The organism is Brevibacillus sp. SYP-B805, from assembly GCF_011059135.1.
GTDB lineage: Bacteria > Bacillota > Bacilli > Brevibacillales > Brevibacillaceae > Brevibacillus_F.
In genome coordinates this window covers 1-56,152 of the sequence record NZ_JAALGD010000012.1, presented here as the reverse complement: position 1 = coordinate 56,152, position 56,152 = coordinate 1, and the positions used below count along the sequence as shown (strand labels likewise).

Annotated in this window: 63 protein-coding genes and 1 rRNA gene (1 of these 64 cut by a window edge); 59 read left to right on the top strand and 5 right to left on the bottom strand. The window is 54.7% G+C overall.

Annotation, left to right across the window (positions count from 1 at the left end):
* From hpt to G3578_RS14925, 5 genes are all read left to right on the top strand, one after another.
* Nucleotides 1-394, top strand: the 3' portion of a protein-coding gene (gene hpt, locus G3578_RS14945) for a hypoxanthine phosphoribosyltransferase (protein WP_165213761.1). 146 nt of this gene lie to the left of the window's left edge; only the last 394 of its 540 coding nucleotides appear in the window; its start codon lies off the left edge, out of view; the stop codon is at nucleotides 392-394.
* Nucleotides 395-492: 98 nt separating this feature from the next.
* Complete coding sequence (gene ftsH / locus G3578_RS14940) at nucleotides 493-2,421, top strand: ATP-dependent zinc metalloprotease FtsH (protein WP_165213760.1); 1,929 nt, start codon at nucleotides 493-495, stop codon at nucleotides 2,419-2,421.
* A gap of 54 nt (nucleotides 2,422-2,475) precedes the next feature.
* Nucleotides 2,476-3,312, top strand: coding sequence for an HAD family hydrolase (locus G3578_RS14935; protein ID WP_165213759.1), 837 nt, complete (start codon nucleotides 2,476-2,478; stop codon nucleotides 3,310-3,312).
* 155 nt (nucleotides 3,313-3,467) lie between these two features.
* Nucleotides 3,468-4,412: a quinolinate synthase NadA gene (gene nadA, locus G3578_RS14930; protein ID WP_165213758.1), complete on the top strand. Its 945-nt coding sequence runs from the start codon at nucleotides 3,468-3,470 to the stop codon at nucleotides 4,410-4,412.
* 268 nt (nucleotides 4,413-4,680) lie between these two features.
* Nucleotides 4,681-5,244: a thioredoxin family protein gene (locus tag G3578_RS14925; RefSeq protein WP_165213757.1), complete on the top strand. Its 564-nt coding sequence runs from the start codon at nucleotides 4,681-4,683 to the stop codon at nucleotides 5,242-5,244.
* Between the two features lie 22 nt (nucleotides 5,245-5,266).
* Here the strand turns inward: G3578_RS14925 and G3578_RS20950 are convergent, their stop codons facing one another.
* Together G3578_RS20950 and G3578_RS14915 are read right to left on the bottom strand one after the other, a co-directional pair.
* Entirely contained in the window at nucleotides 5,267-5,707 is a 441-nt protein-coding gene (locus G3578_RS20950; RefSeq protein ID WP_165213756.1) for a MarR family transcriptional regulator, read from the bottom strand.
* 106 nt (nucleotides 5,708-5,813) lie between these two features.
* Nucleotides 5,814-6,329 carry a PCYCGC motif-containing (lipo)protein gene (locus G3578_RS14915; RefSeq protein WP_165213755.1) on the bottom strand — a complete coding sequence of 172 codons (516 nt, stop codon included), beginning with the start codon at nucleotides 6,327-6,329 and terminating at the stop codon, nucleotides 5,814-5,816.
* A gap of 251 nt (nucleotides 6,330-6,580) precedes the next feature.
* Here G3578_RS14915 and G3578_RS14910 point away from each other — a divergent pair, with 251 nt between their 5' ends.
* Genes G3578_RS14910 through G3578_RS14900 form a run of 3 tightly spaced genes read left to right on the top strand, consistent with a single transcriptional unit; the run spans nucleotide 6,581 to nucleotide 8,648 of the window.
* Nucleotides 6,581-7,336 (top strand): metal ABC transporter ATP-binding protein, encoded by a 756-nt coding sequence (locus tag G3578_RS14910; protein ID WP_165213754.1) that lies wholly within the window; start codon nucleotides 6,581-6,583, stop codon nucleotides 7,334-7,336.
* Between the two features lie 32 nt (nucleotides 7,337-7,368).
* Nucleotides 7,369-8,229, top strand: coding sequence for a metal ABC transporter permease (locus tag G3578_RS14905; protein ID WP_165213753.1), 861 nt, complete (start codon nucleotides 7,369-7,371; stop codon nucleotides 8,227-8,229).
* Nucleotides 8,229-8,648: a Fur family transcriptional regulator gene (locus G3578_RS14900; protein WP_165213859.1), complete on the top strand. Its 420-nt coding sequence runs from the start codon at nucleotides 8,229-8,231 to the stop codon at nucleotides 8,646-8,648. Before G3578_RS14905 ends, G3578_RS14900 begins: the two co-directional genes overlap by 1 nt.
* A gap of 281 nt (nucleotides 8,649-8,929) precedes the next feature.
* On the opposite strand, the gene G3578_RS20945 is transcribed toward G3578_RS14900, so the two are convergent.
* Together G3578_RS20945 and G3578_RS14895 are read right to left on the bottom strand one after the other, a co-directional pair.
* Nucleotides 8,930-9,034: a putative holin-like toxin gene (locus tag G3578_RS20945; protein WP_241254641.1), complete on the bottom strand. Its 105-nt coding sequence runs from the start codon at nucleotides 9,032-9,034 to the stop codon at nucleotides 8,930-8,932.
* Between the two features lie 96 nt (nucleotides 9,035-9,130).
* Nucleotides 9,131-9,601: an NUDIX hydrolase gene (locus G3578_RS14895; protein WP_165213752.1), complete on the bottom strand. Its 471-nt coding sequence runs from the start codon at nucleotides 9,599-9,601 to the stop codon at nucleotides 9,131-9,133.
* Between the two features lie 159 nt (nucleotides 9,602-9,760).
* Between G3578_RS14895 and nadB the strand changes: the two genes are divergently transcribed.
* From nadB to G3578_RS14735, 32 genes are all read left to right on the top strand, one after another.
* Nucleotides 9,761-11,383, top strand: a complete 1,623-nt coding sequence (gene nadB, locus G3578_RS14890; RefSeq protein WP_165213751.1) for an L-aspartate oxidase — start codon at nucleotides 9,761-9,763, stop codon at nucleotides 11,381-11,383.
* Entirely contained in the window at nucleotides 11,373-12,218 is an 846-nt protein-coding gene (gene nadC / locus G3578_RS14885; RefSeq protein WP_165213750.1) for a carboxylating nicotinate-nucleotide diphosphorylase, read from the top strand. The genes nadB and nadC overlap by 11 nt, the downstream gene beginning before the upstream one ends.
* A gap of 13 nt (nucleotides 12,219-12,231) precedes the next feature.
* Nucleotides 12,232-12,996, top strand: coding sequence for a type III pantothenate kinase (locus G3578_RS14880; protein ID WP_165213749.1), 765 nt, complete (start codon nucleotides 12,232-12,234; stop codon nucleotides 12,994-12,996).
* Between the two features lie 202 nt (nucleotides 12,997-13,198).
* On the top strand, nucleotides 13,199-14,317 hold the full coding sequence (locus G3578_RS14875; protein ID WP_165213748.1) for an S-layer homology domain-containing protein: 1,119 nt from the start codon (nucleotides 13,199-13,201) through the stop codon (nucleotides 14,315-14,317).
* Between the two features lie 117 nt (nucleotides 14,318-14,434).
* Nucleotides 14,435-14,803 (top strand): hypothetical protein, encoded by a 369-nt coding sequence (locus G3578_RS14870; RefSeq protein ID WP_165213747.1) that lies wholly within the window; start codon nucleotides 14,435-14,437, stop codon nucleotides 14,801-14,803.
* 99 nt (nucleotides 14,804-14,902) lie between these two features.
* Entirely contained in the window at nucleotides 14,903-15,646 is a 744-nt protein-coding gene (locus tag G3578_RS14865) for an RcpC/CpaB family pilus assembly protein (RefSeq protein WP_165213746.1), read from the top strand.
* Nucleotides 15,643-17,019: a CpaE/TadZ family protein gene (locus G3578_RS14860; protein ID WP_165213745.1), complete on the top strand. Its 1,377-nt coding sequence runs from the start codon at nucleotides 15,643-15,645 to the stop codon at nucleotides 17,017-17,019. Before G3578_RS14865 ends, G3578_RS14860 begins: the two co-directional genes overlap by 4 nt.
* 111 nt (nucleotides 17,020-17,130) lie before the next feature.
* The gene (locus G3578_RS14855) at nucleotides 17,131-18,516 is read left to right on the top strand and encodes an ATPase, T2SS/T4P/T4SS family (protein WP_165213858.1); all 1,386 of its coding nucleotides are present in this window, start codon (nucleotides 17,131-17,133) and stop codon (nucleotides 18,514-18,516) included.
* A gap of 16 nt (nucleotides 18,517-18,532) precedes the next feature.
* A complete protein-coding gene (locus G3578_RS14850) occupies nucleotides 18,533-19,432 on the top strand; it encodes a type II secretion system F family protein (protein ID WP_165213744.1) in 900 nt (299 codons plus the stop codon).
* 18 nt (nucleotides 19,433-19,450) lie between these two features.
* A complete protein-coding gene (locus G3578_RS14845; RefSeq protein WP_206529711.1) occupies nucleotides 19,451-20,359 on the top strand; it encodes a type II secretion system F family protein in 909 nt (302 codons plus the stop codon).
* 70 nt (nucleotides 20,360-20,429) lie between these two features.
* Nucleotides 20,430-20,612 carry a pilus assembly protein gene (locus G3578_RS14840; RefSeq protein WP_165213742.1) on the top strand — a complete coding sequence of 61 codons (183 nt, stop codon included), beginning with the start codon at nucleotides 20,430-20,432 and terminating at the stop codon, nucleotides 20,610-20,612.
* On the top strand, nucleotides 20,609-21,088 hold the full coding sequence (locus G3578_RS14835) for a prepilin peptidase (protein ID WP_165213741.1): 480 nt from the start codon (nucleotides 20,609-20,611) through the stop codon (nucleotides 21,086-21,088). Before G3578_RS14840 ends, G3578_RS14835 begins: the two co-directional genes overlap by 4 nt.
* A gap of 6 nt (nucleotides 21,089-21,094) precedes the next feature.
* Nucleotides 21,095-21,511 carry a TadE/TadG family type IV pilus assembly protein gene (locus G3578_RS14830; protein WP_165213740.1) on the top strand — a complete coding sequence of 139 codons (417 nt, stop codon included), beginning with the start codon at nucleotides 21,095-21,097 and terminating at the stop codon, nucleotides 21,509-21,511.
* Nucleotides 21,508-22,011 (top strand): hypothetical protein, encoded by a 504-nt coding sequence (locus G3578_RS14825; RefSeq protein ID WP_165213739.1) that lies wholly within the window; start codon nucleotides 21,508-21,510, stop codon nucleotides 22,009-22,011. Before G3578_RS14830 ends, G3578_RS14825 begins: the two co-directional genes overlap by 4 nt.
* A 108-nt stretch (nucleotides 22,012-22,119) precedes the next feature.
* Complete coding sequence (locus G3578_RS14820) at nucleotides 22,120-22,734, top strand: DUF4046 domain-containing protein (protein WP_165213738.1); 615 nt, start codon at nucleotides 22,120-22,122, stop codon at nucleotides 22,732-22,734.
* 113 nt (nucleotides 22,735-22,847) lie between these two features.
* Nucleotides 22,848-23,126: a hypothetical protein gene (locus G3578_RS14815; RefSeq protein WP_165213737.1), complete on the top strand. Its 279-nt coding sequence runs from the start codon at nucleotides 22,848-22,850 to the stop codon at nucleotides 23,124-23,126.
* 160 nt (nucleotides 23,127-23,286) lie between these two features.
* Entirely contained in the window at nucleotides 23,287-24,057 is a 771-nt protein-coding gene (locus tag G3578_RS14810; protein WP_241254640.1) for a hypothetical protein, read from the top strand.
* A gap of 17 nt (nucleotides 24,058-24,074) precedes the next feature.
* Nucleotides 24,075-24,947, top strand: a complete 873-nt coding sequence (locus G3578_RS14805) for a P-loop NTPase family protein (RefSeq protein ID WP_165213736.1) — start codon at nucleotides 24,075-24,077, stop codon at nucleotides 24,945-24,947.
* 30 nt (nucleotides 24,948-24,977) lie between these two features.
* Nucleotides 24,978-25,772: a CpaB family protein gene (locus G3578_RS14800; protein ID WP_165213735.1), complete on the top strand. Its 795-nt coding sequence runs from the start codon at nucleotides 24,978-24,980 to the stop codon at nucleotides 25,770-25,772.
* Nucleotides 25,769-26,893, top strand: coding sequence for a CpaE/TadZ family protein (locus tag G3578_RS14795; RefSeq protein WP_165213734.1), 1,125 nt, complete (start codon nucleotides 25,769-25,771; stop codon nucleotides 26,891-26,893). The genes G3578_RS14800 and G3578_RS14795 overlap by 4 nt, the downstream gene beginning before the upstream one ends.
* Nucleotides 26,894-28,243: an ATPase, T2SS/T4P/T4SS family gene (locus G3578_RS14790; protein ID WP_165213733.1), complete on the top strand. Its 1,350-nt coding sequence runs from the start codon at nucleotides 26,894-26,896 to the stop codon at nucleotides 28,241-28,243.
* Entirely contained in the window at nucleotides 28,240-29,145 is a 906-nt protein-coding gene (locus G3578_RS14785; RefSeq protein ID WP_165213732.1) for a type II secretion system F family protein, read from the top strand. Before G3578_RS14790 ends, G3578_RS14785 begins: the two co-directional genes overlap by 4 nt.
* Complete coding sequence (locus G3578_RS14780) at nucleotides 29,142-29,984, top strand: hypothetical protein (RefSeq protein WP_346774016.1); 843 nt, start codon at nucleotides 29,142-29,144, stop codon at nucleotides 29,982-29,984. The genes G3578_RS14785 and G3578_RS14780 overlap by 4 nt, the downstream gene beginning before the upstream one ends.
* Before the next feature lie 16 nt (nucleotides 29,985-30,000).
* Nucleotides 30,001-30,156 carry a hypothetical protein gene (locus tag G3578_RS14775; protein WP_165213731.1) on the top strand — a complete coding sequence of 52 codons (156 nt, stop codon included), beginning with the start codon at nucleotides 30,001-30,003 and terminating at the stop codon, nucleotides 30,154-30,156.
* A 32-nt stretch (nucleotides 30,157-30,188) separates the two neighbouring features.
* The gene (locus tag G3578_RS14770; protein WP_165213730.1) at nucleotides 30,189-30,392 is read left to right on the top strand and encodes a hypothetical protein; all 204 of its coding nucleotides are present in this window, start codon (nucleotides 30,189-30,191) and stop codon (nucleotides 30,390-30,392) included.
* A gap of 177 nt (nucleotides 30,393-30,569) precedes the next feature.
* Entirely contained in the window at nucleotides 30,570-30,980 is a 411-nt protein-coding gene (locus tag G3578_RS14765) for a hypothetical protein (RefSeq protein ID WP_165213729.1), read from the top strand.
* A gap of 3 nt (nucleotides 30,981-30,983) precedes the next feature.
* Nucleotides 30,984-31,136 carry a hypothetical protein gene (locus G3578_RS14760; protein WP_165213728.1) on the top strand — a complete coding sequence of 51 codons (153 nt, stop codon included), beginning with the start codon at nucleotides 30,984-30,986 and terminating at the stop codon, nucleotides 31,134-31,136.
* Complete coding sequence (locus tag G3578_RS14755; RefSeq protein ID WP_165213727.1) at nucleotides 31,136-31,552, top strand: hypothetical protein; 417 nt, start codon at nucleotides 31,136-31,138, stop codon at nucleotides 31,550-31,552. Before G3578_RS14760 ends, G3578_RS14755 begins: the two co-directional genes overlap by 1 nt.
* Before the next feature lie 16 nt (nucleotides 31,553-31,568).
* Nucleotides 31,569-32,165 (top strand): hypothetical protein, encoded by a 597-nt coding sequence (locus G3578_RS14750; RefSeq protein WP_241254639.1) that lies wholly within the window; start codon nucleotides 31,569-31,571, stop codon nucleotides 32,163-32,165.
* Nucleotides 32,166-32,459: 294 nt separating this feature from the next.
* Nucleotides 32,460-32,969: a Gmad2 immunoglobulin-like domain-containing protein gene (locus tag G3578_RS14745; RefSeq protein ID WP_165213726.1), complete on the top strand. Its 510-nt coding sequence runs from the start codon at nucleotides 32,460-32,462 to the stop codon at nucleotides 32,967-32,969.
* Between the two features lie 390 nt (nucleotides 32,970-33,359).
* Complete coding sequence (locus tag G3578_RS14740; protein ID WP_165213725.1) at nucleotides 33,360-34,304, top strand: sigma-70 family RNA polymerase sigma factor; 945 nt, start codon at nucleotides 33,360-33,362, stop codon at nucleotides 34,302-34,304.
* 946 nt (nucleotides 34,305-35,250) lie between these two features.
* The gene (locus G3578_RS14735; protein WP_165213724.1) at nucleotides 35,251-35,814 is read left to right on the top strand and encodes a hypothetical protein; all 564 of its coding nucleotides are present in this window, start codon (nucleotides 35,251-35,253) and stop codon (nucleotides 35,812-35,814) included.
* Nucleotides 35,815-36,415: 601 nt separating this feature from the next.
* Here the strand turns inward: G3578_RS14735 and G3578_RS14730 are convergent.
* A complete protein-coding gene (locus G3578_RS14730) occupies nucleotides 36,416-36,928 on the bottom strand; it encodes a hypothetical protein (RefSeq protein WP_165213723.1) in 513 nt (170 codons plus the stop codon).
* A gap of 240 nt (nucleotides 36,929-37,168) precedes the next feature.
* Here G3578_RS14730 and G3578_RS14725 point away from each other — a divergent pair, with 240 nt between their 5' ends.
* The 19 genes from G3578_RS14725 to G3578_RS14635 all read left to right on the top strand — a co-directional run.
* Nucleotides 37,169-37,387 (top strand): hypothetical protein, encoded by a 219-nt coding sequence (locus G3578_RS14725; protein WP_165213722.1) that lies wholly within the window; start codon nucleotides 37,169-37,171, stop codon nucleotides 37,385-37,387.
* A 271-nt stretch (nucleotides 37,388-37,658) separates the two neighbouring features.
* Entirely contained in the window at nucleotides 37,659-38,543 is an 885-nt protein-coding gene (gene hslO / locus G3578_RS14720) for an Hsp33 family molecular chaperone HslO (protein WP_165213721.1), read from the top strand.
* Between the two features lie 13 nt (nucleotides 38,544-38,556).
* On the top strand, nucleotides 38,557-39,447 hold the full coding sequence (locus tag G3578_RS14715) for a peptidyl-prolyl cis-trans isomerase (RefSeq protein WP_165213720.1): 891 nt from the start codon (nucleotides 38,557-38,559) through the stop codon (nucleotides 39,445-39,447).
* Nucleotides 39,448-39,525: 78 nt separating this feature from the next.
* Nucleotides 39,526-40,458 (top strand): cysteine synthase A, encoded by a 933-nt coding sequence (gene cysK / locus G3578_RS14710; protein WP_165213719.1) that lies wholly within the window; start codon nucleotides 39,526-39,528, stop codon nucleotides 40,456-40,458.
* A 306-nt stretch (nucleotides 40,459-40,764) separates the two neighbouring features.
* Nucleotides 40,765-42,276: an anthranilate synthase component I family protein gene (locus G3578_RS14705; RefSeq protein ID WP_481752748.1), complete on the top strand. Its 1,512-nt coding sequence runs from the start codon at nucleotides 40,765-40,767 to the stop codon at nucleotides 42,274-42,276.
* Complete coding sequence (gene pabA / locus G3578_RS14700; protein ID WP_165213717.1) at nucleotides 42,273-42,857, top strand: aminodeoxychorismate/anthranilate synthase component II; 585 nt, start codon at nucleotides 42,273-42,275, stop codon at nucleotides 42,855-42,857. The genes G3578_RS14705 and pabA overlap by 4 nt, the downstream gene beginning before the upstream one ends.
* A 125-nt stretch (nucleotides 42,858-42,982) precedes the next feature.
* Nucleotides 42,983-46,156 (top strand): EAL domain-containing protein, encoded by a 3,174-nt coding sequence (locus G3578_RS14695; RefSeq protein ID WP_165213716.1) that lies wholly within the window; start codon nucleotides 42,983-42,985, stop codon nucleotides 46,154-46,156.
* 289 nt (nucleotides 46,157-46,445) lie between these two features.
* Nucleotides 46,446-48,098: a PhoX family protein gene (locus G3578_RS14690; RefSeq protein WP_165213715.1), complete on the top strand. Its 1,653-nt coding sequence runs from the start codon at nucleotides 46,446-46,448 to the stop codon at nucleotides 48,096-48,098.
* Nucleotides 48,099-48,115: 17 nt separating this feature from the next.
* The gene (tatA, locus tag G3578_RS14685) at nucleotides 48,116-48,301 is read left to right on the top strand and encodes a twin-arginine translocase TatA/TatE family subunit (protein ID WP_165213714.1); all 186 of its coding nucleotides are present in this window, start codon (nucleotides 48,116-48,118) and stop codon (nucleotides 48,299-48,301) included.
* Between the two features lie 63 nt (nucleotides 48,302-48,364).
* Nucleotides 48,365-49,099 carry a twin-arginine translocase subunit TatC gene (gene tatC, locus G3578_RS14680; RefSeq protein ID WP_165213713.1) on the top strand — a complete coding sequence of 245 codons (735 nt, stop codon included), beginning with the start codon at nucleotides 48,365-48,367 and terminating at the stop codon, nucleotides 49,097-49,099.
* 49 nt (nucleotides 49,100-49,148) lie between these two features.
* Nucleotides 49,149-49,988 carry an aminodeoxychorismate lyase gene (gene pabC / locus G3578_RS14675; RefSeq protein ID WP_165213712.1) on the top strand — a complete coding sequence of 280 codons (840 nt, stop codon included), beginning with the start codon at nucleotides 49,149-49,151 and terminating at the stop codon, nucleotides 49,986-49,988.
* Between the two features lie 56 nt (nucleotides 49,989-50,044).
* Complete coding sequence (gene folP, locus G3578_RS14670) at nucleotides 50,045-51,229, top strand: dihydropteroate synthase (protein ID WP_165213711.1); 1,185 nt, start codon at nucleotides 50,045-50,047, stop codon at nucleotides 51,227-51,229.
* A 3-nt stretch (nucleotides 51,230-51,232) separates the two neighbouring features.
* Nucleotides 51,233-51,601 (top strand): dihydroneopterin aldolase, encoded by a 369-nt coding sequence (gene folB / locus G3578_RS14665; RefSeq protein WP_165213710.1) that lies wholly within the window; start codon nucleotides 51,233-51,235, stop codon nucleotides 51,599-51,601.
* Nucleotide 51,602: 1 nt separating this feature from the next.
* Nucleotides 51,603-52,130: a 2-amino-4-hydroxy-6-hydroxymethyldihydropteridine diphosphokinase gene (gene folK / locus G3578_RS14660; protein WP_165213854.1), complete on the top strand. Its 528-nt coding sequence runs from the start codon at nucleotides 51,603-51,605 to the stop codon at nucleotides 52,128-52,130.
* Entirely contained in the window at nucleotides 52,082-52,294 is a 213-nt protein-coding gene (locus G3578_RS14655; protein WP_165213709.1) for a helix-turn-helix domain-containing protein, read from the top strand. Before folK ends, G3578_RS14655 begins: the two co-directional genes overlap by 49 nt.
* Nucleotides 52,295-52,353: 59 nt before the next feature.
* Entirely contained in the window at nucleotides 52,354-53,382 is a 1,029-nt protein-coding gene (dusB, locus tag G3578_RS14650; protein ID WP_165213853.1) for a tRNA dihydrouridine synthase DusB, read from the top strand.
* 208 nt (nucleotides 53,383-53,590) lie between these two features.
* Nucleotides 53,591-54,067, top strand: coding sequence for a transcription elongation factor GreA (gene greA, locus G3578_RS14645; protein WP_165213708.1), 477 nt, complete (start codon nucleotides 53,591-53,593; stop codon nucleotides 54,065-54,067).
* A gap of 90 nt (nucleotides 54,068-54,157) precedes the next feature.
* Nucleotides 54,158-55,678, top strand: a complete 1,521-nt coding sequence (lysS, locus tag G3578_RS14640; RefSeq protein ID WP_165213707.1) for a lysine--tRNA ligase — start codon at nucleotides 54,158-54,160, stop codon at nucleotides 55,676-55,678.
* Nucleotides 55,679-56,028: 350 nt separating this feature from the next.
* Nucleotides 56,029-56,152 (top strand): 16S ribosomal RNA (locus G3578_RS14635); the annotation flags it as partial.

Genomic DNA, 56,152 nt, shown 5'->3' with positions numbered 1-56,152 from the left:
AGATCTGATCCGGAACCTGACGATCCCCTGCGAGATGGATTTCATGGCCGTTTCCAGCTACGGCTCGGGTACCGAGTCGTCCGGCATGGTGAAAATCCTGAAGGATCTGGACACCTCCGTGCAGAATCGGCATGTGCTGGTCGTGGAGGATATCATGGACAGCGGGCTGACGCTGAGCCGCCTGGTGGAACTGCTGCGCCATCGGGAAGCGGCTTCGGTGAAAGTGGTAACGCTGTTGAACAAGCCGGAGCGGCGCAAGGTGAACATCACGCCGGATTTCAGCGGTTTTACCATCCCTGATGAATTTGTGGTCGGCTATGGATTGGATTATGATGAGAAGTATCGCAACCTTCCGTATATCGGCGTGTTGAAGCCGGAGGTGTACACGAAGTAAGGCTTCTTGTCGAGATCGCTCGAACGGGTTCGGTTGAGGAGACAATAGGCGAAATGATACAATGTGAAAAGTGTCTTTTTCGCGAGAGGAGGTAAGAAATGAATCGCTTTTTCCGCAATACCGGGTTCTATCTGCTTATCTTTCTCGTCACGGTAGGGATTGTTAACTTCGTCCTCTCCGGGACTGATAAAGTAACGCAGCTCTCTTATCAAGAGTTTCGTGAACAGTTGTTGAGCGACAATATAGCGGAAATCATGCTTCGTCCCGACGGGGGTACATACCATGTGGAAGGGAAGTTGGCCAGGGTAGCGCCGGGTCAGCAGGACTCGTTTACCACCAACGTCCCGCTGTACAGTCCTGACATCATCGCGATGCTTGACCAAAAGATTGATCAGAAAAAGGTGCGGGTGGTCACCTACAAGCCGCAGGAAGGCAACAACATCTGGCTGACCTTCATCACCTCGATCATTCCTTTTGTCATCATCTTTATCCTCTTCTTCTTCCTGCTGAATCAGGCGCAGGGCGGCGGCAGCCGGGTCATGAACTTCGGCAAGAGCCGTGCAAAGCTGTACAACGATGAGAAAAAACGCGTCACCTTTGACGATGTGGCGGGTGCGGATGAAGAGAAGGCCGAACTGGTCGAAGTGGTGGAGTTTCTCAAGGATCCGCGCAAGTTTGCGGCTGTCGGCGCGCGTATTCCGAAAGGGGTGCTGCTTGTCGGTCCCCCGGGTACCGGTAAAACGCTCCTGGCCCGTGCGGTGGCGGGAGAAGCGGGCGTGCCGTTCTTCAGCATTTCCGGTTCCGATTTCGTGGAAATGTTCGTCGGCGTGGGGGCTTCCCGCGTGCGCGACCTGTTTGAAAACGCCAAGAAAAATGCGCCCTGCATCATCTTTATCGACGAGATTGACGCCGTCGGCCGCCAGCGCGGCGCCGGTTTGGGCGGCGGCCATGACGAGCGCGAGCAGACGCTGAACCAGCTGCTCGTGGAGATGGACGGCTTCGGTGCCAATGAGGGCATTATCATTATCGCGGCCACCAACCGTCCGGACATTCTGGACCCGGCGCTGTTGCGTCCAGGCCGTTTTGACCGCCAGATCACCGTGGATCGCCCGGATGTGAAGGGACGGGAAGCGGTGCTGAAAGTGCATGCGCGCAACAAGCCGCTCGGCGACGATGTGAAGCTTGATGTGATTGCCCGCGGCACCTCCGGCTTTACGGGGGCCGATCTGGAGAACCTGCTGAACGAAGCGGCGCTCCTGACAGCCCGCCGCAACAAGAAGCAGATCAGCATGGCGGAGGTAGACGAAGCGATCGACCGCGTCATCGCCGGCCCCGCCAAGAAATCCCGCGTCATCAGCGAGGATGAAAAACGTCTTGTGGCGTACCATGAAGCCGGTCATACCATCGTCGGCTACCATTTGAAAAATGCGGACATGGTGCATAAGGTCACGATCATTCCGCGCGGTCAGGCAGGCGGTTACACCGTGATGCTGCCGAAAGAGGATCGTTACTTCGCCACCAAGACCGATTTGTTGGACAAAATCACCGGGCTATTGGGCGGCCGTGTCGCCGAAGAGCTGGTGTTGGGCGACATCAGCGTAGGCGCATACGACGATTTCCGCCGGGCGACAGCCATCGCCCGCAGCATGATTACCGAATACGGGATGAGCCGTCTCGGCCCGATGCAGTTCGGCCGTTCCCAGGGGCAGGTTTTCCTGGGGCGCGACATCGGTCACGAGCGCAACTACTCCGAACAGATCGCCTATGAGATCGACCAGGAGATGCAGCGCATCATCAACGAGTGCTATGAACGATGCAAGGAACTGCTGACCAAGCACCGCGACCAGCTCGATTTGGTCGCGCAGTACCTGCTGAAGATGGAAACGCTCGATGCCGAACAGATCAAGCAGCTGATCGAAACAGGCAGGCTGGACAACGGTCCGGATGCGGGCAATGATGTGGTGGTTCACATCCAGCCGAAAGCGGACAAGGAAGAAAACGAAGCAGATGTCGATAAACAGGAATAGGAGCGCCGCGGGTGCTCCTATTTTCTTACCCATATATGACAGGAGGCAAGAATAATGGGATGGTCGGACGTACGGTTGGTGGCTTTTGATATGGATGGCACCCTGCTCAACGAAGCGTCGCAGATGACGGAAGAGACACAGGAAGCGTGCCGATTGCTGCAGGCAACGGGGCGGAAACTGATCCTTTCCACGGGACGGACGTACGTTTCCGCACGCCTGCCGGTGCACGAGTTTCCGTTTGACGGTTATGTATGCAGCAATGGAGCGGCCATCTATGAAAAGGACGGCACGCTGGTTCACAGCACGATCCTCCCCGCCGGGATGGTGACGGAGGCGATCCGGAAAATCCGGGAGCTGCCCATCTATTATGAGATACACGACACCGACAGCAACCGCTGGATGGCAGACGAAGACCGGCAGCGCATTGATGTGGAGAATCTGTCGGAATTGCGGCGGTTCACGTTTTACAAGCTGTCCCGGGTTGCTCCGCTGGAGGAACTGATCGCGAGGCTGTCGTCCGGTGAGATCAACGCGGTGAAAATCTTTATCTGGAGCCGCCAGGCCGAGCAACTGCAATGGGTACGCGAACAGCTGGCTCCCTACAGCAATGCGGCGGCGCTCACGTCGTCCGGCGATACCAATGTGGAAGTGATGCCGAAAGATGTATCCAAATGGACGGGATTGCAATATTTTTTGGCACAGTGGAAGCTGACGCCCGAACAGGTTCTGGCGTTTGGCGACGCGGACAACGATCTGGACATTTTGTCAAACGTGGGTCATCCGGTGGCGATGGAAAACGCTACTCCGGCCCTCAAGCGCATTGCCCGCCATGTGGCTGGGCATCATGACAAGGACGGCGTGGCTTCCTTTATCCGGGCGCATCTGTTGTAGGGCGGATGGACCGTGGATAATTCATGCAGTTCGGCCAATGAGTGTTGATTGACAACGTATGACAATGAGATTACAATAACCGTACTAAAATGGATGGTGCATGAGAATTTTTTCACATACTCTCTTGAGAACGCCATCATGTAGGGGGATCGAGAATGGAAGCCTTGGCACTCGAGAAAAAGGCTCAGCGCAATGCGGAACTGCGTGAACGGTTGATGCAGTTGAAAAAAGAAAAAAACGCGATACTGCTCGCTCACTATTATCAACGTCCCGAGATTCAGGAGGTGGCCGACTTTATCGGCGATTCGTTCGGGTTGGCGCAAAAAGCCAAAACGACGGATGCGGATGTGATCCTGTTTTGCGGCGTCCATTTTATGGGAGAAAGTGCAAAAATTCTCAATCCTGATAAAAAAGTGATCATCCCGGATGAACGGGCCGGCTGTCCGATGGCCGACATGGTGAACGTCAGCGGGCTGCGCAAGTTGAAGGCGCAGCACCCCAATGCCAAGGTGGTGGCATATATCAACACCTCGGCGGAAGTGAAGGCGGAGACCTACATCTGCTGTACTTCCTCCAACGCAAGGCGGGTGATCGAGTCCATCGACAGCGATGAGATCATCTGGGTGCCGGATAAGAATCTGGGCCACTATGTGTCGCAGTTTACCGACAAGAAAATGATCATTTGGGAGGGCTACTGTAATACGCACGATCAATTGTCCGTGGAAGACATCATGACGATGAAGCGGGAGCATCCCAACGCCCAGGTGGTCGTCCATCCGGAATGCCGTCCGGAAGTGGTGGCGCTCGCCGATTATGTCGGCTCCACGACCGGGATTCTGAAATACTGCCGCGAATCGTCCCACAAGGAATTCATCATCGGGACGGAAGACGGCACGCGCTACATGTTGGAGAAGGAAAGCCCGGACAAAGCGTTCTACTTCGCGTCCAAATACCTGGTGTGCCCCAACATGAAGGTGAACAATCTGAAGAAATGCGTGGAGGCCCTGGAAAACATGAAGCCGGAGATCTACGTGCCGGAGCATGTGGCCGAGGCTGCGCGCGCGTCGCTGGAGCGCATGCTGGAAGTAGCGCCTGCTTGATCGAGATAAAGCATAAAACGAAGTAAGAAAGGTTGGGGACCCCGTCGACACCAGCAAGGGACCCACTCGGCGCAGCGTTAGCTATCGCCGAGTGGGTGAAGCATACGCTCAAGTCGGCGGGGTTTTCTTAATTGACTGCGCGCCGGATCATTTGAGTGCCGCTGGGAGCGAGCGCGGCTCTTTTGCGCTCATGTTGATAAATGGAGAAATATGGTATTTACTAAATATATGCATGTGCATGCAATTATTGAGACAGGGGTGAAGGATCATGGCTCTTGTGGAGTCCTACATGCTGCCATTGGGCACGCCAGCTCCGGGCTTTACGCTTCCGGATACGGTATCCGGGAAGCAGGTTTCGTTGGAGGATGTGAAATCCGATGTGGCGACCGTCATCATGTTTATCAGCAACCACTGCCCGTTTGTCAAGCATGTCCGTTCCCAACTGGTGCAGCTGGCCAACGATTATCTGCCAAAAGGGGTTTCGTTTGCTGCGATCTGCTCGAACGATGCCGAGCAGTATCCGGATGACGCTCCCGAGATGATGAAGAAGGAAGCGGAAGCACATGGGTTTCCGTTCCCCTACCTGTATGACGAGACGCAGGACGTGGCAAGAGCGTATCAAGCGGCATGCACGCCCGATTTTTATGTATTCGACGGACAGCTGAAACTGGCTTATCGCGGACAGCTGGATGATTCACGGCCGAGCAATGGTCTCCCCGTAACCGGCAAGGATCTCCGTGAGGCCCTGGATGCATTGCTTGCCGGTCAACCGGTCAACCCTGCGCAAAAACCAAGCATCGGCTGCAACATTAAATGGAAACCAACCGCCTGAGAATGGAGAAGAGCGTCCCGCTTCATTGGGGCGCTCTTACCGCTTTGCTTACGATACGCAGCTCTTTTTGGATATCTGGATGCGCAAACAAGGCAGCGATGGTCTCCCGATAAGTAGGCAGGGCTTCTTTCAGCCGGCGGAGCCCCTGTTCCGTCAGCTGGGTAAAGACACAGCGGCGATCCGTTTCGCGGATGGATCGCTCAATACAGCCGCCGTGCTCCCCTTCCAGGCGGGAAACCAGCCTCGACATGACGCTTTGGCTCAATCCGACTGTATCCGCCAACTGCTGGATGCCCATGCCGTTGTCGGGGGTTTCCGACAAGACGAGCAGGACGGTGAATTCGTTGACGGACAGATGATGGTTTGCCTGAAGGGCGTTCTCCAGCTCGCTCATGATACGCAGGTGGGCACGGGACAACGCCTGCCAACTGCTGGTAAGCTCCAGATCATTTTCATTCTTCACGCCATTTTCACCCGTTCTATCCTACGTAAACCTCTGCCTTCCCTGATGATCCCGGAAGGTTTTCTCTCCCCATTCTAAAGGCTGCCCGGCTTGTCACGCCAGTCCCTTACTGCGGCATGGGGGTTGGCGTCGGAGGGGCGTACCCTTCTTTGAACGCTTCGTCGATAAAGGCGCGAATCTCCTTGATCGACTTGCCTTCCTGCTTCATTTGGGCCGACACAACGGCGATCTGCATGCAGGTGCCGCAGCGGGTGCCGTGATCGTCCCATACGACGGAGCCGTCAGCGTGTTCTTCCTTGATGAAGCAGTTGTAGTTGCTTTTGTGGTCGGCGCTGTCGGCACAACCGCAATAGCACGGAATCCATTTCAGCACTTCGCGGTTTTCGGCGGCTATTTTGTACGCTTCCTTGATTTGCGGGTCAAGGTTGTCAAGGAACGTGGGCATCTGCGAGATGGAAGCGGTCAGTTCCTGGATGTCTGCGCCATTGGGTGCCAGCGTTTGATGGCTGGTATGATCATGTTGGGCATGTTGGCCGGTTGGCGGTTCGGCCTGATTCGAAGAGCAGCCGGCCAACAAGGAAGCCATCAGCAGGCCTGCAATCACTGCCTTGCCACGTTTCATGGCAAATCCCCCCTTCACGCACGTCTAAGCCATTATATCATAATCGCGCGCGGCTGTATGTGACAATCGGTATGAAAATCGTAATTAATCCTATTTACATGCAGACGATGACCCGTTACAATGATGAAGGATCGCAATGATCAGGGCACGATGCTGCCAACAGCGCGCTTATCTTGTGTTCGGCCCGGAATCGTAGTAGGATGGATGTAGACAAAATCAGAATCGATCCGATTTGAAGGAAGTTGGTAACGATGGAAGAGGTCGTGCGTATTGAATCGCTCTCTTTTCAATATGAAGACGGCAAAAAAGTGCTGGACCATCTCGACTTTTCCCTCCTGAAAGGGGATTTCGTCGGGATCGTCGGCCCCAACGGTTCGGGGAAATCCACGCTGATGAAGCTGATCCTGGGGCTGCTCCCTCCCGTGGAAGGGAGTATTTCGCTGTTCGGGGTCCCGATCCAGAAGTTCCGCGACTGGACGAAGATCGGTTATGTGGCCCAGCAGGCGGCACACGGCACGGGCGGCTTTCCGGCTACGGTCAAGGAGGTGATCGCCTCCGGTCTGGTCAGCAAGGTGGGGCTGTTCCGCCGGTTGAAGGCCGCGCACTATGCCAAGGTGGAAGAGGTGGCCGAACGGGTCGGGCTGGCGGAGAAGCTGCATGACCGCATCGGGAATCTGTCGGGCGGACAGCTGCAGCGTGTCTTTATCGCCAGGGCCCTGGTGGCGGAACCGGAGCTGTTGATCCTGGATGAGCCGACCGTTGGGGTGGACCAGGAGTCGATCGGGCAGTTTTACGGGCTGCTGCGCTCGCTAAAAGAGGAAAGCCAGATGACCATGATGATTGTCTCCCACGATGTGGGCGTGATGACGCAGTGGGTGACGAAGGTGGCCTGCCTGCAGCGCGGCCTGCATTTTCACGGGACGGCGGACGAATTCGCCCACAACCAGGAAAACATCCTGCGGTCCATGTACGGCGATGCCATACGCGTGCTGGCCCATCACCATTAACCATCACGTTCGGGAGAAAGAAGGAGTTCGAGATGCTTGCGGATTGGTGGCAGTATGATTTTCTCCGCTATACCTTGTTTTCCGGGATATTGATCGGCTTGATCTGTCCCGTGCTCGGGACGTTTTTGATCGTGCGGAGATTGTCGATGATGGCAGACGGGCTGTCCCACGTCACCCTCTCGGGGGTAGCGGCGGGGATGCTGCTGTCCAAAAAAATTGCCTTTTTTCAAGCGGTGAATCCGCTGTTTTTCGGCATGCTGTTTTCGGTGGTCGGCTCCCTTTTTATCGAGCGGCTGCGGAAGGTGTACAAGGCGTATCAGGATCTGGCGATACCGATCATCCTTTCCGCCGGCTTGGGCTTGTTCACCGTCATGGTCAGTATGGCCAACGGGTTCAATACGGACCTGTACTCGTACCTGTTTGGAAAAATTGTGACCGTGACCAGGGAGGATCTCTATGCTCTGCTCGGCGTGGGAGCGGTCGTGATCGGGACGGTGCTTTTGCTGTACAAGGAGCTGTTTGCCATCTCGTTTGACGAGGAGTACGCGCGGGTGTCGGGCGTGGCCCGCCGGTCGATCAACCTGTGGTTCATGGTGCTGGTGGCCCTGACCATTGCCGCGTCGATGCGGATCGTCGGAGTGCTCCTGATCTCTGCGCTGATCACGATCCCGGTGGCGGCCAGCCTGCAGGTGGCGGGCAGCTTCCGGCAGGCGATGTGGCTGGCCATCCTGTTTGCGGAAGCGTCCGTGCTGAGCGGGTTGTACCTGGCGTATCTGCTGGACTGGGCATCCGGCGGCACCATTGTGCTGATGGCCGTGCTGCTGCTGGTGATTGTGCTGGGGGGCAAGCGGTTGAGAGCGCGATTCCTGCAGGGAAGGGGGGAGAGCCGATGATGACGGTGGAAGAAGCGCTGCAGATCCTGAAGGAGAAAGGCTACAAATATACGGGCAAACGGGAGGAGATTATCCGCATCTGCGCGGAAGAGAAGCGGTATTTGACGGCCAAGGAAATCATGGAGCGGATCAAGGAGCTTTACCCCGGCCTCAGCTTTGACACGGTGTACCGGAATATCTCCACCTTCGTGGAATTGGGGATTCTGGAGCAGACCGAGCTGGACGGGGAGGGGCGTTTCCGTCTGGCCTGCTCAACCGACGGGCATCATCACCACCATCTGATCTGCACCGAATGCGGCCGGACCTCATCCCTGTCCGCCTGTCCGATGAGCCTGCTGTCCGCCCTGCCCGAAGACTTTCAGGTGACCGGGCACAAGTTCGAAGTATACGGGACGTGCAAGGAATGCATGTCGAGCTGATGATGGGAAGACTCGGATGGTTGGGTTCACACTTTCCCGTAGCTGTAAGCCGCGTTTTTTCCCAAAGTTGTTTACGTGTGTTTAGGTAAGTGCTATCATGAGGATAGAAAAATTATCGTAAAACCGTTAATTTCAAGCAATTACGGGCAAAATAAAAAAGAACCCGTCAGAGTGAGCCAACACTCTAACGGGGCAGTACAATAGTGTTCCCTCAAGCAGGGACGACTCAAGCGCAAAAGTCGATCGAAGTGACCGCCTGGCCTGCCAAGCTCAAGGGCGGTCTACTTCTTTTTCTGGGCTGACAGCGCGGTGAACACTACGATCAGGATTGTTGCAACGAGCATGCAGAATCCAATCATGAGGTTAAGTGCTTCGTAAACTGTCATGGCTCTCACCTCCTCGTGTTGTGACGTGGGGGCTTGAGCCGGAGACCATTCTGTTTACCGCTTTACCTCCCCAATCCATACTCTCTCTGCAACCTGCTACTTAATCACTGATGTTGGTACGCCTTCTGCCCAATCCAAGATAAAGGCAGCCTGATTGGAATTAAGCGGGGAGGGCAGTTCATCTTTATTGAAAAATCGGTGTTTCAAACTTTCCGCACCCTCTTGTTTTAATTCGCCCGTATACTGCTTCACGCGGAAAATGACTTGAACGCTAAAAACTTTGTCTCCGTTTGGATATTCCTTGAAACAGCTCGGACCGGAATATATGCCGAACAATTCTGGATGATGGATAACCAAATTTGTTTCTTCCTCTACCTCTCGGCTCACCGTATCCAGAAAGGTCTCGCCGATTTCCATCACGCCTCCGGGAATACACCAGTTGTTCTGATCTTTTCTCCTCTGCAAAAGGATTCTACCCTGCTCATCCTCAATGATTGCTCCGCAACCTACCGTCACAAGCGTTTCTTTTCCCACCAGTTTTCTCATTGTCCGGATATAATCGTTCACAACAATCCCTCCGTTCCAGAGATCAATTTCCACAAATTGTAAAAACATCCCTTCCGTTCGCCAAAGCGTCCGCCGACACCCGGTGGGTTTTCGCATGGGCGGCGGATTTGCTATAATGGGCTCGAACTTACACCTACGGAAAAGAGAGAAGGGATAGCGATGATCCCGCGTTATACGATTGATTTCGATCTGGAAAACCTGCCGCGGCGGAAGACGGATGTGGTCGTGGTGGGAGCCGGGATCGCCGGGCTGTATACGGCGCTGCGGGTCAGCGAATATGCCGAGGTGATCCTGATCAGCAAAAAAAGCCTGGATGACAGCAACACGCGGTGGGCGCAGGGCGGGATCGCCGCCGTTACCCTGAAATCGGATTCGCCTGCGCTGCACCGGCAGGACACGCTGATCGCCGGCGCGGGACTATGCTCGGCCGAAGCGGTGAATGTGCTGGTCCATGAAGGGCCGGAACGGCTGAAGGAACTGATCGCCTATGGCACGCAGTTTGACAAGGATGCGAAGGGGCGCTACGAGCTGACCAAGGAAGGCGCCCACAGCCAGCGGCGCATTCTCCATGCCCAGGGCGACGCGACCGGGGCGGAGATTGTGCGGGCCTTGTCGGAAAGAGTGCGTGAGGCCGCCAACATCACGGTGCTGGAGAATCATTTCGCGATCGATGTGGTGACGCATGAGGGCGAATGCGTGGGCGTCCTGGTACTGAAGCCGGAGGGCGAGGTATTTTTTCTGGAGGCCCGTGCCACCGTGCTGGCAACCGGGGGCGCCGGTCAGCTGTACCGCTATACCACCAATCCGGAGATCGCCACGGCCGACGGGATTGCCATGGCATATCGGGCCGGGGCGGAGATCAAAGATGTGGAGTTTATCCAGTTTCATCCCACCGCGCTCTATTACCCGGGAGCTCCCCGTTTCCTGATCTCCGAAGCCGTGCGCGGCGAGGGGGCGATCCTGCGCAACATCAACGGCGAGCGTTTTATGGAGAAGTACCATCCGTTGAAGGAGCTGGCGCCGCGCGACATCGTGGCCCGGGCCATCGTTTCCGAAATGGAGCGGACCAACTCCTCCTACGTTTATCTGGATATTACCCATGAATCGGAAGAGCTGATCAAGCATCGTTTTCCCAATATTTATCGGGTCTGCCTGCAGTACGGCCTGGACATGGTGACCGACTGGATTCCGGTGTCGCCTGCCTGCCACTACATCATGGGGGGAGTGCGGACGGACCTTTTCGGGGAAACGTCGACCAGGCGTCTGTTTGCCTGCGGCGAGGTCTCCTGCACGGGTGTGCACGGGGCGAACCGGCTGGCGAGCAACTCGCTGTCGGAGGCCGTGGTGTTTGGTCATCGCATCGCGGGCCGGATCAAGGAACTGCCGCCGCTTGACCCGCTGCCGGCGCTCTCTTTCCATGAGCCGAAACGGGCCTCTCGGACGGCCAATACCATCCAGCAGCGGGTAAAGCTGCAAAAGCTGATGCTGCGCCATGTCGGCCTGAAACGGCATGAGCGGGGGCTGTTGAAAGCCAGGGAAGAGATGGAGAAGATGACACGGTATTATTACTATCAGGTTCATGATCGGGAATCGTTCGAATTCTTGAATCTGCTGACCGCCGCGATGCTGACCACGCAAGCCGCCCTGCTGCGGGAAGAAAGCCGGGGCGGTCATTATCGCACCGATTTCCCCAACAAGGACGATTTGATCTGGCGCAAGCACATTATCCAGTCGATTGACTACGGCGTACGGGAGGAGAGTGGCAGCAGCGATGTGGAATAACCGGGAACTCCAGCGCAAGATTGAAGAATGGCTGCAAGAAGATATCGGATTTGGCGACATCACTACCATGAGCACGATTCCGGCAGACGAAGGAGGAGTGGGTATCCTGTACGCCAAGGAGGCCGGGATGATCGCCGGGCTGCCGGTTGCGGGACAGGTGTTTGCCACCGTCGACCCGTCGCTGCGCTTTCAGCCGGCGGTGGAGGAAGGAGCGCTCGTGGAGAAAGGGCAGCGGATCGCCGAAGTATCCGGCTCCGTCCGTTCCATCCTGAGCGGGGAGCGGCTGGCGCTCAATCTGCTGCAGCGCCTCAGCGGCATCGCGACGCGGACCCACGCCTACGTGCAGGCCGTTGCCGGTACCAAGGCGCGGGTGGTCGACACGCGCAAAACCACACCGGGGCTGCGCTTCCTGGAAAAGTACGCGGTTCGGGTCGGCGGCGGGCACAACCATCGTTTTGCCCTCTATGACGCGGTAATGATCAAGGATAACCACATCAAGGGGGCGGGCGGCATCACACAGGCGGTGGCAGCGGCCAGGCGGGCCATTCCCCACACGATGACCATCGAAGTGGAGACCGAGTCGCTCGCGCAGGTGGAGGAAGCGCTGCAGGCCGGCGCCGATATCATCATGCTGGACAACATGCCGTTGGCGATGATGAAGCAGGCGGTCGAGCTGATCGGCGGAAGAGCGGTTGTCGAAGCGTCCGGCGGCGTGACGTTGGAAACGATCCGAGCCATCGCCGAGACGGGGGTGGACGTCATCTCGGTGGGAGCATTGACCCATTCCGTCCGCGCGCTGGATATCAGTCTGGATTTAAATCAACGAAAGAGATAAAGGGGAAACAGCCATGTTATTGGTGATCGACATCGGGAATACCAATATTGTCCTGGGGATGTACGATGGGGAAGAGCTGAAGCACCACTGGCGCGTGGCGACCGACCGCAACAAGACGGAAGACGAGTACGGCATGCTGCTGCAAAGCCTGTTCATGAGCGTCGGGCTGACCTTCGCCCACGTGGAGGGCGTCATCATCTCTTCCGTGGTGCCGCCGCTCAACTTCCCCCTGGAGCGCATGTGTGCCAAATATTTTCACAAAAAGCCGCTGGTGGTGGGGCCGGGAATCAAGACGGGACTGAACATTAAAGCGGATTTTCCCCGCGAGGTAGGGGCCGACCGGATCGTCAATGCGGTGGCGGCGATCCATTATTACGGCACGCCGCTGATCGTGGTCGATTTCGGCACCGCGACGACCTTCTGTTACATTGATGAGTTGGGCCAGTATTGGGGAGGGGCAATTGCGCCGGGGATCGGGATCTCCACCGAAGCCCTGGTCAGCCGCGCCGCCAAGCTGCCGCGCATCGAGATCGCCAAACCGCCCAGCGTGGTGGGAAAAAACACGATCACCGCGATGCAGTCCGGCATCTACTACGGGTTTGTCGGTCAGGTCGAAGGGATTGTCAGCCGGATGATGGCCGAGCAGAAAACGAAGCCGAAAGTGGTGGCGACCGGGGGACTCGCCACGCTCATCGCCAACGAGACAGCCTGCATTGATGTCGTCGACCCCAACCTGACCTTGAAGGGGCTGCGGCTCATCTACGAGAGAAACAAATAGGAACGGGCAGAAAAAAGCCGCAGCGGTTGATGAAGCTGCGGCTTATTGTATCAACAAAGACCGTCGATGGTTCCCGCTTGCTCTCTTGAAGACCAGCGAAGAGGTTGGCCGTGTCCGCTGCGGCAGCATTCCGGGGTATAAACCGGCCCACCCTGCTCATAGATTGATCAATGGATCATAAAAATCCTTTGGGAGGGGTAACATGCTTCGAAAACTGGCCCTGGCCGTTCTCATGCTCTTGACCGCGGCATCGACGGTCCAGGTGAACCATGCGGAAGCCGCTACTTACCGCGATCTGGAAGGGCATTGGTCAAAAGAGACGGTGGCGTTTCTGTCCAAACTGGGGATATATTGGCACGTTAAAGGCAGCTTTCAACCCGACGCGCCGATATCGCGCGGGGAAGCGCTCGCCCTGTTAAACCGGATTGTGGAAGCTGCCTATGGCCGCTTGGGGGACCCGTATGCCAAGACGCAGGCCGATTATCGCTACCCGATGGCAGGAGAGATCCGGGGGCTTGTCGGCAACATCAACACGCTGTACTACATTTATCAGCACCGCTACAGCGATGTGACACCCGGCCACGACATGCTGTATTACCTGCATCTGTCGGCAACGGGCAAAAAGATGAGGGACATCAAACCGTATCGGGCCAACTGGTGGCTGTCCAGCAATCATCTGAACCAGCCGTTGACCCGTGAAGAGGCGAGCATGCTGTTCTTCCACGTTTTGTCGCCTCAAATCGCCAAGAAATCGGGGTTCACGGAGGCGGATGCCAAGGACCGCTTTACCCAGATTTACCAATGGAAAGTAAACAGTGTCTATATCGATACCCCGACTCCCTTTGCCACCCTGATCAAGGGGTATCATATTCTGGAAGGATCAGGAAGAATCTTTTGGCCGTACGCCAAGGTGACCCGGGCGCAGTTTGCCCTGATGCTGAAACGGCTGTACGATACATACGCGCTCGAGAAGAACCAGCTTTTCAACGGATCGATGGAGAGCCAGATCGAGGCTGCCAACACCTATCTGACTGCGGTCAGCTACGCCTGGGAGAAACGGAACCTGAAAGAGATGGCGCGTTACTTCAGCCCGGATGTGCTGAAAAAGATCGGCACCCTGCCGAAGATCCCGCTGCATGATTACGCCGGGGTGCTGAAGATCAGCGATGAAGATTCCAACCATTTGTCCATCCAGGTGAGCGGCACCTATCATTCCTATCTGTACGGCGATTATGAAGTTGACTACCAGCTCAAGAAAAATCCCCAGGCAAACAATCCGTATGAATGGCAGGTAACGGCGGTATCCGTGAGACAGCCATAAGCGGGCACGCGGCCAATTGAAGGTTGAACTGGAAATCATTGTCGTGCTATAGTGGCGATAGCGCGAAGGCCCGGGGAAGCCCGGGCGGCTTTTCTGGGAGAAGGAAGGGAACAACCGATGGAGAAAAAATTGGTGAAATGTGCGGTCTACAGCTTCATCGTCGGGCTTGTGCTGATGATCATCTTCGTGCCTCGCACCACCGCATACGAAAACGGCATGGGCATGTATACTACCGTCACCATGCCTTATGCCGATTATTTCTTCATGATCGTCCGTTATGCCTTGATCTTCGCCTCGATCTGTGTGCTTGTTCTCTTCACGGTGGAAGTGAACAAGCGGCGGGAACAGCCCGATCCATTCCTCCGCTTCCTGGTCCAGTGGGTGATTGAACCGATCCAGTCCTTCTTTGTTGGATTTTTCGGGGTTATCGTCGTTGGATGTTTTTGCGTGATCGTTATCGCCATCTTGGATTGGCTTATCTTCTGAGAAACCCTCAATGCCTCCGCTGCAGCGGAGGCATTTTTTTTGTCCCTTCCTCCTCCGCTAAGCTGGTGGGAAAACAGCAGACGCGAGGAGGTGTTTGCCATGCCGCTCAAAATTCCGGCCATCCACCCGCTCCGTTTGGTGGCCGGTGTGCTGCTGGCAGCGGTGGTGGCGTATAGCACGTATCCCATTTTCAAGCCGGCCGTTTACCCGTACGTGAAGCTGCGGGAGGGGGTGGTGATCGAAGGCGGTGCCCTGCTGAAGGAGGAGCATATCGAGAAAGCGGTCATTACGCTCGGCAGCGTCTTCGCCAGAGAAGAGGCGCCCATCCCCGGCCTGATCTCCTGGGCGGACGCCCCGGCGTACCTGGGCCACCCGCTGTCTCATCGGGTGAGCGGTGGCCTCCCCCTTTTCATCAGCGATATCGATCGCCAGGGAGAGGCAGGGTTGGATCAGGGCCTGGCCGGTGCGCAAACAGGGATGAGCATACCGGTGGATGATATTGTGGGGGTCACCCCGTACTTGACGGTCGGGGATCGCGTCCATGTCTTTGCTTCCTTCGAGGATGACGAGGGGGCGCACACCGGTCTGCTGCTGCGCGAGATGCCGGTGATTTACCTGCAGCGCGAAATGGAAGGAGAGACGCCCCATTTGACCGCGGTGACCATCGCCCTGACGGAGAAGGAAGCGGTGCTGCTTACCCATGCGCTGCATTACGGCAAGATCCGCTTGGGAAAAGCGGCGGGCGCCGACGGCAAAGGTCAGGGGATAGGAGACGCGGCGTTTGCGGCCGCTTTGATGAAGACGCAAAAACGCTGGAGCGAGGGAAGAGAGGAAGAGCGATGAAGGAGATGAAAAAACTGTTCATCCTGGAAGAGGACCAGCTGGCTGCAGCGGAACTGAAACAGCGGCTGGCATCCAGCCAGTGGATCAAGGTGTGCGGGGAGGCTTCCGGCATGGAAGGGGTGTGGAGCACCATTCAGGCCGCCCAGCCGGACATCGTGCTGATCGGGAGTGTCAAAAGTGCGGAGATCGGTGTGCTCTGCCAGCAGATTCGCCTCTGCTTTCCGCACATCGCGTTTATCGCCGCGTGCTCCGCGCGGGAACTGCATTGGGAACCGTTTTTTCGCAATTTGGGCATTTGGGTGCTGACGAAACCGGTGGATGTGGCCCAATTGGAGATGGTGGCCGGACAGGCGGGGATGACGCCATTCGGCCCGCCGTTTCACCAGCCGCCGTTTTCGCCTGCGTTCGCCGTTGCGGAGGCGAGGCAGGAGAAGCCGTATCCCGTTCGCTCCCCTGAGGAGAAGCGGCTGATCACGATATACGGCCCCAAGGGCGGGGTGGGCAAGACATTCCTGTCCCGTGAGCTGGCGGTTTATTTTGCCGGACAGAAAAAAGAGGGCCGCCCGTTAAACGTTCTCGCGGTCGACTTCAACCTGGATCTGGGGACGATCGCCACGTCGCTCAACCTGCCGCGTTCGCCCAATCTGTACACATGGGTGCAGGCGATTGACGAACAGCTGAATGAACTGGCGGTGAGGGAAGGGCGTGATCCGGCGACCGTCACCCACGAAGAGTGGCAGGAATACAGCATGGCGGTCAGGCTCTCCCCGCAGGATGTGTCCAAATACGTGGTGGTCCATCAGGAGACCAGTCTGCACGTCCTGACGTCGCCGCGCGATATCCGGCAGAGCTTCGAGATCAAGGATTATCACCTGTACATCATGCTGGAGACGTTGAAGCAGAGCCATTACGATATCGTGCTGATCGATACGGCTCCCGACACGACCGATGCGACGATCCAGGCGCTCTTTTTTGCCCAGCGCGTCGTGATGGTGGGGAATCCCGTGGTCGATGCGATCGAAAACATCCAGCGCATGCTGAAGCTGCTACGGGAAGCCGAATACCCGGAAGAGCGGATTCACATCTGCCTCAACCGGCTGCAGCGCCGGGAGATGTTTACGGTGGAAGAGATACGCGGGTACTTTCAGCTTCATCCGAGCAGGACGTTATATACCATCCCGGATGATCCGGAAGTGAAGCGCTCCATCAATACGGGGGTGCCGCTCATGCTCTATCCCGGGCGTTCGGCAGCGAAAGAGGCGATCGAAACGCTGGGGAAGGTGCTGGGGCCAAGCTTTGTCGGCGAATCCGCAGCGGCGGTCCAGACGGCAAGCAAGAAGCGGTCTTCCTGGTTACGCTGGCTGCGCAAATGAGAAAGGTGGGGAGAAAACGTGACGTTTGATCGAAAAAGTTTACTTGGGTTGAACTCATCAGCCAAAACCAAGCATGCCGATCTCCGCGCTGCTCCCCTAAGAAGCGGGTCCATGCAGCAGGCGCAGCCTGATCCCGCGCCGGTCCAACAAGCGAGGCTGATTACGGCCGAGGCGGAAGCAAACGTAAAGATGCTGATCGTGGAAAAGCACGGGAAACGATTGTGGGAAGAAAAAGAGAATCCTGCCTATTTGGCCGAACTGGCTCACGATATTCGCCTCCTGCTGGAAAGGAACGCCCCCTTGTCCAGCAGCCAGCTGGATCTGGAGGTGGACAGGCTGCTGCATGCGTTGATCGGCTGGGGGCCGCTCGATGCGCTGCTTGATGATCCCGATATCACCGAGATCCTGTTTCACCGGTACGATTACCTGGTGATCGAGCGCAAGAGCACCGGCCGCTTGGAACCGGCGGCCGTACAGGTCTTTTCCGAAGAGGATGAACTGCTGCGGGTGATTGAACATATCGCCGCTTCCATGGGGAGGGAATTCAATGAGACGAAGGCGGAACTGAATACGCAGCTGCCGGACGGCTCGCGGATTGCCGCCACCCATCGCGCCATCTCTCCGGACGGCCACATGCTGACGATCCGCAAACACCGCGATCTGCTTACCGAAAAAGAGTATCTCCAGTACGGCTCCATCTGCGAACCCATGCTGCAGTTCCTGAAATGGGCAGTCGGCCTGTCCCGCGCGTCAGGCATTGTGAGCGGCGGCACCGGATCGGGGAAAACCCACATGCTGAACCTGATCTCCCACTTTATCCCCCCGCATCTAAGCATCATCACCATCGAGGATGTTCTGGAGATGAAGCTGCAGCATCCCTATGTGCGCCGTTTTCTCGCCAAACCGGCCAATCACGAAGGAAAAGGCGGTTTTTCCATTCGCGATTGCGTCCGTCTGTCCCTGCGCAAGCGGCCTGATGTAATCATCGTGGGAGAGACGCGCGGCGGCGAGATTATTGACATCCTTTGGGCGATGAACACCGACCACCCCGGCAGCTGGAGCACCGCCCACGCCAATTCACCGCGCGCCCTGATCGACTCTACGCTGCCGATCCTGTTTGGCAAAGCGGACGAGACTTACGGCAGCGGCGAGCGGAATCTGATGATCGGGTCGGCGCTGGATCTGATCGTCCAGGTGAAACGGTTTGAAGAAGACGGCAGCCGGAAAGTGGTTGCGATCACGGAGGTGGTGGGGACGGGGGAATCGCACGAGGAACAGATTCGCCGTTCCTGCAACGTCAAGCAGGTGATCCCCGGCCGCGTGTATCTCCAGGATATCTATGTCTATGAACCCACGGGCACATTGAACGGGAAGGTGGTCGGTCAATTCAAGTGGACGGGCTACAAGCCCGAAAGGTTTATCCGCACCTGGCTGGCCAAGGGGGTAAAGCAGGAGGAGATCGACCGCATCTTCTTTGCCGAACCCATCCGGATGTAGGAAAGAAGGAATCGGGATGCAAGAGACGATTATCGGATTGATTCTCGCGTCGATCGTCGGCTTTTCAGTGGCGGTACTGCTTCTGCCTGCCGCTGCGGTGCAATCGCCCAGGGTGGAGGAGCAGTCGCATCTGGTCATCAGCCAGCTGCGCAGGGAACGGCTTTCTCCCTTGGATCGACTGGAGAGAAGACTGGAGCGGGCGGGGGTTGGCTTGACGGCCCTCCATTATGTGCTGATGAGCGCGTTTGCGGGATTCCTCGCCTATTTGCTCTGTGCGTACATTCTGCAGTCGTGGTGGCTGGCCGTCCCCGCTTGGTGCGGGGGAGTGCTTCTTACCGAGCGGATCGTCCAACAACTGATCATCAAGAACAAGGATCGCTTTGAACAAGAGAACATCAAAGCGATCCGGATCATGGCGAGCGCCATGCGCACCTCCCCCTCGTATCTGCACGCGTTTGAACAGGCGGCGGCAAGCCCGTTCGTTGATAGAATCGTGGCCCGGGAGTATGAGAGAACAGTGGAGCTGCTGCGGGGACAGGTGCCGATCGAAACCGTCATGAATGAATTTCAACAGCGCACCGATTCGGAGGATATTGCATATCTGGCCACCATCATACAGGTGCAAAGGGAGCTGGGCGGCGACATGGGGCGGACGCTGGAAATGGCCGCCCTGTCCATTCTGCGCAGACGGCAGATGCAGCGCAGGCAGCGGGCGGTGATGTCGCAGCTGCTGGCGCAGGTCAATCTGCTCAGCCTCATGCCGTTTGTGTTTGTGATTTCCCTGCTGATCAACAACCCGCATCATTTTGATCCGCTCACCGCCACGTTGGGCGGCAGGGTAACCCTCCTGGGGGCGCTCCTCGCCATTTTGGCGGGCGGTGAGGTGATCAGGCGAGCAGCCCTGTCTCACAAGTAACGGTACGAGGTGATACGGATGCTGATGTCCATTGCTTTGGGCGTCGCCGTTTTTCTGCTGGTTCTCCCGGCCTGCTTCGCGCCTGGATCGGGAGGAACTGATCGTGCGGCATTGTTTGAAAGGATTGACGTTGAGCAGCATGACCGTTTTGAAGCCTCTTTTCTACAGAAAAAGCGTCATTGGCCGGGCCTCGCCCGACTGCGGAATGATCAGGACCTTGTCCAGAAGCTGGCGGGATACGTCGGCCTGGATGTGCCCAGGACAGCCGCCATGCTCGCCCGTCTGCGCCTGGACATCTCCGTGGAAGAAATCCTGCTGGCAAGAATCGCGGCAGGATGTTTGCTTGGGATGGCCGTCCTCTGCACACTCCTTTTCGGCAGAATGAGCGGTGGCATCACGATCCAACTGGCACCGGTGCTGATCGCGCTGGCGTTGTTCCTTCTCCCCACCGTCCTGCTGGAGAAGGCGGATAAGCGGGCGGTTGATGAAATCCGGCGGCAGGTGCCGGTTTTTTTTGGCATCGTGGTAGCGCTGGTGGAGGCGGGGCTGCCGATCCATACGGCCATACGTTCCGCAGCGAGGCGTTACGAAGGGAGGCTCGGGCGGGAGATCGCGCTGCTGGAAGTGGAGGAAAGAAAATACGGCAACTGGCGAAAGGCGCTGGAAGAGTTGGCTTATCGCTGGGAGGTGGATGGGCTGGTCTCGATTGCGCTTGAAATCAACGGTGCTCTGACCAAAGGGGTTAGCATCGCGGGCCCGTTGGCCGCGCAGGTGGAGGAACTGCTGAAGCAGCTGGAAGACGAAGCGGCGGATCGGATGAACAGGCTGAGTGTGCGTCTGCTGCCGCTGTTGATTGTATTCATGGGCGTGCCCCTGCTGTTTCTGGTCATCGGCCCGGCATTCATCGGGATTGGCAAGGCGTTGTAGGAAAAGTTTCTTTGCAGAGGGCGCTGTCTTTTGAAAAAGTGAAGGTAAGAAGCGAAAAGGAGGGATTTGAATGGGCGCTGTAGCGAATTATCTGAAACGTTTTGTCAGGGAAGAAGACGGTGTGACGATTGTGGAGATGGTGATTATCGTGGCGGTGATTCTGATTTTGATCATTCCGGCATTGGCTGACCTGGGAACGGCGGAAGATGAAAAACTGAAAGATCTCAGGCAGAAACTGGACAAGAACGGATGACACAAGCCGCTGTCTTTTTCTTGCTTGGAAGTGCGGCCTTCCTGGATTGGAAGGCGCGGCGGATTCCCAATCTGCTTGTGTTTTCCTTCATGCTGGCGGGATTTCTTTGGCAGTTGTCGCGCGGGCAGGGGATCGCGTCGCTGGGGGGCGTTGGCTTCGCATGGGCGATCACCTTCCTTCCGGTGCTGATGAATGGCATGGGCATGGGCGACCAGAAGCTGTTGATGGCATTCGGCGCATGGACAAGCTGGGGGGAAGTGTACGAGGCGGTCGTATGGTCATTGCTCAGCTGTCTGGTTGTGCTTGCCTGTTCGCCTCAGACCTGGAGACGGCTGGCTGACAACATGGTTCGGCTCGCTGCGGGGTGGATCGCCCACCACACGCTGTGGTTCCCTTCCCGGCAAGAGTCGGCCTTGTCGCTGCCCTATGCCGTTCATTTGTTGATCGGCTATGGGCTGATTACGCTGTCGAGGTGAGCGGTCATGACGGACTGGCGCAGGCTGTGGAGGGAAGAAACAGGGAGTCAGGTGCTGGAGTTTATCTTGACATTCCCGCTGGTGTGGGTGCTGCTGGTGTTTGCGTTTGACCAGTTTACCATCATGTACAACAAGCAGCGGGTGCTGTCGGCCGCCTTTGAAGCCGGAAGAATCGCTTCGGTCCAGCCCAATTTCGGCCTGGCCTCCTACCATGGCGAAGAGCATGGCATGGCGGAACTGGAACAGGGGATGGCGGTCGAGCGGGGAGAGATCGAGATTCTTCCGCAGGGAAGGTGGAAAAAGGGGAACCATTTCGAAGTGAAGGCAACCCTTTCCTTCCGGCTTCCCGCAACGGGCGAGCGGTATGAGCTGAGCGAATCCTATTTCATGATGGTCGAGAATGCGGGGGACGATGATCGATGAGAGGATGTCTGCTCCGGGAACGCGTTCGGGGGGAAGAGGATGGCACCGCCACGCTTCATTCGCTCTATTTCATGCTGTGCCTGGCGGGAATGATTTCGCTGCTGCTGCTGATCGGCCAAGTGGGATATTTGCAGATGAAAACCCAGCAAACCGCCGATTTGATCACCAAAGGGGCCCGAGCGGCGGGCGCATGGGTCCATGTTGATCCGGAATCGGGTGAAGTGACCAAAAGATTGTTTGCGACCAAACAGGAAGCCCGGCGTTACGATGCCGACATTATCCGGGGGGCAAGGGAAGAAGCCGAAATTTTGTACGAGCTGAATGAACCCGGCTTGCAAAAGGATGTCGAGACAATTGTCGCAGAGCATCAAAAGGGGGAGCGGAAATCTCTGTACCGGCAGGGAATCTACCACCTGCGGCTGCAGGTCGAGAGCAACGTCCCGCTTTTTTGGGAGATGATCGAGCTGCTTTTGGAGCGGGTGTCCCAGTCGGAGGTATGAATGCCGCTTGATGCGGCCGCTTGCAGGGCATTTGAACCATTATTTTTGTCCCAGCCCAGCGTGTTAGGGTAACAGTAAATTCACGCTGTGGGACGGGAGGAATAGCAGATGCCCTCAACCATTCTGGAGCGGTACAAGCGCATATTAAGCGGCAAGCAAAAAAGATTCTCCCCCTATGAATTTGAAGATGTGCAGTACCGCAAGCAAAAAATACAAATGGTGATCCGATATGCCATTGAACATGTAAAACGGTGGACCCCCGAGCAGGCCAGGGCGGAGCTCAATTTGCAGGATGTCAAAGCGCTGAAGCTCCATCTTGTCCGAGAATATATCGAACCGCCGATTGAGGCGAAGCCGGAAGATGTTTATTATCTCGTGGAGTATGCCTACCCGTATCTGCCCCGGTATTCGGAGAAGGAAAAAGTCCTGTGGGTCTACGGGGAGGTGCTGGAAGGGAAGAGAAGGCATTTCCCCGCCCATTATTTCCAAAGCGTCAAAGGGGAAGAGCGGGCCAAGATTTGCTTTGACTACATGTGCAAAGAGCTGCTGAAGATTCAGGATATCCGCGAGATACCGGCCATCTTTAAGAAAACGGATACCGCGTATGCGATTCTGCGCAAATACAAGCTGAAGATTCTTGTGGATACTTTGTTTTTCTCGCCGTATGACCTGGTGACCGAAATATACCCGGAATTGGCTGAGCCGCATTTATGGGAGGAATAGCGCTATAAAAAAATTTGCGCGCGCCTCTGTCTTTTTCTACGGTTAAGGTAGTTTCAAATGCTTATAAGCAATTGAAACGGCCGTTAAATTGGTGAGAAAAGGAGGAGTTGCGCATGGCAACAATTAAGGCTCACCAAGAACAGTCCACGCATGTGGAGGTGCTTTTGGACCGGCGGGTTCGCTACCAGAAGCACAAACCGGGCGCACATCTCTCGTTGGAGAGAATGCCCCAGGGGGTCTTCCGGATTGATTCCATCAATCAGTTTGGAAGCCGGATCAGCATAAACGGCGGAGCGATCGTCATGGAGGCTGCTCCAACCGTCGTTGAGCGCAGGGGAAGAATCGCCCTGCTCCTCCCAACCGGGGAAGAACTCTACTTCTACGTAGAGTAACTTTTCCGGCCATGTCCGCCTGGTACCGTTGGGTGCCGGCGGACTTTACCCCTTACTGTATAAAAATTACAAATATAACAAAAAAAGTTTGACGCCGATATAGACATGTAGCAAAATGGCGATATATGTATAAATCTGTAAAAACAGGAGGGTATTTGGAATGTTGCTTGCGCAAAGCTCTTTCGAATTGGTGACACGCTGCTACGAACATGTCAACAGGCTGCTGGACAAAGAGGAATTGAAAAAAGCCTTTGTTTCCTTTGTCTTTGAAACGTATCAGGAAGAGGTTGTTGCCAGCTACGGCCTCGATGCCTTTCACGAACATCTGGAAAGCATTAAATTAACCAACTGCCGAAAAGATTTTGATACCGCCGTGGAGGATTGGTACTTGCTTCATATCGGCAACGAGCGCGAGTCTGCCTGCTTTCACGACATCTTGTTCTCTCTGGTCAGAGAGGCGATCGTCACCTACCATTCCGGTTCACGGGAGGAGTTGATTCGCGATGTAACCAAACTGCTCACGTCACCGACCGGCTTTGTTGCGAAATGGAAGAACGAACTGCAGCGGTCCATGCAGTCGTATTACCAGTATCTGATGAAACTGGGCATTCGCACGTATGCCGATATCGAATCGCTGGTAGACGCGTGGCTGATTGAATATCCCAATGCTTTCGACAAGACGCAGCAGCGGCTTTTCGCCAAACCCAGCAGACGCGGCAGGCCCAATAACGCAGAGCTTACCCTGCTGCTTGAAAAAGTTCACGAATGGAAGCCCAACCTGACCCCGCAAGAAAAAGAGAGAATCCGCAAGATCTACTACTACCACCGAAAATCCCTGACAACACTCGACATGATTGAAAAGTTTAAGAACTATGTCCAGATGAAATCTGCTGCAAGCATCGAAGAAGAAACAAACCAGTGGGCCAATTAAACGCAGGCGGGAACAAGATGTTTGATCAGGTCAGGAAGTTTGTTACCACCTTCCGGGAACTGGAGAAGCAGGAGCGCCCGCTTACGGGTGAGGAAGAAGCCCGGCGGAAACGACTGCGGCAAATCCTGGCATCTCCCCAGCCGCAGGAATCCCTCCATCAGCAGACACCCAGGCGCGTATTGGCCATCGCCAGCTTTTACCCGCAGGCAGGAGCAAGCTTTATTGCCAGCAATCTTGCATGTTATCAAGCCGCCAACCAGATAGAAACCACTCTGTGCGAAATGCCCGATGGCGAACCGTATTACTACTTTTCCCTTGACAGTGAAGCGAGAGGGAAAGCCGAAGCGGGGGGCGAGGAAGGCATTGTGGAAAAAGCTGTCTATCTTCAGGACGGGTATCTAAGGGTGAAGGCAATCTCCCCTTTTCCAAGGCTCACCCCGACACATCCCCGGATAGCCAGCTGGTTTTTGGCAAACAGCAAACATGCATCGATGCTGATTATCGACCTGTCGTCCCATATCCAGCGGGAAACAGCGGCGTGGCTGGCGGACCTTGCCGACGAAGTATGGGTCGTATGCGATTCCGATATCCCGCGATTGGCGAGAACGATCCTGACACAGGATGCGCCTGGTTGGTGGAGCAAGCATTTTCAAAAAATCAGACTGATTGCCAATAAGTGGGATACGGCCTTTGCGAGGTCAAGCGTGATCAAGAGACTGGAAGGAACCATTTCCTTGTGGCATCAGGAGCAGCAGATCAAACCCATTGAGCTGTTTGTTCCCCAGATCTCCTCTGAAAAAGTGATCGGCGCACAGATCAACAGCAAGTTTCTGTTGGAAATGTATCCGGAAGAGGGTGAAGTGTTTGCCCGACTGGCCGCCCTCAGATGAAGACCACTATGACATGCAAGGAAGGATGTTATGAAGAAGCGGACGCTCATCATCATCAGCCTCATTTCGTTTCTATTGGCCTTATTCAGTTTCTATGCGGCGACCAGATACATAGACTCCCTGGCGCATGAAAAGCTGTTTGCCCCTGTTGTGAAAGTGGCGGACGGCAGGGAAATCCAGCCGTTTGAGCCCATCACCACGGAGGATGTGGTACTTGTCAACGAGGAGGCGGATGAAATCCTGCCCGATGCCGTCACGTCGCTGGAAGGCGTGGTCGGAAAACGGAGTGTCCAGCCCATCTTTGCGGGGGAACAAGTATTAAAACAAAAATTGGACGATGGGCATCTGCTTCCGGAAAAGGGAAAAGCACGGTATGAGTTCCCCATTACGGACATGATGCCTGTGACAGAGTTGAGAAAAGGGGACTATGTCAAGGTATGGGTACGATACCGTTCCCCCACAGAGCTTGCGAACATGCCGCCTCCTTCCTACTTCACACGCACGAACGCATCTGCTGAACTGCTCTTTGAAAGCCAATTGGCGACCGTCAAAGACAACAACGGTATTGAGATTTACACGATCAAGCCCAGCGTGATTCCTGACGGCCGACAGATAGGGGATACGCTGTTTCACGGATCGGAAGCCAGGAAATATACGGATGCGGAGCGGCGCTATCGCGACTACCGGGCTCAGCCGTCATCCTTGCCGGCATACCTGGGATTTAATCTGACCGACCAGCAGTACCGGATGCTCTCGGAGGCGATGCAGTACGGCACGATCCAAATCGGTCACATCATGGTTTCCAAGGAAGGTGGCACGTCATGAAAGTCATCGTATGTTATCCGATGAAGTCGTTGGTTCCCTTGTTCATGCCGGCAGGCTGCGAAGTGCTGGCAGCGGAGAATGAGAGCGAGTGCTTTCAACAGCTTCAGCTCTTCCCTCTGGAAGCGGCGGTTCTTTTCTCGGAATCTTTTGCCATGCCCATCTGGGAGTGGGTGCCGAAATTACGGTCCCAATTGGCCGGAGAGGTTCCGATGCTGATCGTTCCTCTGCATAAAGATGAGCCGTTTATCGCCAGGATCATCGAAGAGATGAATCTGCCCAACATCTATTTGCTGCCCGCCAATCAAGGTTACAGCGAGTTATCCGGCAGAATCGGCCGGATCTTGGGCATGGAAGATGCCGTTCCCGACTGGTCGGACAAGCGTGAAGCTTCAGGGAGCGTTTACGCGCTGTTGGGTTACGGAGCGGCAGGGATCACGACGTTCTGCGTCAATTATCCGGTACTGCTGGCCAAGCAGCATCCCGATAAACGCGTGGCGGTTATCGATATGAACGTGGAAAAGCCGGATTTGACCCAGTATTTTGGGCTGCAGGAGCATCAGTTATCCATGTTTCGTCCCGACCTCATTCATACAGCTGTTGCGGAAAGACGGAATTGGCTGGGGGCGTTCAAGCGGAGCGAGTCACTGCATAACCTGTTTTACTCCTCCGCCACAAGCAGATGGAAAAGTTATGAGATTTCAACGCTTTTGCGGATATTGAGAAGGAATTTTGACTACACCTATCTGGACTGGGGCTATTGTTTTCCGGAAACGGAGGCGCTGCAGACGCTTTTGCTGGAGGTTGACCATCCTATCTTTTTTGTCAGAGCAGATCCGTTCAGCATCGACAGCGCACATAGGTGGATACGCAAATGGCAGCAGACAAAGGTTTCCCCGCAGCTTCTGGTCAGCCATTTTGACGGCGCACAGATGAGCGCCCGCAGAATCAAGGAGGGAGTACCTGTTTACGGAATTGTGCCGCGTATTTCCGACAACCGTGTTTTTCAATCGCATCAGAGCAGGAGCATACTGGTGGAGGAGATGTTTCCGCCCAGAACCTACGTCAACAGTTTGCGGGCGATCGCGGAAGCGGAACGAAGGCGGGAGGAGGCGGCGATCTAAATGAAAAGAGCGGCATACCCGCTGCCAATCGGAGAGCTGCATGACCCGGATGCACTTAAGCAGGCCGCCCGCGATTATCTCAACAACTATGGGAGCAGCCGGGAAGAACGTCTGGAAATGCAGCGCATCCTGACGCTGGCAGAACAGGGAGACAAAGAGAGTCATCGGGCAATCATCCTGCGGCTGCAGCATTATTTTGAAGAAGTGTTGAGAAGGCCCGTCACCGAAAAGATCTTGCCCCATGTAAACGCGTATGAAGGCTTGACCTATGCCACTTACGGATGGGGGATTCTCGATGTTGTCCTTCAGCTGTCACCGTGGGTCGAAGAGGTGCGAATATCCGCCGACAAGCCGGTAAGCTATCTGGAACAGGGAAAAAAGAAATTTTTGCCTTACCGCCCCACGCTGAAAGAAGTGGAAATCTTGCAGCAAAAACTGACCAACGCGGCAGGTTTGACCTTCAATGAAAAAAAGCCCCGGCTCAGCGGGTATCTGGACAGCTTGAAAGCAAGGCTGACGATGTTTACGTTTCCCTATTCCCGCGTTCCGACCATCATTGTCCGAAGGTTTACCACCGTTTCCTTCTCGCTCGACGATTTGCGCCGGCAGCCATTGCCCGCGTTCGATGAAAAAGTGCAGCTTCTCATCGAACAGCAGGTGTACGGCAGAGGCAACGTGTTGGTGATCGGGCCGATGGCAGCAGGGAAAACAACGCTGATGATCTGCATGTTAAAGCTGAAAAACCCGGAAACCGAATACATCACGATATACGAAAGCGAGCACGAAATGCGGTTTGGCGACATTTGGCCGGGGGAAGTGATTGAACTGCAAAATGTGGAGGAGATCGGCATTGAACTCGCACACTGTTTTAAGGATTTGTATCGAACGACGGCCAATACGATTTTGATCGGAGAAATCAGGGAACCGATTGAAGCTTACCATTTCATCAACGCCGGGATAAGGGGCACGGATGCTACCATTGGCGCCCTGCATGAAAGGTTTCCTCACCAGGCTCTCAACGATTTGACCGATCTGGTTTATCAATACGGCGGCCGCAGCATTGAGCTGACCCAAGAGAGAATCAGCAGAGCGGTTAACTTTGTCAATTCGCTCAAATTCCGCAATAACGGGCACCGCTTTATCGACGCGATTCATGTGACCGAGTGGAATGCTTTGATGCAGAGAGCAGAATCGGTTCCGCTAGTCCACAAGAACCTGGCAACCGGTGAATATGAGTGGACGGGAAAGCATTTGTCTGGGGAGTTGGTGGAGTATATGTGCGGCATGGGACATGCTGATTTGGGCGTATTAAAAGCGTTAGGGCTGACGGACATAGGGAGACAGCTATGAGCTATTATCTGTTGTTTCCCATGGCGCTGTGCCTGTTCCTCACCTTCTTCTTTTGGGGAACCATTTTGATACGCATGAGGCTGGAGCCAAAGGTCTTCTATCCGAAGACAGTGGCAATCCTGCGGAAAAAGCTGCTGGCGGACAAAAATGGTCGCTATGTGTATGGCCGTTACGAGACCTGGTGCAGTGTGGTGGGCAGCAAGCTGTCGCCGGAAGGATACTTTCTCCTCTCCTTTCTTGGATCTTTTGTGGGTTTCTGGTTCGGCATTTTCATCGGTAACATCGCAGCCTCCTTCTCCTTGTTTCTGTTGATGCTGCTTGCTCCAAGCCTGCTGTTATATGCCCGCTATACGGTCAGAGTCAACAAGATGATCAAGTCGTTTTGCCATTTTGTCGATTTGTTCTCGCGTTACTACAGCGGAAGGGGGAGTATTGTCCTGGCATTCCGCGAAATGGTGGAGGAGTGCCCCAAAGAGCTGCTGCCTGAGCTGCTCTTGCTAAACAACAAACTGGCGGATGGCGGAGACCCTGTTCAGGCAGTGGAATCGTTTGCGGAGAGACTGAACCATCACTGGGCCCATGATTTTTCCACCTATATCGCGAGCGGATTGGAGGGAGAAACGGCAGACATTCAGTCATCGCTAAACCGCTTAACCAATGAGATGTTTGTCCAGCAGGATGAAAAAGAGGAACGAAACAGTGAGATTTATTCCATCTGGATCAGTCTGATCATCGTGATCGTGATCTGTGTCTTGCTGATTCCCTATAACCAGTCGCTTCTGAAAGAATCTTACCGTCTGTACTTTTTTACCGCGGATGGGCAGTCTATTCTTTCCGTCGCCATAACGGTATGGTGTCTCTCCATCTTGCTTGCCTTTATCTGGGGAAGGAGGCACGGATGATGGCCGATGCACTGATGAATCTGCTGCTGGGGATTGGAGCCGTGGGGGTGTTTCTGACAAGCTATACAACGGCTGTTTATCTGTTAAAGCGGCCGAAAAGAAGGCTGTTGCTCTCGGATTCCTTTTGGCGCTTCTGGACGAAAGCGGTGGGAAAGGAAGAAGAGGAGGAGTGGGATCACCTGCTGCGGAAAGCGGGACGTCCATTCGGGTGGGGGAAGGCGGAATGGACGTTCTTGCAGTGGCTGTTTGGAGGCAGTTTGCTCTTCATCATCGTTTTATGGACATTGTTTCGGGGGAACGGTACGTTTCCGTATCTCACGTTCTGCATTGTACCCAGCCTGGGTTACTGGCTTCCTCACCTGCTGTTAAAGGGATGGGCCGGGTACAGGGAAGAGCTGCTCAGTACCGATATCGCCCGCTTTACCAACCGATACCTCAACCTGCTGGAAAATCAGGTGCCGCCGTATACGGCTTTGGTAAAGGCTGCGCGTCCGACACGCTTGCTGAAGCAATACATCCCCTCCCTGTCCGAATGGAACAAAGATCGCTTCGCGGCATTGGAGGCATTCAAGCGTCAGTTGGGTGTCGACGATGGCATCATGCTGGTTTCCAACCTGCGCACGATTGAACAATTGTCCGCGCATCAGATGTCGCTGACCATGCAGCGGCTTGAATGGGCCGTCGATAACCGAAGGGAGTTTCGGCACCGCAAGAAGATCAAGTCGCTGGGGATTGGATACAGCGTGATAGTTTATCCGGCGTTTTATATCGGGTTGATTGTGGCGATGTTTCCGTGGTACAAGCTGCTGACGGAATTGTTGAGCAAATATCTGTTGTAGAAAGGGGGGACGGTCCGTGAGCAAACTGTTTTCCATCCTTCTCTGCCTCGTCTTTACGCTGGGGATTCTGGTTGCCAGCATGGCGGAAATCAACAAAGCTGTTATGAAAGAAGGCGGACTTAGGGAGAAAAGCGTCAGCTGGATCGATAAGGCGATACCGTCAACCAATTAACAATTCATACCAAAAGAAACGGAGTGGTTTACATGTCAAAAATGTTTTTTATCTTTCTTGCATGCGTCATGGTTTTGGGAATTGGGGTCAGCAGTTACGGCAATGAGCTAAGCCCGGCTGCCAACCAAACAGCCGAGCACATCAACGATTCGGTTTCCTCTCTCAATTACGACACAGCCAACGAGCAGATAAGGTTTACGATGCAAAACGGCAATACGTATACCAGCTCGAATTAACGCATGCTTCAGAACATAACCTTGTTGATGATCGCTGCCATGGTTTGTCTGTTGTGTACGGTTTTTTGGGAAAAGAACCCGGTGGATTCCCTGAAAAATGTGCAGGAAATGCGCATACAAAAGGCAGCCGTACGAACCTTTCATTAACCGCGGGATTTTCGCGGGTAGGAGAAGACGATGCTGAAGTTGAAGGTTTTTCTCCTTTGTCTGTCGGTGATTATCATCCTCTTCTCGGGGGTGATGTGCATGGAATTGTATGCGCTGGAGCGGGGGATTGCCCGCGGCGTATACACGGATGTGATGGATGACATGCAGGACATTGGGTATTTGCACAGCGGCCTTGCCGATTATTATCGGGAAGAAATGAACGGGATGGGCTGGGAGAGTGTGAACAGCGACTATTTTGATGGTTCCTGGCCGCTGGAGGAAGGGCAAAGAGCAAGGAAAGAGAGAAACGAGATGGTCAGGCTCACGCTCACCATCCGTCCGTCCCGTATGTCGCAGTGGATCAATTGGTTTGTCACGGGGGAGACCGTATTTCGTTTTACGGGCAGTCGGCCGTCAGAATATTTTGATCCGGGGTGGTAATCGTTGACCAAGGTAATTTCCGTGTTGGCGTTGATCGTCATCGTCGTCCCCATGTCCTATGTGCTCCTGCTGGACGGGCCGGATAGCATTCTGGGCGCATGCACCAGATTTTTCAACAAACTGTTTGCGGAAGCGATCCGCTTTGGGACAAACTGATGGGCCAACTGCTCGCTACCATTATGAACGTCATGGTGCTGCTCATGGTACCGCTGGGAGTTCTGCAGGCGCATGTTGTGCTCCAGATGAAAAGCGAACTGCTGGAGATAAGTATGGCGGCGACAAAATACGTAACCAACCACGGCGGCAAAAATGACGCAGAGGTGGTGAATCAGCTTCGGCAGTTTATTCATCAGGAGCTGGCGGAAAAGTCGTACCGACTGGATGAAAACGATATTCGGATTGAAGTCGCCCGCACGAAAGCCGCTGATCCGATCCTGTGGAGTCACGAGGACGAATTTCGGCTGCGGCTGAGCATTCCCTATCCACAGCTGACCGCCCTGTTTCCCGATTGGCCGCAGCTGCTGGACGTAGAGCGGACGGGAACCATCAACGTCATGGATTACGATTTGTGAAGAAAGGAAAAACCGGATGGGTATCAACGTGTTATCCATATCGACGCTGCTCTTTCTCCTGCTGGTGGGGCTCATGGTTGTCGACGCTGATGTGGCGATGCTGAAAAAGGCGGAAATGAAAACGTTGATCGAACTGGCGAATCATCATGCGACGTTCTCGATTGATCAGGCGTTAAAAACGGAAGGGATCATCGAGATGGTGCAGCCGGAGGCGATGGATCGGTTTGCCGTACGGATGGCAGAGAACGGCAGCTACAGCAGACAGGGGGACAGGTATCTCCCGTCTTCGACAAGCGTCACGACGGATCCCGTCTTCATCGCCAATTATTATGTTTCCTTTCAGGACTGGCGGAAGGACATCCGGTTATCCTTGCGATTCAACGGGAATGCGCTGTTGATCGAGGAAGCAGATACCGGTGCGGAAGAGCGGCCGACTGGCGGAGAACTGCAGGTTGCGGTTACGACGGAAAAGGGTCAGCTCCTGCGCATTGCACCCAAGAAGATGATAGGACCGTCCAACGTTGTCGTCGCTTACGTCCATGAACGGCCGCTGGTGCCGCTGCTTCCCGCCCATTCCTTTCCCGTCGTAAGCGTGGAAGAGCTCAAATGGTAACCCCTATAAGGACGATTTTCCCTGCATGCACAAGATGGAATCCGGCTTATCACGCGAAATCCTGCATGCACAAGATGGAATCCGGCCTCCCCACGTTGAAATCCTGCATGCTGAGCGGATCACCCGGGCTGTGGATCGTCGAGCATATCCAAATCCCCTGCGATTGGGAACAGGTACCCGCCCTGGCGCGGCCGCGCAATCGAGAGGGTTGGGCGCATGCCCTGCTGTGGGGATTCGCCTGGAAACATTCTCGCGTCCAGCTCCGTCAAAGAGGAAAAGGATGGAGGGATCACGATGCGCCAACCTCTGTTTGTCCTGTTCCTGATTGGCAGCCTGTTTCTCCTCGGCGGCTGCGGGACCCGCACAGCCGAACCGCCCGCCGCAGTGCCCGCCCCCACCACGGAAGCGCCGCCACCTCCTGCTGCATCTCCAGCGGCCGAAGCCCCGGCGGCTCCGCCATCCCAACAGCCGGACCCCGCACCAGCCCAGGAGCCGGCGGAAGCGTACCACAATGAGATTTTTCAACACGTGACCGTCACCAAGATCAAGGCCGATACCTATGAAGTCAAAGGTCAGGCCAAGGTTTTTGAAGCGGTTGTGAATTATGTCGTCGAGGACGGCCATAACGAGTTGGTCAAAGGGCATGTGCAGGCCTCCCAGGGGGCCCCGGCATGGGGGGACTTCTCCTTTACCCTCCACGTAAAAAAAGAACGGCCCAACTCTACGCTGATGCTGATCCTGTTTGAAACCAGCGCCAAGGACGGCCGCCGCCATCTGGAGATGCCGATCCCGCTGCCCGACTGACCGCTTCGACAAGATTCAAGCGCCAGAACCGCCTGATTTCGACACCATTTGCACGTGTCCGGGCGGTTTTTTTAGTATATCGGAATGTTTAGGTGCTTTAAAGTTATAAAGCGAGGGGGAGAGGCTGGGGGCCCCCGCCGACAACAGCGTTCGCTTAAGTCGGCGGGGTTTTCTTATATTCTCGTACATGTGCCACAACGGCTCCGCCCTCGCCCAAGGCTCGGCGCTCGCCGAATTTTTAAATGGAAACACGTGATTTCCATTCCTTTCTTGTATTGCCAATATTAATTTCCATAAATATTCTGTAAATGTGAAGGAATCGGGCAAACATTGTCGAAAATACGCTTTAGTAACTGAATACCCTATTCTCCGAAGAAGTGAGGGTTGCACATGACTGTCAGTCACTCCACTTTCCAGGCGAGCCCCCGTCGCTGGCGGGAAGTTGAAAAGCAATTGGGGATCGTGGTCCCGAAGTCGCTGCGCCGGGACACATCCGCTTTGTTGTTTCTGGAAGACGTCGCTGCAACACCCATGTTGGATAAGGAAGAAGAGATGGAATGCCTGATCCGCTATCAGCGTTTCGGTGATATGCAGGCCCGGGAAAAGCTGGTCCGCGCCTATCTCCGTTACGTTGTCAGCACGGCCCTTCGCCATCTGAAGAAAGGCATGCCGTTTCTCGATTTGATACAGGAAGGTACAATCGGCTTGTTTACCGCTATCGATAAATTTGATGTGAATCGCGGAGTCCGTTTGTACCATTACTCCCACTGGTGGATCTCCCAGGCGATTACGCGGGCGATCAACGACAAGGGCAATCTCATCCGCATCCCTGTTCACATGCATGAGCAGATTCGCCAGTACCAGAAGCGGGTCATGCAGCTGGCCCATCGCTTGAATCGTTATCCCGAGCGTCATGAAATCGCCGAATATCTGGGGATTTCGCCGGAAAAGGTGGAAGCGATCGAGTACGCTCTGACCATCAAGCTGGAGTCGATTGATGACGACTTTATCGGAGAGCCGCGGGAAGCGGAGAGCGACGACGAGCTGCTCAGCTACGCGGAGATTGTGGATGATGGAGAGGCCCTTCTCGATGATTGGATCGAAAAGGTGGATCTGCGCGCACAGGTAAAAGCGGCCCTTGGCCGGCTCAACCCTCGGGCCCAGGAGATCATCGCGATGCGCTATGGCCTGTATGACGATCAGATCTATACGCTGGAGGAGGTGGGCCGGATGTTTGGCCTTACCCGCGAGCGGATCCGGCAGATTGAAGCCACGACCATCGATCGGCTGCGCAAACAGAAAGGTTCCCGCGCGCTCAAGGAATATTTGTCCTGACATGAAGACGCCCGTACGTCTATGCTGACGTCCGGGCTTTATTGGCATATAGGAATTTATACATTTTGCCCTTCTGCATAAGTGGTCGGCTAAACGAAACGCCTGTTGCGTTGCCGACAATCCTCACGTCTTATGCTTCGCAACTAAGGCTCCTCCAAAAAGCTTGGCGGAGTCTTAGTTGCTTCCTCGATAAACAGCGACTCCCCGTTTAATTCCAAGGATAACGAGTTGTCCTTCCGCCATCCGCACATCAAACCGATCCATCGCCTCCAGTTGCAATCAAGGTATCTAATTATTTCCGAGAGCATGTACCAATTTACTCATTTTTTAGGTATAGTGTATAGTTTGTTTGCAAGAATTGCTCATTTAAGTATTTTTGAAACTGTAATCGTTTTTGAAGACTTTTGAATTGGTATGTAAATTCATATATCCAATTTTTATTGGATAATATTTTAAATTATTCAAAACATAATATACAATTAACATATATTGTATAATTTGAGAAAAAGGAGATGGTATTTGTGGCTTTTTATCGTAGAAAGGCTTACTCACAGCAGGTTTAGTTGCTCTATCTATTCCATTAGGAGCATTTGCAAATTATACAGGTGTAGATGCAGAAGCAAGATTATCTTTTACTGACTACAGTTCAGGTGAGTACAAAGCAATAGCTAGAACTGATGCAGAAGCTTTTGGTAGTCAAGGTTTTTCTGAGCAACTATATGTTGATGTACAACTTTACAAAGATCTTGATTATTATGATTCAAATAACAAGCTTTCAGACAACGATTCCGATTATGTAATCGTCAGAAGTGATTATGAAGCCGATTCTGACGTTTATTGGGAGTGTTACTCCTACGCTGCTACTGTAGATGTTGACACTTGGGAATTTACACATGAAGACTATGATGATACCTATGCATTCTATAAATAATAAGGAGGTAATAAAATGGGTTTTAATAAATATTGGTATCCTACTATTGCTGGTATAGTGGCTCTTGTTTTTGTAATCGCCTCTAATTCTAATAACGTATTATTAGCAAAAAACAATTCGAAATTTTCTTCGAATGAAGCCGAGGCAGCATATAAGGAATATGCTGAGAAAAAACTTGATGAAACTTTTTCAATAATCACATCAGATATTTCTGATTCATTTAACATTAATGAATCCGATTATAAAATCTTTAGAATTACAGAGTTTAAAAGAGAAAATACCAATTTTTCCACAGATGAATACGCAAAATTCCGATTAGCTCTATCTCAAAATGTTTTTAATGGCAAGGACAAAAAAATCCAAAAAGGCGATTTTATGCCTGCAATCTACCTTAAGAAAGACGGTTCTCAAATATTAGTTGCATTCAAATCTAAAGAAGGGAAAAATTACTTGTACGTTTTTAATAAGATAGAAAATGATTGGAGAGTAGACGAAATCAAGGAAAAAAACGGTAAGAAAGTGGAAAAGGTAAAATTACTAAAACCCGAAGAATTTGAGGCAAAAAACTTTTCTAAATAAGCTAAATAAGAATCGAGTAGAAGGGTGACTTGCCCCCGCGTTTGTTCTTTCCATTATACGTATCGTTCGGTCTATGGCGGATTATCAAGCATTGACGTGACAATATCTCTGCCCAAACTCATAAGCCCTTGGTATTGCTAGTAGGCAATACCAAGGGTTTTTTAATGTACAGAGATTTAGATTAACCGTCATAAACCATTAAGAGTATTTGCTTTGTAGCGTGGAAGACCGATCGAACGGGGGTAGCGGTAACGCGTTCGTATTCCCACCCATTGTCTCCTCTGACAGAACCGGAGTCTCTATCGAATTATTAGTAGTCATATAGACGTCCGCTGTGACGGAACAAAACGAATATTTGTTCGATCTAAATACTCCGTAGACTGCGAAGAACACCCTAGTACAACTGCCATAAATTGGGGCATCTTACTAGGCGGGACATTGCCTCTGGCTTCCTTCCGGGTTCTGCCTCAAGGCAGATATCCTTGCCTTGGTCTAACGGTTGGTACAGCCGCCTCTTTCGGGACTTTCGCCCTATAGCTACCGCCCATACCGAGTAGACACACAAATAAAACCGATGACTAAGAAACCATTGGTTTGTGTTTTAAAGAGTTATTATATCTTCTTTACTCTCTCCGTTTTCAAAGAGATGATACCCATGGATTATTTTGTTTTCATCACAATAATATAGACTATAGGATTCTAGCAAATTATCTTCCGAAAAAGACAAAAATATTTGAACTCGCATGTTATCATTTTGTAACCCTTGTATATCTATAGAATCAAATTTATCTTCATTATAAAATTTGTATCCTGTTTTAGAAATAATATCGATCCTGTAAATTTCATTATTTTCTAAGTCTTTTACGACTTGAATATTATAGTTATTAAATTCATTTAAGATACGGGATTTGGTTATTCCTATTTTTAAATGTTGCTTAATTAAACCAACTTCTGACAATATGTCTTTTGTTGATGTTTCATTTGTCATCTTGCTTTGGTAAGAAGTTGATCTTGTTGAGTTACCTGGTTGTATATGTGGAGAGTTCATTTGTTCACTACAGCCTGAAAGTAAAAATAAACACGTTACTACAATAAAAATTAATGACAGTTTCATAGCTCCCTCCAATTCTTGTTTGTAAATACATTAAATTGGATATTTATCTTATATTTTACACTACTTACTATGAATTGGTGAGATTTAATTTTCAATAGTGGCGATTTTTTCCGAGTTTAATTCGTGATGCTACTTGGTCCAATATGCTTCCGATGCATTGCTGTCCCAAGTGTTGCGGGTTAGATAATTAATGAGACGAATAATAGTAAAATCCGATATGAATGTAGGGAGGTTACAGGGATGAAGCCGATCAGTCCGTCGCTGCTGGTTATGGCGCTGGTCAGCGTGTTGGCAGTCTTGCCCGTGCATGCCGCCGCCCGCGTGACGCCAACGTGGAGCAAGCCCTGGCGATGGGGAGCATCCCGGGCTTTTCCCTTTTTGCGGCCGCCGGTGAGCAAACCGGCTTGCCGGACCGCCAGCCCCTGGTCTCAGCGGAAGCCGCTCCTCAGGCGTACCTGAGTGGCCAGGAACTGACGCTTTGCTACATCTGGCCGGTAGCTGTGGGAAAAAAAGCGCCGGGGCCCGTCCTGATTTATGGACCGAACGGGATGCTGCCGAGGTCTATGTCGATGCCAAAACCGGGAACGTTGTCAACGTGCCGTACGCCGCTGAAAAGGCGGCCGGTTGTCCCCCGCCCGACTTGAGCGACCGCTTGGGTTGGGCGGGGGTTTTTATGGTACACTATCGTCGAGTCTCATTTTTGGTCAGGAGCATGAAGGAGGAGCGCATCATGAGCGATTATTTGATACGGGCAACCGGATTTGACGGGAATGTGCGGGCTTTTGCCGCGCGGACGACCGGGATCGTGGAGGAGATTCGCCGCCGGCATGACATGTGGAACACGGCGACGGCCGCCATGGGACGGACATTGACCGCCACCGTGATGATGGGCGCCATGCTGAAAGGAGATGAACGGATCTCTGTCAAAATAAATGGGGGAGGCCCGATCGGCCAGATCGTGGCGGAGGCGAATGCCCACGGCGAAGCGCGTGCCTACGTCTCCAATCCGCACGTTCATTTCGAGCTGAATGACAAAGGGAAGCTGGATGTGAAAAGAGCGGTGGGGACCGACGGCTTTCTCCATGTGGTCAAGGATCTCGGGCTGCGCGAACCGTATAAAGGCAGTTCGCCGATCGTCTCCGGGGAAATCGGGGAGGACTTCACCTATTACTTCGTGGTATCGGAACAAACTCCGTCGGCCGTAGGGGTGGGCGTGCTGGTTCACCCGCAGGAACGCTACGTGCTGGCATCAGGGGGCTTTATCGTGCAGCTGATGCCGGGGACACCCGATGACGTGATCGACGTGATCGAGCAGAAAATCGCCAAGCTGCCGCAGGTTTCCCGGATGATCGGGGAGGGGATGACGCCGGAGCAGATTCTGGAACAGGTGCTGGAGGACCCCAAGATCTTGAGCCGGACGGAGATTCATTTCGCGTGCACCTGCTCCCCGGAAAAGGTGAGCGAAGTGCTGGTCAGCCTCGGCAAGGCGGAGATGGAAAGCATCATCGCCGAACAGGGAGAAGCAGAAGTGCACTGCCATTTTTGCAATGAACGATACTATTTCGACAGGGAATCCTTGGAGAAGCTGAAAGGGGAAATCGAGTCCCGCAGCTAAGGGAGGGGAAAGGTTGAACAACGTCAAAATGTTGTGGAGCTTGATCGCGGCTTTGGTCCTGCTGGTAGCGGTGGTGACCTGGTCCTGGTACAAGCAGGCAAGCGAGCTGCAGGCAGCGGCGGTGGTGGGCGGCACGACGATCACCGAGGCTGACTGGATACGCAATCTGAAGCAGAAATACGGTCAGCAGGTCCTGGAAGACATGATCGATCGGGAAGTGGTCTTCCAGGAGGCCAAACGGATCGGCCTCACCCTCGATCCCAAGCGTGTCGATGAGGAGATCGCCAAGATCAAGGAGAGCTACGGCCCGGAGCAGGATTTCCAGACGGCGTTGAAAGAGCAGGCCGGCACCGATCTGGACGCCCTGCGTCAGGAGGTGACGTACCAGCTCTTGCTGCAGGAGCTGGCGACAAGAGACATAGCGGTCAGCGAGGACGAGATGAAGAACGAGTACAACAAACACAAGGACCGCTATGCGAAGCCGATGAGAGCCCGCGTCTGGCAGATCGTCGTGGCTTCCCAGGCAGAGGCAAAGCAGGTGCAGCGGGAACTGCAGGCCGGGGCCAACTTTTCCACGCTGGCCAAGGAGCGGTCGATCGATACGCTGACGGCCGCGAACGGCGGCGATCTCGGGTGGGTGTCCTCCGAGGATCAAGACCTGCCGGATCAAATGAAAGAGACCATCGCTTCCCTGCCGTTGAATCAAGACAGCAATCCGATCCCCCTGGACGGGCAGTATGCCATCATCCGCGTGCTGGAGCGCCAGGACGCGGAACAATTGCCGTATGAAGCCGTGAAAGAACAGATTCGGCACGAGCTGGCACTGGCCCAGGTGGAATCGCTCGATCAGGTGCTGGAGCGGTTGAAGCAGGCGGTCGGTGTTCGAATTGTGGGAAAACAATAAATTGACGGTTTTTGCTCCCCTTTGGTATAATGCCAATAAAACCTAGTATTTTACTTGGGTATTTAGGGAGGCGGAAGCATGCGAGTGGCAAACTCGATTACAGAGCTGATCGGATCTACACCGCTGGTAAAATTAAACCGCGTTGTCAGCGACGATCTGGCCAATGTGTACCTGAAACTGGAGTTTTACAACCCGGGCAGCAGCGTGAAAGATCGGATTGCGCTGTCCATGATCGAAGCGGCTGAACAGGAAGGAAAATTGAAGCCGGGCGATACGATCATTGAACCGACCAGCGGCAACACCGGGATCGGGTTGGCGATGGTGGCGGCTGCCAAAGGATACAAGGCGATCCTGGTAATGCCGGAGACGATGAGCTTAGAGCGCCGCAATCTGCTGCGGGCTTATGGGGCCGAGCTGATCCTGACGCCCGGATCGGAAGGCATGCGCGGAGCGATTCGCAAGGCGGAAGAGATCGCCAGCGAAAATCCGTCCTATTTCATGCCGCAGCAGTTCAAAAACCCGGCCAACCCGAAGGTTCACCGGGAGACGACCGGACAGGAACTGCTCGCACAGGGCAAGGAGATCGGGGGCATCGATGCCTTCATCGCAGGCGTCGGTACCGGCGGCACCATTACCGGTGCGGGTCAAGTGCTGAAGGAAGCGTATCCCCATATCCACATCGTGGCGGTGGAACCTGCATCGTCGCCGGTTCTCTCCGGCGGCAAACCGGGTCCGCACAAGATTCAGGGGATCGGTGCCGGCTTTGTTCCGGACATTCTCGATACGCAAATCTACGATGAAATCATCCAGGTGGAAGCGGAAGAGGCTTATGAGGCAGCCCGCCGCGTGGCACGCGAAGAGGGGATTCTCGGCGGCATCTCTTCCGGCGCCGCGATCCATGCTGCGCTGAAGGTGGCGAAGAAACTGGGCAAAGGCAAAAATGTCGTTGCCGTCATCCCCAGCAACGGTGAGCGCTATCTTTCCACACCGCTTTACCAGTTTGAAGAATAAGAGGGAAAAGTCAGGCCATAAAGCCGCATCGACGGGCTTTATGGCCTGTTTTTAGCAGATTGGAAAGTTTAAGTTCATTAAAATGATAAAGTGACGAAGAAAGTTTGGGGGCCCCCGCCGACACCAGCAAGGGACCCCACTCGGCGCAGTGATAGCTATCGCCGAGTGGGTAGAGCGTTCGCTTAAGTCGGCGGGGTTATTTTACGCCTCATCCGGAACGGCGCGGGCTATAGCGGGGTTGATTGTTTCATGCTACTATGAAGGATAAGCATTTGGCGATTAACATTCGGAGCGTGAACAGCCTTGATCCTGCCTGCTTTTGAAGAGTTGAAGCACACGCCGTCGGGTTATCCCTATGTGCCGCTGGCGGTACGTCTGCCATGGCCGGAGCATCTTGATCCTTTCCATCTGATGACCCAGCTGAGGCCGTCCCTGGAGGGGGCCGTCCTGTTGGAAAGCGGACGAGCGGGCCGGTATACCTTTCTTGCCGGCGACCCCATCGCGTCGGTAATATCGAAGAATCGGGTCACCGTGATCCGCTATGCCGACGGCAGGGAGGAATGCGTAAACGGAGAGAATCCGCTGCATGTGCTGCGCCGGCTGCTGCAGAAGTACCGGATGCCGCGGTTTTCCGGCCTGCCGGATTTTTGCGGGGGAGCGGTCGGTTATCTGAGCTATGACATGAACCGTTATTTTGAGCCGACGCTCCCCGATCAGGCCAAGGATGATCTGCAGCTGCCCGATCTGTATGTGATGATCGTGCAGGACGTGATCGCCTTTGATCATCAGACCCGCGAACTCTGCTGCCTGACGCAGATCCCGGTGGCGGAACTGACGGAAGCGTCTTATCGCCAGGCGGCCGAACGCCTTGTCGGGCGCGCGAAGCGGCTGCTGACATGCGTCTCGCCGCAGGAGCAGACCGATTGGGAAGCGCTCCGCAGACGGCCGCTCGCTGCGGCTGAGGCGGAGGAGGTGTCGTTTTCCCGGGAGGAATTTGAACAGGCGGTGCGGCGGGTGCAGGCGTATATCGCCCAGGGAGATGTGTTCCAGGTGAACCTGTCCGTACGGCAGAGCAGGCGGATGCAGGTGGAGCCGGTTGAGGTATACGGCGTGCTCCGCCGGCTGAACCCCTCACCGTATATGGGGTATCTTCATTTCCCGGAGTTTCAACTGGTCAGCGGATCGCCGGAGCTCCTGATCAAAGTGAAGGACGGGGAAGTAAGCACCCGCCCGATCGCCGGGACCCGCCCGCGGGGCCGGAGCGAGGCCGAGGATGAACGCCTGGCCCGGGAGCTGATCGACAACGAGAAGGAACGGGCCGAACACGTCATGCTGGTTGATCTGGAGCGCAACGACCTGGGCCGTGTCTGCCGGTATGGCAGCGTGGAAGTGAGCGAATTCATGACCGTGGAGAAATACTCCCATGTCATGCACATCGTGTCGCACGTCCGGGGGATGCTGGCGGACGGCAAAGACGCCTTCGACGCGGTAGCCGCCGCATTTCCGGGCGGGACGATCACGGGTGCGCCCAAGGTGCGGACGATGGAGATCATCGAAGAGCTGGAACCGGTGAAGCGGGGGGTCTATACGGGCTCGATCGGCTGGTTCGGCTTCGACGGCGATCTGGAGATTAACATCGCGATCCGGACGCTTGTGGCCAAAGACGGGGTGGCTCATGTGCAGGCAGGAGCCGGCATCGTGATCGATTCCATTCCGGAGGCAGAGTATTTCGAGTCGCTGAAGAAGGCGGAAGCGCTGTGGAAAGCGCTGGAGTTGAGCGAAGAAAGAAGGAAGAGCAGAGAGGAGACGAGCGTATGATTATCATGATTGACAATTATGATTCGTTTACCTACAATCTGGTGCAGTATGTGGGAGAGATGGGCGAAGAGTTGCGGGTGTACCGCAACGATCAGATCACGATAGAGGAGATCGAGCGGTTGGCTCCCGACTATCTGATGATTTCGCCGGGGCCCTGCACGCCCAACGAAGCGGGGATCAGCATGGAAGTCATCCGCCATTTTGCGGGCAGGGTCCCGATCCTGGGCGTCTGCTTGGGCCACCAGTCGATCGGTCAGGTATTCGGCGGCAGGGTGGTGCGGGCGGAACGCCTGATGCACGGCAAGACGTCCGAAATCCATCACGACGGCAAGACGATCTTTCGCGATATCCCTTCACCCTTTGAGGCGGCCCGCTATCACTCGCTGATCATCGAAGAGGAGACCCTGCCTGATGTGCTGGAGGTATCGGCACGGACGGCGGAGGGGGAGATCATGGCAGTCCGCCATCGCCAGTACGCCATCGAAGGCGTACAGTTCCATCCGGAATCGATTATCACCCAGTTCGGCAAGCAGCTGTTGAAAAACTTTTTGACCCAGTACGAGGGTGCCGGAAAAAGGTAAGCCATCCATAAACGTGGAGAAGCCATTCGGAGAAGAGTGGCTTCTTCATTTTTCTCTTGTCAACCCCGTCTGTTTTTCCATATATTACATAATGGTGAGATTCTTTTTGGAAGGGGGACACATTTTTGGAATCGATAACGGGAGCGATCGACTTCTCCCTGGCTGCCCTTTCCTTCCTGATTGCCGTTCTTGCCATATACACGATGATGGACATCTTCGACCGCCTGCAGATGACGAAGGGGCGGCCCCGCCTTTTCTGGATCGGCTGCGGGACCGTGATCGGCGGCATCGGCATATCGCTTCTTCCCTATATCGGGATGATTGCGTTCCACCCGCATGCGCCGGAACGGGTTGATGCCGAGATGTTCCTGTACTCCTTGCTGTTCTCTCACGTGACGATATTGATGATGCAGATCGGTTTTCTCCTCCCTGTCCGTCCGCTGGCCAAATCGCTGATCGGCAGTTTTACCGCCGGGGGCGGATTTACCCTCCTTCATTGCCTGGTCATTCTATCGGCTGAACCCTTGCACCAGATCGGCCTATTGCAAACGGGGCTGAACTTTGGGAGCATGTCGCTGCTCATGTTGATTCTCATGCGCTGCGTCCTTTACAAAGAAGGGGAAAGCGTATCCGCCAGCATGCGCCGCAGAGCCGCTGCGGCCGTTTCCATCGGCATGGCGATGGCTGTCCTGCAGTTTGCGAATTGGAGAAACGTGGAATTCGGCAGGGTTGCCGGTACGCTTTTTCCCGCGGCATTCACGCTGGATCAAGCCCAGGTGCTGGCCTTTGGCGAAGTGACGACGGTGGCGATCTTCACCTTCCAGCTGCTTGCCGCCTACATGGATCGGCGCAAAGCGCTGCAAATGGCCCGGTTGAAAAACATCCAGTACGAATCGCTTTTTCAGCACAATCCCCATCTCGTCTGCCTGCTGGATCTGGAAGGCCGTTTTCTGAGCGGGAATCCGGCTGTCGAAGCGATTACCGGGTTTCGGCCGGAGGAGCTATCCGCTCTCTTCTACCGTCAGGTGCTTTGGCCGGAGAACGAGGAGCGGATTGCCCATCATCTGGCCAAGGTGAAAAACGGCGAAACCCAACAATTTGAAGTCACGATCCGTCACAAAATGGGACATCCCCTCGATCTCCATGTCACCTGTTTTCCCATGTTGGTGGACGGGAGCGTTGTCGGCATTTTTGCCATTGCCGAAGATGTCACGGAGCGCAAAAAGATGGAGGAAGCCCTTCGTGAAAGCGAAGCGCGCTATCGGCTGATCGCGGAAAACATGTCGGACATCTTCTGTATCTATGGGATCGATGGGACCGTGCGGTATGCGTCGCCTTCCTACCGGTCGCTGTTTGTGGAGCCTGCCGAATCCTATATCGGGAAGAACGTGCTTGATTTTCTCCATCCGGACGAAGTGCCGCGGATGCAGCAGATGAACCGGACCTTGCTGGAGACCAAATCCACGCAGTACTTCGAATGCCGGTTCCGCCATCATGATGGAACCTGTATCCATATTGAGGCCAGCGCCATCCCCGTTACCGATGCCGATGGCAGGGTGGACAGCGTGGCGGTGCTGGCCCGTGACATCACGCAGCGCAAGTTGGCGGAACGCCGCCTGGAGGAAAGCGAACAGCGGTACCGGTCGCTGTTTGAACACAATACGGATGCCGTGTTCGCCTTCAATACCCGCGGCCACTTGACCAGCGTAAATCCCGCCGTGAAGGAGATCACCGGCTATGAGCCGGAGGAAATGCTGAACAAGCCGTTTATCCAGTTTGTGGTCCCGGAAGAACAGGCCAAGGCAATCCGTCACTATAAGCAGGTGCGCAAAGGAAACATCCAAAACTTCGAAGTGAGCATCCGCCATAAACAGGGCCACAGCGTCACGCTGCATGTCAATACCGTGCCGATCATCATCGATCAGGTGCCGGTCGGCGCCTTTGGCATCGCCAAGGATATCACGGAACGCAAACGGGCGGAACAGACGATCAATCACCTCGCCTACCATGATGCCCTGACCGATTTGCCCAACCGCCGCCTGTTCAAGAAACAGCTGACGGCGGCTTTGGAGGAAGCCGAGCGCAGCGGGAAGATGCTGGGCGTCATGTTTCTGGATCTGGACCGCTTCAAGCTGATCAACGATACCTTGGGCCACGATATCGGGGACAAGCTGTTGATCACGGTGGCCGGGCACCTGAAAAACTGTATGGGGGAGGGAGACATGCTGGCGAGAATGGGCGGCGACGAATTCACCGTGCTGCTTCCCGCCCTGGACAGTCCGGATCAGGCAGTGCGGACTGCGGAGAAGATCCTGGGAGTGTTTGCCCAGCCGTTTGAACTGAATGATCTGCTGCTGCACGTCACGACCAGCATCGGCATTGCCCTTTACCCGCAGGACGGCACGGATGCCGAATCGCTGATGAGGCACGCGGATATGGCGATGTACCGGGCGAAAGAACAGGGGAAAAACCGGTATCAGCGGTTTGCCGATGTGGCGGATGCGCCCGGCGCTTCCAGCCTGCTGTTGGAAAATGCCCTTCATGCGGCATGGGAACAAAAGGAGTTTCAGCTGTTCTTCCAACCCCAGCTGGATATCCGGACAGGCCGCATCATCGGCATGGAGGCATTGATTCGCTGGCAGCATCCAGAGTTGGGCATGCTCTCGCCGGCGGAGTTTGTCCCGCTGGCGGAAGAGACCGGCTTGATTCTGGCCATCAATGAGTGGGTGCTGAAGGAGGCGTGCCGTCAGGTGAAGCGCTGGCAGGATGACGGTTATGGCGAATTGCGGATGGCCGTCAATCTGTCCACCCTGCAATTCCAGCAGCCGGATTTTGTAGGCGGCGTGCAGCGCATCCTGGAGGAGACGGGGCTGCCGCCGGACAGGCTGGTGCTGGAATTGAAGGAAAGCGCGGCTCTCTATGATGTGGATCATGTCAACGACAAACTGCGGGCGCTCAGGCAGATGGGCATCCACATTGCGATCGACGATTTCGGGACAGGCTATTCCTCGCTGGGCCGCCTGCGGAAGTTTCCGATCGATTCGCTGAAGATCGACCATTCGTTTGTCAAAGACATTTCCGCAGAGCCGGACAGCATCGCCATCATCAAGGCGATTGTCAGCATGGCCCACAGCTTGAAGCTGAAGGTGCTGGCGGAAGGAGTCGAGACATGGGAACAAATCGCCGTGCTGGAGGAGCTGGGCTGTCACGAAGCCCAGGGCTATCTGTTCAGCCGGCCGGTCTCGCAGGAGGAAGCGTCCCGGCTGCTCGCCGGTGCCCTGCCGAATTGGGTGAGGTAAGGAAAAGCTGTCGGTACAAACTAGTGCCGACGGCTTTTCTTTATTTGGCAGATCGGAAAATTTAAGTTCATTAAAGCGATAAAGTTTGGGGGCCCCCGCCGACACCAGCAAGGGACTCCACTCGGCAAAGCGTTAGCTGACGCCGAGTGGGTGGAGCGTTCGCTTGAGTCGGCGGGGTATTTTAACAAACTCTTAAACCATCGTTAACCAAGCTTCTACCTATTGCGCCTACAATAAAAAGGGAAAATCTTCCGCGTTTTTCTACAATTCAGAGAGGAGCGAGAAAACGATGGACGTGAATCGCCGACAGTTTTTGACGTATCTGGGAGCGGGGACAGCGGCACTGGTTTCATTGACGACTGGCATTCCGGCGCTGGCCAGTGGGGAATCCATCTCGGGGAAAACAGCAGATCACCTCTTTGGGCTGGATACTGCCAAAAGGAAAAAGTTTACCCCCAAATTTCATCCGATCAAACCGACCAACAAAGACGATGTCGTGCTTCCTGATGGATTTCGCTACGATGTGATTGCCGTCTACGGCGATAAAATCAATGCGGCAGGCGATACGTTCGGTTTCAATGCGGACTTTACCTGCTTTTTGCCTATCGAAGGCAAAAATGATCACGGATTGCTCTGGGTCAACCACGAATATCTCGGAGAACTGGAGTATTACGTGACCGGCTATGATAATTTGAACGCCGATCCGAAAAACAACCAGCGCACAGCCGAACAAATCCGGAATTATTTGTATGCCTTGGGTGGTTCTGTCATCGAGGTGAAGAAGGAGAATGGCAGGTGGCAGCTGGTCTCCAACTCCCCTTACGGCCGTCGCGTAACCGGCTTGACCAAGCATGTGATGACAGGTCCGGCAGCATCCGTGATCAAAGAGGTAACGGGTACGTTTGCCAACTGCTCGGGCGGTGTCACCATGTGGAACACCATTCTCTCCTGTGAGGAGAATTTCCAAAGCGTCGTGGAAGAGTGCAAACTGCCGGATGAGACACATTACGGCTGGGTAATCGAAGTCGATCCGTTCGATCCGAAATCGACGCCCAAGAAGCATACGGCGCTGGGCCGCTTCTCCCATGAAAACACCGCGATGGTGATTGCCTCCACCGGTCAGCTGGTGGTCTATATGGGCGACGATGCAAACGATCAATACGTCTATAAATATGTATCCAAAGGCAAGTATGATCCGAAGGCAGGCAAAGGCAACTCCAAGCTGCTGGAAGAAGGTACGCTGTATGTCGCCAATTTCGGCAAAGGCCAATGGATTGCGCTTGATTTGGCCACCAATGAAGCATTGCAAAAAGCGGTCGGCAAAGAGAACAAACCGCTCTTCCAATCACAAGCCGATGTGCTGATCAACTGTCGGGAAGCGGCCAAAACCGTTGGAGCAACGCCGATGGATCGTCCGGAAGATGTGGAGGTCCATCCGATTGACGGCAGCATTTTCATCTCGATGACGAACAACGCCAAGCACGGCAATTTTTACGGCCATATTGTCCGGCTGTTCGAGCGTGACAATAATCATGCCGCAGAAGAGTTCAGCTTCGAAATTTTCGCCACAGGAGGCCCGCAAAGCGGATTTGCTGCCCCGGATAACCTGGCCTTCGACAGCGCTGGCAATCTCTGGGTGGTGACGGATATCTCGTCTGCCTCGATGAACAGCGGCATTTACAAAACGTTCGGGAATAACGGGGTGTTTTACATCCCGACGAGCGGCTCGAACAAAGGGGAGGCGTATCAATTCGCGTCAGCGCCGGTGGGTGCGGAAATGACAGGTCCGTGGTTTACCCCCGATGAGACCACCCTGTTCCTGTCTGTCCAGCATCCAGGTGAAAATCTGAAGGCCTACGATCAGCCAACCAGCCATTGGCCCAAAGGCGGCAACGCGGTAGCCCTGCCAGGCGTCATCGCGATCACCGGCTTCCAGGCGTAAAGGAAGTGTGACCACACATGTTATCCAGCATCGGCATTCCCGGGTTAATATTGATCTTGATCATCGCCCTGGTGATATTCGGGCCAAGCAAATTGCCGGAGATCGGCAGAGCGTTCGGACGTACGTTAACGGAGTTCAAGACGGCTGCCAAAGACTTGACCAAAGACGACGAGAGTGAGCGGAAGGAAACGAAAGAAGCGTAAGGCAAAGGAAGGTAGTGCGTGTCGGCGCACTACCTTTTTCCGCCCAAGAAAGGAGGAGGCTGAATGGGTCAGCCCATGCATATCCTGGAGCATGTTGCCGATCTGCGCAAGCGAATTCTGATGACCCTGGGAACGTTTCTTGTCAGTCTGATCGGCTGTTTTCTGTTTGTGGACCATATCTACGACTTTTTGGCAGCGGGTTCAAAGGAAGCGCTCACGATTCTCGGTCCAACCGATATCCTCTCCATCTATATGAAGCTGTCGGGAATCGGCGCCATCGTCATCACGGTTCCGGTAGCCGCCTATCAGATCTGGCGCTTTGTGGAGCCGGCGTTAACGCAAAGGGAGCGGCAGGTGACGCTGATGTACATTCCTGCCCTGTTCCTGCTCTTTGTCATCGGCCTTTGTTTTGCCTACAAAATCCTGTTTCCCATGATGTATCAATTTGTGCTCGGGTTGTCCCAGGGCAATTTCAATGTACAGATTACGGCGAACGATTATTTTACGTTTATGGTGAACGTCTGCCTGCCGGTTGCGCTGGTGTTTGAGCTGCCCGTCGTTGTGCTGTTTTTGACCCATATCGGTATTTTGAACCCTGAGCGATTGGCAAACATAAGGCGTCCGGCGTATTTTCTGTTGACGATCATCTCCATTACGATTACGCCGCCCGATTTCGTCTCCGATGTACTGGTCATCATTCCGCTGCTGGTCCTTTACGAAATAAGCGTTGCCATATCCCGCATCGTTCACCGCAAACGCATGGAAAAAGGTGAATCGAGGTCTGCTCTGATCGGGTAAGGATATGGTATGATCGTTCTCAAAAGACCTAAAGGTCAGGAGAGAGAGCATGCTTATCTATGCCAACGGACAGCTTGTCGCGGCCGAAAAAGCCACCGTCTCCGTGATGGATCACGGCTTTCTGTACGGCGTCGGCTTGTTTGAAACGGTACGCGTATATAACCGCCGCTTGTTTTTGTGGCGGGAACACTATGCCCGGCTCGCCGCCGGGTTATCGGCGCTGCGGATCCAACACCCCTGGACGGAAGAGGGGCTGGCGGAAGCGATCCTGCAAACCGTGGCGGCCAACGGTCTGGATGATGCGTACGTGCGGCTCAGCGTCACAGGCGGAGCGGAAGGGATCGGTCTGACCGGCGGGCCGTATGCACATCCATCCTTGTTTATCTTCGTCAAGCAGGTGGCGCCGCTTGCCGAGCCCCCTGTGCCGAAGCGGCTGCAGCCGGTTTCCATCCCCCGGCAGACGCCGGAGGGACTCAGGAGGCACAAGACGCACAGTTTTCTCAACAACGCGCTGGCCAAGCAGGAAACCGGTTCCGATCCGGGGGTGGAAGGGCTGTTTCTCACCCATGACGGCCATGTGTGTGAAGGGATCGTCAGCAATGTGTTCTGGGTGAAGGACGGCCGGTTATTTACGCCGTCTGCGGACACGGGGATGCTGGAAGGGGTCACCCGCGGGTTTGTCCTTTCCCTGGCGAAAGAGATGGGGCTGCCCGTGGAGGAAGGGCGGTATCCGCTGGTGGACCTGCTGGGGGCGGAAGAAGCGTTCGTCACCAATGCCATTCAGGAGATCGTGCCGGTTGCCGCCGTGGGTGACACCACGCTCCCGCAGGCGTACGGCGCCTGGACGAAAGCACTGCGGCAAGCCTATCGCAGGGCTGTGGTTCTATAGCATTACATGGATGATTATGGTATGCTATCGACAACATGAAAAGGGGTACGAAAACGATGAAGCATAATCCTTATCTCATTCACGCCGGGTCGCCAGCAGATCTTGCCCTGCGGCTGCATCATTCCGGTTTGGAACCGGCAGCCGCCCGACACCTCGCGCAGAAAGCGGAGGCGCTTGTGCTCCATCTGGAGCGGGTATCGGCCCAGGCGCTTCCCGTTCTTGCGCAAACACTGCAGGAACAGGGCGGAGAGGTTGCGCCGATTCCGGCTGTTCCCGGGGAAGAAGGGGTGCGCGTGCTGATTGCGGCCAACCGCGAATCGCTGCAGCATGCGCTTGCAACGCTGGCGCAGAAGCCCGGGGCATGCGCGGAGTTGGCGGAAGAAATAGCGGCATGCCTCGCGCAGAAGGAGCGGTTGGCAGCACGCAAACACCTGATCTGCCGCGATCATCTGCTGCCCATCGGCGAACGCACCCTGGTGATGGGGATTGTCAATGTAACGCCCGATTCGTTTTCCGATGGCGGACGCTTTTTTGGCGTCGAGCAGGCGCTCGCCCATGCGCGTGCGCTGGTGGAGGCAGGAGCCGACATACTCGACATCGGCGGCGAATCGACGCGGCCGGGAGCGGAACCGGTCGGGCTGGAGGAAGAACTGGATCGTGTCCTGCCGGTCATCCGTGCCCTCGCGGCGGAATGTCCGGTTCCCTTGTCCGTCGATACCTACAAGGCAGAGGTGGCGGAGCAGGCTATCGCGGCGGGCGCCCATATTATCAACGATGTGTGGGGAGCCAAGCGGGAGCCCCGCATCGCGGAGGTTGCGGCGAAATGGGACGTTCCGCTCATTTTGATGCACAACCGTGAAGCAGCCGACTACACCGACTTTTTCTCCGACATGATCCGCGATCTGCGCGAATCGGTGAGCATCGCCCGGAAAGCGGGCTTGTCGGAGGAGAAGATCATTCTCGACCCGGGGATCGGTTTTGCCAAAACCCTGGATCAGCAGCTGGAGGTCATGCGCCGGCTGGACGATCTGGTCGCCCTAGGCTATCCGGTCCTGCTCGGTACGTCGCGCAAATCCATGATCGGCCGCGTTCTTGACCTGCCGGTGGATCAACGGCTGGAAGGCACGGCGGCCACGGTTGCCCTCGGCATCGTCAAGGGCTGCCACATTATGCGCGTCCATGATGTGAAGGAGATCAAACGGCTGGCCCGCATGATGGATGCGATGCTGGGGAGGGCGTAGCGCATGGACAAGATCTATTTGGAGCGCATGTCGTTTTACGGTTATCATGGAGTTTTTCCGGCCGAAGCCGAACTCGGCCAACGCTTCCTCGTCGATCTGGAGCTCTCCCTCGACTTGTCCAGGGCGGCCGACAGCGACGATCTGGCCGACACGGTCAATTACGCCGAAGTGTTTGGGCTCGTCAGGGAGATCGTCGAGGGGGAACGGTATCGGCTGGTGGAGGCGCTGGCAGGACGAATCGCGGGGCAGCTCTTGGCCCGTTTTCCGTTTCAGGAAGTGAAAGTGAAGGTGACGAAGCCCAATCCGCCGATCAACGGGCATTACGATGCCGTGGCCGTTGAGCTGGTGCGCAGAAGAGAGGGACATGCATAAGATGGCAGTACGCGCTTATCTGGCGTTAGGCTCCAATATGGGAGAACGTGAGCAGCAGCTTGTGCGGGCATTGAAGGCGCTGCAGGCTGCTCCCGGCATTACCGTCACGGCTTTGTCCAAGGTCTACGAGACGGAGCCGGTGGGGTATGTGGAGCAGGGAGCCTTTCTCAACATGGTGGCGGCGATCGAAACGGAGCTTCCCCCCCTTGCCCTGCTGGAAACGGTGCTTGCCGTCGAACAGGAACTGGGGCGGGTCCGAACCGTCCGCTGGGGGCCGCGGACCATTGATATCGATATCCTGCTCTATGGAGAGGAGCGGATCGATCTGCCTCACCTGCAGATTCCCCATCCGGAAATGACCCGTCGCGCCTTTGTGCTGGTGCCGCTTGCGGATGTGTGGCACGGCGGTCCGCTGCCGTTTTGGGGACAGACAATCGAAGCATGTATCCGCCTGGCTGAGGATGCAAAGGGGGTGCAAACGTGGGGGACGCTCGACTGGGAAACCGGATTCGATCTTTCCGCAAATTAAAAGGACATACGCAGCAATCGCTCGCGCAGGAATTGGGCGTGTCGCTCTCCTTTGTCGGCTCTCTGGAGCGGGGGACCCGCAAACCGACAGAGCCCATTCTGCGCAAGATCGCCAATACTTTACAGGTTGAATATGAAGAATTGTGTGCTATAAATAAAAAATGACCTTTCGGATCCACGTCCGACAGATGCCGCCTCGAAAAGGAGGGTGAAGAGAGATGACTTTGAAAATCGGCAACATTGAACTGAAAAACAACGTGGTACTCGCGCCGATGGCCGGCGTCTGCAATCCCGCCTTCCGGTTGATTGCAAAAGAATTCGGCACGGGCCTGGTTTGTGCCGAGATGGTCAGCGACAAAGGGATTGTGCACGGCAACAAGAAAACCATGGACATGCTGTTTGTCGACGAGCGGGAAAAACCGCTGAGCCTGCAGATTTTTGGCGGCGACAAGGAGACGCTTGTCGAAGCGGCGAAATATGTTGACAAATATACCAATGCGGATATTATCGATATTAATATGGGGTGCCCCGTACCCAAAATCACAAGCTGCGACGCGGGGGCCCGCCTTCTGCTCGACCCGAACAAGATTTACGAGGTGGTCGCGAGCGTGGTGGATGCCGTGGAAAAACCCGTCACGGTCAAAATGCGCCTCGGTTGGGATGAAGAGCACTTGTACGCGATTGAAAACGCCCGTGCTGTCGAGCGCGCCGGCGGCCAGGCGATCGCGGTGCACGGGCGCACCCGTGTGCAGATGTACAAGGGAAAGGCGGACTGGAACTGGATTCGCCGCGTAAAGGAAGCCGTCAGCATCCCGGTGATCGGGAACGGCGACGTGGCAACGCCGGAGGATGCCCGCCGCATGCTGGATCTGACCGGCTGTGACGGTGTCATGATCGGCCGCGCCGCGTTGGGCAACCCGTGGATGCTCTACCGGACGGTGCAGTATCTGACGAAAGGGGAGCTGCTGCCGGAACCGACTGCCCGCGAGAAGGTCGACATTTGTCTCCTTCATGCCGAGCGCTTGATCGCGCTGAAGGGGCCGCGCGTCGGCGTGCTGGAGATGCGCAAGCACGCAGCCTGGTACCTGAAAGGGCTGCCGGGTGCCACCCACACGAAAAATCTCATCAATGCCGTGGAGACGGAGGAAGAACTGCGTCGGGTTTTGTTGGATTATGTCGAATGGGTCGAAAATCGGCCGGAAGCGTCCGAAGATATCGCGGATTCGGAGCAAATGGAGGCAGTCACCTACTAGGACATTCCAGACATTGACAAGGATGCGTTCATATCCTATAATACGTCGTATTATCGCATCGAAGCTGCCAGACATTCTGGCAGCTTTACCTATGACCCAGCCTGACTACGCCCGTCCCTTTTGTATAATCAGACCAAAAACTACATATAATCCTTTGTACTTTTGTACAGGATTAGGAATTGAATTTAGACAAACGGGGGAATTAACGATGTCTGAAAAAGAAGTGATTCTTACACCCGAAGGTTTGGCGAAGCTGGAGCAAGAGCTGGAAGATTTGAAAACGGTTAAGCGCAAAGAGGTGGCTGCTCGCATCAAGGAAGCGATTAGCTATGGCGATATCAGCGAGAACTCCGAATATGAAGAGGCGAAGAATGAACAGGCGTTTATCGAGGGCCGGATTCTGACGCTGGAAAAAATGTTGCGCAACGCCCGCATCATTACCAATGAAGATGTCGATACCGGTGTCGTCAGCGTGGGGGCGACCGTTCGCCTGAAGGACCTGGAATTCGGCGACGTGGTCGAGTATACGATCGTCGGTTCCGCCGAATCCGACCCGATGAACAACAAGATTTCCAACGAATCTCCGGTCGGCCAGGCGCTTCTTGGCAAAGCAAAAGGGGCGATCGTGGACGTACACGTTCCTGCCGGCGTCATTCAATACGAAATTCTCGATATTAAACTGTAAGTTGCGGAAAGGCGTACCTGAACCATTGGGTACGCCATGTCGTTATGCGCATGCGGACAACCTTAGATGTTGCAAGGAGTGGAAAAGCAAATGGCACGAGAAGAAGATTTTCAACAGGATGAACAGCAGCAAGGACTCCATGAGCTTTTGCAGGTGAGACATGACAAGATGGATCAGCTGCGCGCGTGGGGAATCGACCCGTTCGGCCATAAATTCAACCAGACCCATCATGCCAAGGATCTTATTGAGCAGTTTGGCGACAAGTCCAAGGAAGAGCTGGAAGCGGCCGCCCACACGGTGACGCTGGCGGGACGTTTGATGGCCAAGCGTGAAATGGGGAAAGCCAGTTTTGCGCAGCTGCTGGATCGCACGGATCAGATTCAGATTTATATTCGCCAGGATGCTGTCGGTGAAGAAGCATATCGGGTGTTTGAACTGAGCGACATCGGTGATCTTGTCGGCGTGACAGGGGTCGTTTTCAAGACCAAGACCGGTGAGCTCAGCGTGAAGGTGAAGGAGTTTACCTTCCTGACCAAATCGCTGCGTCCGCTGCCGGAAAAGTACCATGGGCTGAAAGACGTGGAACTGCGCTACCGCAAACGCTATGTCGATCTGATCGTCAATCCGGAGGTGCGCAAGACATTTATTACGCGCAGCCGTATTCTGACCGCGATGCGCCGTTACTTTGACAGCCTCGGCTTCCTGGAAGTGGAGACGCCGACCATGCATGCGATTGCCGGCGGTGCTGCCGCCCGGCCGTTTATCACCCATCACAACGCGCTGGACATGCAGCTGTACATGCGGATTGCCATCGAGCTTCATCTGAAGCGCCTGATCGTCGGCGGCCTGGAGAAGGTTTATGAAATCGGCCGCGTTTATCGCAATGAAGGGATTTCCACACGCCACAATCCGGAATTTACGATGCTGGAGCTGTATCAGGCATACGCCGATTTCGAAGATATCATGAAGCTGACGGAGAACGTGATCGCGCATGTGGCGGAAGAGGTGCTGGGTACGACCAAGATCAAGTACCAGGGACAAGACGTGGACTTGACTCCTTCATGGCGCCGGGTGCATATGGTAGATCTGGTGAAGGAACACGTCGGCGTTGACTTCTGGAAAGAGATGAGCGACGAAGAGGCCCGCGCTCTCGCCATAGAGCACGGTGTGACGGTGGAGCCGCATCATACGTTCGGGCATGTGGTCAATGAATTCTTTGAGCAAAAAGTGGAGCATCTGTTGATTCAACCGACGTTTGTCTATGGCCATCCGGTGGCGATTTCGCCCCTTGCCAAGAAAAACGAGAAAGATCCGCGTTTCACGGATCGCTTTGAGCTGTTTATCGTTGCCCGTGAGCATGCCAATGCGTTTACGGAGCTGAATGATCCGATTGACCAGCGGCAGCGCTTTGAGGCGCAGCTGCTGGAGAAGGCTGCCGGTAATGATGAAGCGCATGAGATGGACGAAGATTTTATCGAAGCGCTGGAGTACGGGATGCCGCCGACAGGAGGGCTTGGCATCGGGATCGACCGTTTGGTGATGCTGCTGACCGATTCTCCGTCTATCCGCGACGTCCTCTTGTTCCCGCTGATGCGCGAACGTGCGGAGTAATCCGTTCGGGAAAAGAAACGAAAAACGCCTGACCTTGCGTCGGGCGTTTTTCCATATTTTGTGCTTGCACACGGCAGGCAACGGTGGTATATTAATTCTCGTTCGCTTCGTAACGAGGCGAAAACAAGAGCGGCAACATTCCCACTTGCTCAATGGGAAAGCGATGTGGTAAATTAGTAAAGCCGCTGTCGATTTTGTCGACATCAAAAAAAGTGTTGACAAACGATCAACAACTTGATATTATATAAGAGTTGTTGAAATTCAATGCTCTTTGAAAACTGAACAGCGAACGCGTGAAGCGAGCCAAGTCATTCTTTTTGAGAATGAAGCTTTGATCAATATCTTTCGATTTATTGGAGAGTTTGATCCTGGCTCAGGACGAACGCTGGCGGCGTGCCTAATACATGCAAGTCGAGCGGGGGCCTTCGGGCCCCAGCGGCGGACGGGTGAGTAACACGTAGGCAACCTGCCCGC

Bases quoted from the DNA above. Each gene is read 5' to 3' on its own strand.
- ftsH (WP_165213760.1), top strand. From the start codon at position 493: ATGAATCGCTTTTTCCGCAATACCGGGTTCTATCTGCTTATCTTTCTC.
- G3578_RS14935 (WP_165213759.1), top strand. From the start codon at position 2,476: ATGGGATGGTCGGACGTACGGTTGGTGGCTTTTGATATGGATGGCACC.
- nadA (WP_165213758.1), top strand. From the start codon at position 3,468: ATGGAAGCCTTGGCACTCGAGAAAAAGGCTCAGCGCAATGCGGAACTG.
- G3578_RS14925 (WP_165213757.1), top strand. From the start codon at position 4,681: ATGGCTCTTGTGGAGTCCTACATGCTGCCATTGGGCACGCCAGCTCCG.
- G3578_RS14915 (WP_165213755.1), bottom strand. From the start codon at position 6,329: ATGAAACGTGGCAAGGCAGTGATTGCAGGCCTGCTGATGGCTTCCTTG.
- G3578_RS14910 (WP_165213754.1), top strand. From the start codon at position 6,581: ATGGAAGAGGTCGTGCGTATTGAATCGCTCTCTTTTCAATATGAAGAC.
- G3578_RS14905 (WP_165213753.1), top strand. From the start codon at position 7,369: ATGCTTGCGGATTGGTGGCAGTATGATTTTCTCCGCTATACCTTGTTT.
- G3578_RS14900 (WP_165213859.1), top strand. From the start codon at position 8,229: ATGACGGTGGAAGAAGCGCTGCAGATCCTGAAGGAGAAAGGCTACAAA.
- G3578_RS20945 (WP_241254641.1), bottom strand. From the start codon at position 9,034: ATGACAGTTTACGAAGCACTTAACCTCATGATTGGATTCTGCATGCTC.
- nadB (WP_165213751.1), top strand. From the start codon at position 9,761: ATGATCCCGCGTTATACGATTGATTTCGATCTGGAAAACCTGCCGCGG.
- nadC (WP_165213750.1), top strand. From the start codon at position 11,373: ATGTGGAATAACCGGGAACTCCAGCGCAAGATTGAAGAATGGCTGCAA.
- G3578_RS14880 (WP_165213749.1), top strand. From the start codon at position 12,232: ATGTTATTGGTGATCGACATCGGGAATACCAATATTGTCCTGGGGATG.
- G3578_RS14875 (WP_165213748.1), top strand. From the start codon at position 13,199: ATGCTTCGAAAACTGGCCCTGGCCGTTCTCATGCTCTTGACCGCGGCA.
- G3578_RS14870 (WP_165213747.1), top strand. From the start codon at position 14,435: ATGGAGAAAAAATTGGTGAAATGTGCGGTCTACAGCTTCATCGTCGGG.
- G3578_RS14865 (WP_165213746.1), top strand. From the start codon at position 14,903: ATGCCGCTCAAAATTCCGGCCATCCACCCGCTCCGTTTGGTGGCCGGT.
- G3578_RS14860 (WP_165213745.1), top strand. From the start codon at position 15,643: ATGAAGGAGATGAAAAAACTGTTCATCCTGGAAGAGGACCAGCTGGCT.
- G3578_RS14855 (WP_165213858.1), top strand. From the start codon at position 17,131: ATGCAGCAGGCGCAGCCTGATCCCGCGCCGGTCCAACAAGCGAGGCTG.
- G3578_RS14850 (WP_165213744.1), top strand. From the start codon at position 18,533: ATGCAAGAGACGATTATCGGATTGATTCTCGCGTCGATCGTCGGCTTT.
- G3578_RS14845 (WP_206529711.1), top strand. From the start codon at position 19,451: ATGCTGATGTCCATTGCTTTGGGCGTCGCCGTTTTTCTGCTGGTTCTC.
- G3578_RS14840 (WP_165213742.1), top strand. From the start codon at position 20,430: ATGGGCGCTGTAGCGAATTATCTGAAACGTTTTGTCAGGGAAGAAGAC.
- G3578_RS14835 (WP_165213741.1), top strand. From the start codon at position 20,609: ATGACACAAGCCGCTGTCTTTTTCTTGCTTGGAAGTGCGGCCTTCCTG.
- G3578_RS14830 (WP_165213740.1), top strand. From the start codon at position 21,095: ATGACGGACTGGCGCAGGCTGTGGAGGGAAGAAACAGGGAGTCAGGTG.
- G3578_RS14825 (WP_165213739.1), top strand. From the start codon at position 21,508: ATGAGAGGATGTCTGCTCCGGGAACGCGTTCGGGGGGAAGAGGATGGC.
- G3578_RS14820 (WP_165213738.1), top strand. From the start codon at position 22,120: ATGCCCTCAACCATTCTGGAGCGGTACAAGCGCATATTAAGCGGCAAG.
- G3578_RS14815 (WP_165213737.1), top strand. From the start codon at position 22,848: ATGGCAACAATTAAGGCTCACCAAGAACAGTCCACGCATGTGGAGGTG.
- G3578_RS14810 (WP_241254640.1), top strand. From the start codon at position 23,287: ATGTTGCTTGCGCAAAGCTCTTTCGAATTGGTGACACGCTGCTACGAA.
- G3578_RS14805 (WP_165213736.1), top strand. From the start codon at position 24,075: ATGTTTGATCAGGTCAGGAAGTTTGTTACCACCTTCCGGGAACTGGAG.
- G3578_RS14800 (WP_165213735.1), top strand. From the start codon at position 24,978: ATGAAGAAGCGGACGCTCATCATCATCAGCCTCATTTCGTTTCTATTG.
- G3578_RS14795 (WP_165213734.1), top strand. From the start codon at position 25,769: ATGAAAGTCATCGTATGTTATCCGATGAAGTCGTTGGTTCCCTTGTTC.
- G3578_RS14790 (WP_165213733.1), top strand. From the start codon at position 26,894: ATGAAAAGAGCGGCATACCCGCTGCCAATCGGAGAGCTGCATGACCCG.
- G3578_RS14785 (WP_165213732.1), top strand. From the start codon at position 28,240: ATGAGCTATTATCTGTTGTTTCCCATGGCGCTGTGCCTGTTCCTCACC.
- G3578_RS14780 (WP_346774016.1), top strand. From the start codon at position 29,142: ATGATGGCCGATGCACTGATGAATCTGCTGCTGGGGATTGGAGCCGTG.
- G3578_RS14770 (WP_165213730.1), top strand. From the start codon at position 30,189: ATGTCAAAAATGTTTTTTATCTTTCTTGCATGCGTCATGGTTTTGGGA.
- G3578_RS14765 (WP_165213729.1), top strand. From the start codon at position 30,570: ATGCTGAAGTTGAAGGTTTTTCTCCTTTGTCTGTCGGTGATTATCATC.
- G3578_RS14755 (WP_165213727.1), top strand. From the start codon at position 31,136: ATGGGCCAACTGCTCGCTACCATTATGAACGTCATGGTGCTGCTCATG.
- G3578_RS14750 (WP_241254639.1), top strand. From the start codon at position 31,569: ATGGGTATCAACGTGTTATCCATATCGACGCTGCTCTTTCTCCTGCTG.
- G3578_RS14745 (WP_165213726.1), top strand. From the start codon at position 32,460: ATGCGCCAACCTCTGTTTGTCCTGTTCCTGATTGGCAGCCTGTTTCTC.
- G3578_RS14740 (WP_165213725.1), top strand. From the start codon at position 33,360: ATGACTGTCAGTCACTCCACTTTCCAGGCGAGCCCCCGTCGCTGGCGG.
- G3578_RS14735 (WP_165213724.1), top strand. From the start codon at position 35,251: ATGGGTTTTAATAAATATTGGTATCCTACTATTGCTGGTATAGTGGCT.
- G3578_RS14730 (WP_165213723.1), bottom strand. From the start codon at position 36,928: ATGAAACTGTCATTAATTTTTATTGTAGTAACGTGTTTATTTTTACTT.
- G3578_RS14725 (WP_165213722.1), top strand. From the start codon at position 37,169: ATGAAGCCGATCAGTCCGTCGCTGCTGGTTATGGCGCTGGTCAGCGTG.
- hslO (WP_165213721.1), top strand. From the start codon at position 37,659: ATGAGCGATTATTTGATACGGGCAACCGGATTTGACGGGAATGTGCGG.
- cysK (WP_165213719.1), top strand. From the start codon at position 39,526: ATGCGAGTGGCAAACTCGATTACAGAGCTGATCGGATCTACACCGCTG.
- pabA (WP_165213717.1), top strand. From the start codon at position 42,273: ATGATTATCATGATTGACAATTATGATTCGTTTACCTACAATCTGGTG.
- G3578_RS14690 (WP_165213715.1), top strand. From the start codon at position 46,446: ATGGACGTGAATCGCCGACAGTTTTTGACGTATCTGGGAGCGGGGACA.
- tatA (WP_165213714.1), top strand. From the start codon at position 48,116: ATGTTATCCAGCATCGGCATTCCCGGGTTAATATTGATCTTGATCATC.
- tatC (WP_165213713.1), top strand. From the start codon at position 48,365: ATGGGTCAGCCCATGCATATCCTGGAGCATGTTGCCGATCTGCGCAAG.
- pabC (WP_165213712.1), top strand. From the start codon at position 49,149: ATGCTTATCTATGCCAACGGACAGCTTGTCGCGGCCGAAAAAGCCACC.
- folP (WP_165213711.1), top strand. From the start codon at position 50,045: ATGAAGCATAATCCTTATCTCATTCACGCCGGGTCGCCAGCAGATCTT.
- folB (WP_165213710.1), top strand. From the start codon at position 51,233: ATGGACAAGATCTATTTGGAGCGCATGTCGTTTTACGGTTATCATGGA.
- folK (WP_165213854.1), top strand. From the start codon at position 51,603: ATGGCAGTACGCGCTTATCTGGCGTTAGGCTCCAATATGGGAGAACGT.
- greA (WP_165213708.1), top strand. From the start codon at position 53,591: ATGTCTGAAAAAGAAGTGATTCTTACACCCGAAGGTTTGGCGAAGCTG.
- lysS (WP_165213707.1), top strand. From the start codon at position 54,158: ATGGCACGAGAAGAAGATTTTCAACAGGATGAACAGCAGCAAGGACTC.